We start from the raw sequence: 43,393 nt of genomic DNA on the forward strand, positions 1-43,393 counted from the left end.
GGTCAGCGACTGCAGCGCGCCCTTACTGGCCCCGTACGCACCGCTGCCGAACCCGCGCAGCGCCGCGATGGAGGAGATGTTGACGACGGAGCCGCCACCCCCGCGCACGAGATGGGGATGAGCGGCCCGGGCCACCTGCATGGCGGCGGTGACGTTGAGGGCGAAGACCTGGTCCCAGCCCGCGCGGCTGCTCCCCATGACACCGCCTTCCCCGCTGATGCCGGCGTTGTTGACGACCACGTCCAGGCGCTCGGCCCGGTCGGCGAATTCGTCCACCGCGTCGCGGGCCGACGCCTCGTCGGTGATGTCCGCGGCGAGCGCGAGCGCGCGGCCGCCGCTGCCCTCGATGCGCTTGCGGGTGTGGTCGGCGCGATCGGCATCGATGTCGAGGATGCCCACGGTGGCGCCCTGGGCCGCCAGCAGCATGGCCGTGGCGGCTCCCGTGCCCGGGAGGCCGCCCGCGCTTCCGGCGCCGGTCACCAGCACCGCCTTGCCCAACAGGCGGGTTCCGTGCCCGTCCGTGTGCCCGCCGACGTCGAAGGTCCGCTCTCTTGGCATCTGGCTCACCACTCGACCGGGAGGGACCTGAGGCCGTAGACGATCGAGTTCTTCTTGAAGGGCAGCTCGTCCGTGGGAATGGCCAGCCGCAGACCCGGAATGCGCTCGAAGAGCCGGGGCCAGGCGACCTGCATCTCGACCCGCGCCAGGTTCTGGCCGAGGCACTGGTGGGATCCGAAGCCGAAGGCCACATGGTGGCGGGCGCTGCGGGCGATGTCGAGTTCATCGGCCGGGCACTCGCCCTCACCGGCGCCGAAGGCTCGGCCGTCCCGGTTGCCGGCGATCAGGGAGACGATGATGCCCTCGCCCTTACGGACGAGCTGACCGCCGATCTCCACATCCTCGGAGGCCACGCGACGCGGGTCGGTGGAGACGATGCTCCAGTAACGCAGCATCTCCTCCGCGGCAGAGGGGGCCAGCTCGGGGTGGTCGCGCAGACGGTCACGCTGGTCCGGGTTGACCAGCAGCGCCACAGTGCCGAGGCCCAGCATGTTCGCCGTGGTCTCGTGGCCCGCCCCCACCAGGATCCCGACCAGGACGGGCATCATCTCCGGCGCGAAGCCGTCCGGCCCTGTGTGGTCGGCGAGGAGACGGCTGATCATGTCGTCCCCGGGCTCCTCGCGCTTGCGCCGGACCAGGGACTCGTAGTACTCGAACGCCTTGTGCTGCAGCCGCGCACGCTCCTCGTGGCTGACGTTCAGGTCGGTCCCCGCGTTCGCGTGTTCCTGGAAGAGATCGTGGTCCTCGTACGGCACGCCCAGGATGGTGCAGATGGCGCGGGAGGGCATCGGGAGCGCGAAGTCCTGGACGAGGTCGACCGGGCCGCCCTTGGCGAGCATCGCGTCGATCAACTCGTCCGTGATCGCCAGCAGACTCTCGCGCATCGCCTGGGTGCGCTTGACGCTGAACTCCCGGGTGAGCATCTGCCGGAGCCGGGCGTGCTCGGGGTCGTCCAGGCGCAGGAACAGGCCGCCCTCATGCTCGGGCTGGTTGGAGTGGACCAGGGGGAAATCGGGATTGCGCACATCGGCGCTGAAGGACGGGCTGGACAGGACCGCGCGGATGTCTTCGTGCCGGGTCGCCAGCCAGTGCCGGGAGCCGTCCCAGATGGTGACCTTGTGCAGGCCGCCTGCCTCCCGGAACTCGGTGTACTTCGGCGGCGCGCTGAAGGGACAGCTCCGCTCGGCCGGGAAGAACGGTGCTTCCTCGGTTGCGGCGGTTTCGGATGCGGTGGTGGTCATATCGTCTTCCTCGATCACGGAGCGGGTGTTTTTACGGTGGGGACGGCAGCCGTGGGGACAGCGACGGGCCAGGGGGCTCGGTCGACAACGGCCTGACGCCAGGTGCGCAGGGCACGGGCCATGCCGTTGCCCAGTACGCCGTCGATCTGACGAGGCCGCCCCTCGGAGTCGCGATGGCCGTAGACACCGACGAATCCGCCCTCCTCCAGCGACCCCTCGACGACGCGGAAGTCCATCTGCCGCCCTGTGGCCCCGTAGGACCGCAGTTTCAGGTCGTACTGGTCGGACCAGAAGTACGGCAGGGAGGGTGCGCTCGGCTCGGCGCCCATGAGGGCGGCTCCGACCGAACGGCCCTGTTCGGCGGCGGCCAACCGGTGCTCACCGCGTACATGGCGGGCAGTGGCCGGATCGAGCCATGCCGCCACGTCGCCGACGGCCCAGATGTTCTCGGCGACACGTCCGTGCGCGTCGCACAGCACGCCTTCGACGCCGTCCCGCTCCTTGCTGCCGAGCGGCACGCCCGTCTCGGCCAGCCAGCCGACGGCCGGCCGGGCTCCGACCGCGACAAGGACGGTGGACGCCTCGACGACGGACCCGTCGTCGAGCACCACTCCACCGGCCCGGCCGCCCTCGGCGAGGACCGTGGTGACTCCTGTGCCGCAGCGCACGTCGACACCGGCGGCGCGGTGGCGAGAATCGAGCAGGCACGCCACCTCCTTCCCCACGACATTGACCATGGGAAGCGGTAGCGGATCGACCATCGTCACCGGCACGCCCATGCCCCGGGCCACCGCCGCGGCCTCCGCGCCGACAAAGCCGGCGCCCACGACGACCAGCCGCCCGCCGTGTACGAGAGCCGTGCGCAACCGGAGGGCATCCGCCAGATTCCGCAGCACCTGGACGCCGTACAGGCCCGCGCCCAGGGACGGCGGATGCACGGCCTGAGCCCCGGTGGCGATCACCAGCGCGTCGTACCCCAGCTTCCTGCCGTCGGCCAGACTCACCGTCGGCGCGCCCGTATCCACTCCCACGGCTGCGGTGCCGGGTACATGAGTGATGCCGAGGGATGACCATTGCTCCCGCGGACGCAGCAGCAATCGCTCGGTCTCCCACTCGCCCGACAGCAACTGCTTCGACAGCGGCGGACGGTCATAGGGCAGACCGGGTTCTCCGTCGACCAGGATCACCTCGCCGCCGAAGCCGCGGCGCCGCACCTCCTCCGCGACCGCGAACCCCGCGGCCGAGCCGCCGACCACGACAAGCCGGCGGAGCTCCCTCGCGGTCGGCACCTCAGCTTTCCTCGATGACGATCGCGGCGGCCGGGCACACCGCCGCCGCTTCTCGTACGGCGACGTGCTGCTCTTCCGCGGGCGCCGCATCCAGCAGGACCACGATGCCGTCCTCGTCCCGCTGGTCGAACACCTCCGGGGCGACCAGCACACACTGGCCCGCTCCGCAGCACTTCGGTTCATCAACAGTGATCTTCACGCCACTCGACCTTCCGGTGATCACTTCGGCGGACTCTCTCCACCAACCTGACAACCGTCACGGTACGGCTGTCACCTGACAGGTGCAAGGTTAGATTTCGGCCTCGGGGTGCCGGCGGTGTTTCGCCTGGATGAGAGGCAGTAGCGACAGCGCAGTTGAACAAAGAGCGGGCACTCGATGATCCGGAGGAAATCCTTGTGGACAGTTCACTCACTCACCGGTTCGTCGACGTGAACGGGGTCAGGCTGCACATCGCCGAGCAGGGGGAGGGACCGCTGGTCCTGCTGCTGCATGGCTGGCCGGAGAGCTGGTACTCATGGCGCCACCAGTTCGGGGCGCTGGCCGCGGCCGGGTACCGGGCTGTCGCCCCCGATCAGCGCGGCTACGCCCGCAGTGAGCAGCCGCCGGACGTGACCTCGTACACCCTGCTCCACCTCGTCGGCGACGTGATCGCCCTGATCGAGGAGCTCGGCGAGGAACAGGCGGTCGTCGTGGGCCACGACTGGGGCGCACCCGTCGCCTGGACCGCGGCGATGCTTCGCCCGGACAAGATCCGCGCCGTGGCCGGGCTCAGCATTCCGCCGATTCTGCCCGGCGGGATGGTCCCGCCCTCGGTCACCCGTACCCAGTACGGTGAGGGCTTCTACCAGATCTACTTCCAGCAGCCGGGTGTCGCCGACGCGGAGTTCGCCAAGGACATTCCGGGCTCCTTCCGCCGCCTCCTGTTCGGCGCCTCGGGCGACAACCCGCTCGGCGGGAAGCCCCGTCCGCTGGTCGTACCCGACGGTCTGGGCCTCCTGGACACCATGCCGGAGCCGCCGGCCCTCCCGGCCTGGCTGACGGAGGAGGACATCCAGGCGTACGCCGAGGACTTCGCCCTGCACGGCGAGCATGCCTTCACCGGGGCCTTCAACTGGTACCGCAACATCGAGCGCAACAACGAACTGCTCGCGCCCTTCCGGGGGCGAGGGATCGACGTTCCCGCACTGTACGTGGTGGGAGACCGGGACATGGTCACGGCCTTGCGCGGCCCGGACACCCCGCTGACCGCTGTCGTACCTCAACTGCACGACGCGGTGGTGCTGCCGGGCTGCGGGCACTGGACACAGCAGGAGCGTCCCACCGAGGTGAACGCCGCCCTCCTCGACTTCCTCACCCACGTCGACGGCCCCACGGACCGATGACACTACGCGGACTCCGTCCGGCCGGCACTGTCCGGCACTTCCGCCCATGCTGCTTGAAACCAGGTCACGCCGGCCATGTCGACCACCCGGGCACGTTGGCGGCCGACGTGCGAGCCCACCCTCGTACTCCCGCGCAGGGACCTCCGAACGCTCTGCCGGCCCGGGTCCCGCTGCCCGGGCGGCCGTGACCTCCGGCGGGTACCCGTTCGGGTGAAAAACGGGCGTCGATGCGGTACTTCACGACATAGTGGGTTCCGTGGATTCCATCGACCATTCCGCCTATCGTGTCCCCACCGGCAGACCCTTCTTACTGAAGGAGCTCTACTCCAAGCTCGCGGGTGTCGGGGAACTCATCGGCGCGCTGCAGGTACCCGCCGACCCCACCGAGTACGAGGAGATCGCCGACAGCCTGTACGCACTGTTCAACGTTGCCCGGAACCTCGCCCCGGACCGCAACGCGACCGGCTGCCACCTGCACCCGAAGGGCGCCGTCGACACCGAAGCCCCCACCGGATGGGGACGCTGCCTGCTCTGCAACAGCCACCGCCGCACCGGCCGACCGGATGTGAAAGCGGCACCCCAGGGCCCCCGCCACAACTGGGCCGTCCCGCCCCCGCCCTACGACCACACCGTCCTCGCGCAGACCATGGCGCAGATCAACGACCTGGCCGCGGAGGTCAACTACCGGTCCGAGGACGAGGCGTTCGTGCACCTGGGCGATCTCACGCACACGGCCTTCGTCGTCGCCCGGGAACTCTCCCGCCCCCGCAACAGCTCGGGATGCGCCCAGCACCCCGGAGCTCCCCTCGACCCCACAGCCCCCGGCGGGCCCCAGTGCCTGTTCTGCCAGGGCCAGGCACGACGCCGGCAGACAGGACCACCCACCGTGGCCATCCGCCCCAGCCGGCCCGTCCCCGGATACGAGCGACGCCGTATGCCGCGCCCGCCCCACCCGCCCGGCAACGGCTGAGACCGGATCGATCGACCGCTCGCGAGCCCACCCCGGCGTCCTGCCGTAACGGCGGGTCTCGCCGACGCCGGGTGGGGACGGGCGCCGTGAGGATGACGGGTACCGCGGTGGGGCGGCCACCGTGTGGAGCGCACAGGAAGGCGGTGAGCGGAGTGAACCCGTTCGACGACCCCGAAGCCACGTTCCAGGTGCTCGTCAACGACGAGGGGCAGCACTCGCTCTGGCCCGCGTTCGCCGACGCCCCCGACGGCTGGCACATCGCCCATGACAAGGACACGCGCGCCGCCTGCATGGCGTACATCGAGGAGAACTGGACCGATCTGCGGCCCAAGAGCCTGATCGAGGCCATGGGCGGCTGACCGTCCGTCCCGCCCGGGCGGCCCCCTGGCCCCGCTGACGCACGACGGCTCCTACGCCCCTCTGTACGTGGCCCGGTTCACGGCGCCGGACGTCGTGGCCGTGGCCGGCCCGCTGTGACATCGGTCCGCGTGGTCGTCGCGTAACGGTGGCTACCGCGGATGCCCCGAACCCCCGGTACGGGAACATGGGAAGTGAACAACGAGGCGAGTGGCATGCGGGGCGTGATCCGAGGTGATGCCCTACGTTGGCTCAGCGCGGCTCGGCGCACAACTCGCTGAGCTGAGAGCGGCGTTCGACAGTCGAAGGCCGTACCGTCGTCGCCCTGGTCGAGGGCGCGGCGGACTGCGGCGGAGCCTCCTCCCGAACGACTCCGACGCCCCCCGGCGACTGCGCGCCGAACTGCACGACATCGCACGGCAGCGGCCGGCGTCCGGTGTGGTGCTTTTCCTCGGCGACGGCGCGCAGTAACAGCGGGTTGCCGCCGGGGAGTTCGTACCATCCGTGGGGCATCCGACCGGCATCCTCCCGTGCACGGTGTGTGCCGGTCGGTATCCATGTCATGTGAGATGCGCGCAGGGCGGCGGTTCGACCGATGCCAGGAGAGGGCGCGGGAGAGGGGTCGATCAAGGGCCCGCGTGGCGGTCCGGAGGTCGGGGTGGCCTGATACCGCGGGCCGGTCGGCCGTCCGCGGACCCGACCGGACGCGGGCGCCGGGAACGGTTCGCCGAGCCGTCGCTCACCACCATCCGTCAGCGCACAGCGGTGTCCGGTTCTCGCCTGTTAGCGGTAAATGCCTGGACCCGGTGCCTTCCTCGACGAGACACTTCCAGCTTCCGTATCCCGGGGAGTGTGATGAGGACCACAGATACGCACGTGCCGACGCCGGGCAGGAGCGCCTTCGTTCTGGCGCTGCGCCGCTACGGCAGGGAACTGCTGCGACTACGACGGCCTGCCCTGCCGGCGCTGCTGCTGCCGGCCGTGGGCAACATCGGCATCCGCTACGTCGCCCCCCTTCTGATCGCCAAACTGGCAGGGCGGGCCGCCGACGGCAGCGGTCTCACCCTCAGCTCGGCGCTGCCGTATGTGCTGGGTTTCGGCGCGACGCTGTTGCTCGCCGAAGCCGTGTGGAGGGTCGGGCAGCACTACCTGAACCGCGTGGACGCCCTCGGTATGGAACACCTGTACGTGAGTGGTATGGATGAACTCCTCGCCAAGGACGCGGCGTTCTTCCACGACAACTTCGCCGGCTCTCTGACCAAACGGGTGCTGAGTTTCGGCAAGCGCTTCGAGGACTTCGTCGACACGGTGACGTACCGGATCGTAGGCAGTCTCGTTCCCCTGGTGTTCGGTGCCGTGGTGCTGTGGAGCTACGAACCGATGCTCGTCGTCGGCCTCCTTGTGATGATCGCGTTGACCGTGCTGGCCGCGACACCTCTGATCCGTCGCCGGCAGAAGCTCGTCAACGACCGTGAGGCGGCGATCGCCCGGGTCTCCGGGCACGTCGCCGACAGCCTGACGAACATGGAGACCATCCGTGCGTTCGCGGCCGAGCGGCGGGAGGCGGACGAACACCGCAAGCGTGTCGCGGATTCCCGGCGCCTGGCACTGAGGTCGTGGGACTACGGCAATCTGCGCGTCGACACCCTGATCGCCCCCCTGTCCGTGCTGACCAATGTGCTGGGTCTGTTGATCGCCATCGCCTTCGGTGGCCCGGGCCAGGGGGTGGAGGAGATCATCGTCGCTTTCACCTACTACTCCAACGCGACCCTGATCATGTTCGAGTTCAACCAGATCTACCGGCGTCTGGAAAGCTCGATGACCGAGGCCGCGCAGTTCACCGAGCTGTTGCTGGATCCGCCGACCGTGCTCGACCCGACGGAACCCGAACCGCTCGCGCCGCAGGACACAAGCGTCCACTTCAAGGCGGTGACCTTCGCCCACGCGGGCACGAAGCCGATTTTCCAGGGGCTCGACCTGAACGTGCCCGCCGGCGCACGTATCGGTCTGGTCGGCAGGTCCGGCGGCGGCAAGACCACACTCACCCGGCTTCTGCTGCGGATGTCGGACATCGACGGCGGACGCATCCTGATCGGTGGTCAGGACATCAGCCGGCTGCGCCAGACCGACCTGCGCTCACTGATCGCCTACGTGCCGCAGGAACCCGCCATGTTCCACCGCACCCTGCGGGACAACATCGCCTTCGCCCGGCCCGGCGCCACCGACGAGGAAATCCACGCCGCGGCCGCGGCCGCGCATGTCACGGAGTTCGCCGACCAGCTCCCCGACGGCTTCGGCACCCTGGTGGGGGAGCGGGGAGTGAAACTCTCGGGCGGCCAGCGCCAGCGCGTCGCCCTCGCCAGGGCCATCCTGCGCGACGCCCCGATCCTGCTGCTCGACGAGGCGACCAGCGCGCTGGACTCGGAGAGCGAGCTCCTCGTCCAGGACGCCCTGTGGCGGTTGATGGACGGACGTACGGCCCTCGTGGTCGCCCACCGTCTGAGCACCGTGGCCGGTATGGACCGTCTGGTCGTCCTTGACCGCGGAAGCGTCGTCGAGCACGGCACCCACGAGGAGCTGCTCGTGGCGAACGGTGCCTACGCCAAGCTGTGGCAGCACCAGTCGGGCGGCTTCCTCGGTGAGAGCGCCGAGTCGGCCCCCGGACGGCTGGTCCCAGGAGCCGCTTCCGGCAGGTTGCCCGGTCCGGCCGACGTGTCCCCGGCCGGGGACTGCGGTACGTCGTCGTCGCGCGCTCGTACGAGCACGTGGTTCACGTGAACGCGTCAGTCACGGACATCCCCGCCGACCGGCGCCGTTGATGCAAACGGGCACTGTCGCCCTGACGCCCCCTGTCCGCCGCCCGACGGAACCCGAACGGCGGCCAGGGGCCTCCTGCGCACGCTCATGGACCGGCCCTCGCTCCCGAGCACCGACGCGGGCACGGTGCGATGTACGACGCGCTTGACTCTGGACACGTGGACGTGCCCAGGCTGCGGCAGGTCCTGGCGGGGCTGCCGCAGTCCGAAGCCGCCAACGGGCGCCTGGTCCTGGCCGTGGATGTCACCCGGCAAGCACCGGAGGATGCCCGGCTGACCGTACTCGATCGTCGCCGCGCTGGAGGCAGGCCCGACCTCGTGGACCGCGCTGGTGGCCGCGATCCGGTCGGACCGGGTCATGCGCGAGCCGGTCCCCGTGCCGTGGATCTGCCCGCCTCAGGGCGGGCGCCCGCCCAAGTATGGCGACGGGTTCGTCTTCGGGCGGCCCGAGACCTGGGGCGAGGTGGCGGTCGTGACTGTGGCCGGCACGGAGCGGTACGGGACGGCGACCGCCCAGGCGTGGGACCGGCTGCACCCCCGGCCGACCCGGCGGGCGGCGTGGCTCGACCACGAGGGCTCCTTGCCGATCACCGAGGCCATCGTGATCCGGCTGTCGGTGGCGAAACTGCCTGACGAGCGGCAGAGTCCGCCTGCTATGGTGCGCCGATGTCGGCGATCAAGAAGTTCCAAGTCACCTTTGACTGTGCAGAACCTGAGCGCCTCGCTCGTTTCTGGTGCGAGGTGTTGGGGTACGTCACACCGCCGCCACCGGAGGGATTCACCACCTGGGAGGATTTCAACCGCACCCTGCCCTCCGAGAAGCAGGGTTCATGGTTCGCCTGCAGCGATCCCTCAGGTGTGGGCCCGCGCCTGTACTTCCAGCGCGTCCCCGAAGGCAAGATCGTCAAGAACCGGGTGCATCTCGACGTCCGGGTCGGCACCGGGCTCGTGGGGGACGAGCGCCTGGCCACGCTCGAAGCTGAGTGCGCACGACTGGTTGCGCTCGGTGCGACCCACGTGCAAACGCTGTATGCCGATGGGGAAAACGAGTCGTGCGTCCCCATGCTGGACATCGAGGGCAACGAATTCTGTATCGACTGAGCATTCTCCGAGCCGAGGAGGCAGGGAGCCGCCTCCCCTGGGCCTCTCCGGTCCTCGTACGGGATGGGAGTTACCCGTGGAGGGCGAGGTTGTGCGGCCGGGCGATGCCGAGCATGGCGGTGTGAACGCCGTCGCCCCTTCATCCCCGCGAAGGCGTGCTCGAAGCGGCCCGGCCCTTGCGGTGTGTTGTGTTCCTCTTTCCAAGCCGGCAGCACGCTCACCTGCTTGCTGAAGAGGCGGGGGCTCGGCGTGGTGAATGGGGTTGTCCAGGACGGCTCCGACGTCGTGATCACTCCAGCCGTCGCTGGATCGTCTCGGTTGCGGACATCACTGGTTCCGGCTCGTACTTTGCGTATTCGACCGCCAGGTGGGAGAACGAGGTGGGGTGACTCTGTTCCCGGGAGACGGAGACACCAGCAGTCCCGACGTCGCCTGGTCCTACAGCGGCTTCGCCGCGTTCCGGCGGCAGCTGGCGCAGGCTGAGGGGTTGGCGCTTTCCGAGATGCGAGCTCGCGCCTACTGAGTGTGCGGCTCTCCTGCCGAGGCTGGAGGCGATTGTCGACCAGCGGCGGAGCGAGGTCGATGTTCGTCGGGTGCACATCGATGCGGCCCGACAGCTGACGGTCGTTCTGCGGTTCTGTGTCGCGAAGGATGTCGGACTTCCCTTCCTCTGATGTCCCCGAATCCGACGCCGTTCCTCAGGCTCCCGCAGTTATGGGGGACAGCGGCTCGGTCGTGGTGAATGGTGGCGGGTTCTTCCTGGCTCTTTTCCGGAGTTCGAGCACTGCACGTCGACGGCGACTACCTGCGCGTGGCGCAGGGCCGGCCGATGTAGCCGGGGTGCTGGCAGGTGAAGTAGGAAGGGAGGTCGGCTCACAGGGCTGGCCCCTGTGGTCACCCGGTCAGCGGCTGCCATCGGTCTTCCTGCGAGGCGCCGAGCCTGCTGCCCCACGCCAGCGCCCCACCGATCAGGCCGGGTCTGTCCCGCGTGGCCAGCGCCGGGGCTTCGAGCACGTCGGCGATTTCTTCCAGGCAGGTGACCAGGGTGTCGAGTTCGCCGCCGGGGCCTTCGTTGTAGCGGGACCAGCGGCCCAGGCAGCCGGTCGTGGTGTCCAGGTACAGCCCGGAGGTGCGGTCGGCCGGGCCGAAGGCGACCACCCGAATCCACGCTGCCCTCCACACGGTGATCCGGTCGTATTCGGAGCGGCGGGCGTTGAGAGTGTCCTCATGGGCCTGGGCGTCCATCTGCTGCCGGTGGAAGGCGGCTACCTCGTCCAGGGCCATCAGAGCCTCGTTGCCGGGCAGGCACCCCCGGCCGTTGACCCCGTCGTCGCCCGCGGTCAGCAACCACACGGCGCGCAGGCCGGCAGGTATCCGGACGCCGAGGTCGTCTTCCAGCGCGGTGAGGGCGGCGAGGTCCGCGCCGGCCCGGAGCGCGGCGTGCGAGTCGGGGGCGTTGTGCTGGAGCCAGCGGATGATGCGCTGCCAGGCATGGGTGGCCTCCCGCTCGGTGATCGCCTCGTTCACAGGGTCGGCAAGCCGGTCCTGGTCCCGGGCGTCCGCGACGGGCTCGGCAGTGGAAGTCGAGTTCACGTACCAAATTTCGATCCGGTCGGGCTCGCGGATGTACCCGACGGCCAGGTCCGGGCAGTCCTCGAAGAAGTCTCCGTCGACCATCACGGTGAGGATGCCGGGCCGACCCGAAGGCCGGCCCGTGTCCGGGTTCTCAGCCAACTGGCCGGCCAGGACCTTCAAGGCGTAGGGGACGGTGTTCCCTAACCGGGAAGCGGCGTCGCGTACCTGCGGAGGGATCTCGACATTCACGCCTGGTGCTCCTTGCGGGTCGGATGCAGGGCAGTGCCCCACATACAGGAGGGCACCCACGCTCACCACCGGTTGGCGCAGCAGGCCGCGCCCAGCACGCGGTCGTTCTCCGCGGCGGACAGAACGGCCTCTACGACATCGTGCACCGGTTCCGCTGGGCTGCCACGGCGATCCGTTCCTCGGCGGATTCGTTCCGTACACGGCTGTGTACGAAGGCGCCGGTCCGGTCGGTGTGGCCGCCCCGGGGGTACAGAGAGGCCACGTCGGTGAACTCGTGCCGCCGGGCAGCGCCGCGGGCACCCTGTTCCCGCATGTGTACGGCCCCGTCAACCGCGACGCCGTCAGGCGGATCCTGGAGATCCAGTGGGATGAACAGGGCCGGGCGACAGGCATGAGGGACGCGAGCCGAAGAAGCACCGCGCGGGGGAATCGGCGAGCGGGATTCCGCACCGCGCGCGGACGTGGCGGAGCCTTCACGGCTGCCAGAGCCCAGCCAGATCCAAACGAAAGACCCTAGTCGCCGAGGATCCGCTCCCACAGCAGCCCGTCCCGCCAGCTCCCGTCGAGAAAGATCGAGGAGTGCGCGATGCCGTACGGGCTGAACCCGTTGCGGCGCAGCACCCGTTGCGACGGCAGATTCTCCAGGTTGGTGGACGCCTCGGCGCGGTGCAACCCGAGTTCGTCCGCCATCACCCGGAGTGCAAGCCCGACCGCGTGCCCGGCGTGCCCTTGATTCTGGGCGACCGCGGCGATCCAGTATCCGACGGAGCCGCGCCGCAGGTGCGGCTGCGGCAGGATGCCTCCGACGGTGACCTGCCCGATCACCTGGTCGTCGGCGAGCACCACGCCCGGCCAGACCGTGCCGACCCGGTATCCGGCCAGCAGGCTTTCGATCCGCTCCGCCTGGCCCTCCGGGGTGAAGAAGCCGGCAGGCTGGGCCGGTTCCCACGGCCGGAAAGCCTCGAAGTCCCGCGCCCGATGCGCGGCGATCGGCGCGGCGTCGGCGGGCTCGATCAGGCGGATCCTGGTGCTGCTGCCCATGGGCCGATCCTTGTCGCGGTGCGTCGGATGAGACGGCCAGCCTATGCGAGGGTGCCCGCGCCGCCGCACCCCGCGCCCGCCGGAGCAACTGCCCACGACCACCAGGGGCCTTGACCCGACCGGTGAGCACCGCCGGGGAGTCTCCCCGATCTGGCTGCGGCACAACTTCTATGTCACCAGGCCCTGGCGGTACGCGTAGACGACCGCCTGGACGCGGTCCCGCAGCCCGAGTTTGCTCAGGATGCGGGACACGAAGGTCTTCACGGTCTCCTGGCTGATCACCAACGCGGCGGCGATCTCGCTGTTGGAGCGGCCGTCCGCGATCAGGCGGAGCACCTCCAGTTCGCGTGGCGTCAGCGGGATGTCGCCCGGAGCGGAGTGGGCGGGGCGGATCCGCGCGGCGTACCTGCCGACGAGGCGCCGGGTCACCTCGGGGTCCAGCAGCGCCGAGCCCGCGGCCACCGTACGGATACCGTGGAGGAGTTGGGCCGGCGGCGCGTCCTTGAGGAGGAAGCCGCTCGCGCCCGCGCGCAGCGCCTCGTAGACGTACTCGTCCAGGTTGAACGTGGTCACCACGAGCACCTTGACAGGCCGTTCCACCTCCGCGCCGGCCAGCAGACGGGTGGCCTGGATGCCGTCGAGTACCGGCATACGTACGTCCATCACCACGACGTCCGGGCGCAGTTGGGCGGCGAGGTCGACCGCCGCCTGACCGTCCTCGCACTCGCCCGACACCTCCAGGTCCGGCTGGGCGTCGATGATGGTCGCCAGCCCCGTGCGGATCAGCACCTGGTCGTCGCAGACGAGGACCCGGATCGGCTCCGTCAAGACGAGCTCCCCGCGGGTATGCGTGCCCGAACGACGAAACCGCCGCCCGTCCGGCCCGCCGCGCTGAAGTCGCCGCCCAGGACCGCGACCCGCTCCCGGAGCCCCGTCAGGCCCCGCCCGCTCCCGCCGGGGGAGCCGCTTTCCGCAGGTGACACAGGTGACACAGGTGACCCAGGAGAGCCAGGTGACCCGGGCGATCCACGTCGCGCTCCTGGTCCGTCCGTGCTGACCTCCACGGTGATCTCCCTTTCGCTGTGGCGCACCAGGACCGTGGTGCGGTGGCCATGGGCGTACTTGAGAGCGTTCGTCAGCGCCTCCTGGACGACCCGGTACGCGACCAGGTCGGCGCTGCCGGCCGTTTCCGCCGGGTCGCCCTCCTCGGCGAACTCCACCGGCTGCCCGGCCCGGCGCGTGTCCTCCACGAGCGTGAGGATACGGCCGGCGGCCGGCGTACGGACCTCGGGGCCGTGGTCGGGGTTGAGCAGATCGAGCAGATGCCGCAGGTCGGTGATGGCCCGACGGCCGGTGTCGGTGACGGCGGTCAGGGACTGGTCCAGACGGTCGGGCACAGCGGTCAGATACCGTGCCGCCTCCGCCTGTACGACCATCGCCGTCACATGGTGGGTCACCACATCGTGGAGTTCCCGGGCGATACGGGTGCGTTCGGTGGCCCGGGTGTCCTCGGCGATACGGAGGCGGCGTTCGGCCTCCGCGATCCGGGTCGAGCGCAGCCATGTTCCGACGATCCACGCGAGCGCCAGTGCCAGGTAGAACGTGACGAAATCGCTGGGCGCCTCACCCGTACCCCCCGCGCCCCCGGAACCCGACGAACCGAGCCGGAAGAGCGCGACCGCCAGCGGTATGTACGCCAGCGAGAAGAGGACCGCGGCGGCGCACCGGTGCCGCTCCAGGTGGGAACCCACACTCAGCAGCGCGATGGGCAGCGCCGTGCCCGCGAGCGCGTGGTAGCCGCGGAGCTGGTCCACGGCGAACCCGAGCGACACCAGGGCGAGGCAGACCACCGGCCACCGGCGGCGCACGGCCAGCGGGAGACATTCGAGGGCGAGCGCCGCGACGGCCAGGGCATCGAAGGGACGGGCCGGCAGGCCGCCGACCTGCGTCCCGTGGCTCTGGAACGCCGGTACGAACGACGCGGCGAGGAGCAGCAGCCCCAGCGGGAGATCCCGGACCGTGACGTCGAAGCGGCGCCACAGGTCCGGGACTCGCTGAAGAGGGATCACCGGGGAAGTGTAGGAGCGTCGTTGCTCCCCGGCGGGAGGGGGCGGCCCTCCGACGGGGCGGGACGGCTGGGGGCCGACGGAGCGGCGGGTACCCGGCCGGCGCGCCGGCGGCGCGGCACCAGATGGCCGCGACGGTGTGCCAGCCACAGGAACACCGCTGTCAGCAACACACCGAACACCACCGAGTACAGGCTTCCCTCCGGACCGAACGCACCACCGGTGAGCAGTGTCGAGCCCGACATCGTGGTGTCCAGCAGCCCCTGCGGGGTGCCGTTGCCCGAGACCTCGGTGCTGAAGATGCCACCCGCGGCGAAGTTCCAGCCGAAGTGCACACCGATCGGCACCCACAGGTTACGGGTGGCGGCGTACGCGGCGGCGAGCATGCCGCCGGCCTCGATCGTGATGGCGATGGCACCCCAGAGAGTGGCATGCGGGTTGAACAGGTGCATCAGCCCGAACAGCGCCCCGGTCAGCACCAGCGCGATCCAGGTCCCGGTACGCTCCTCGACCAGCCGGAACAGGACGCCGCGGAACAGCAGTTCCTCGGTCACGGCGGCGGCGGCCATGAAACCGAACAGCCCCACGGCGCCCGTCACCGAGCCCAGGCCGTGGACCTCGTACCCCCCGAGGAAGGCGATGTTCGCGATGACGGCCCCGAACATCGCCGCACCGATCAGCACCCCGCGGCCCAGCGCGGCGCCGGCGCCCTTCCGGGCCACCTCCGTGGACGGACGGCGCTCGGTCGCCCGCACCACCCACCCGTACACGAGCACCGCGAGCACGGACACCACGACGCCGACGGCGAAGGTGAGCCACGGCTTCCCACCCACCGCGGCGACGCTCCGCCCGCCGATCGCCGCGACCGCTACGACGGCCAAGAGCTGCCCGACGACTCTCATGAACCACTCCTCCTCGAATCCGCGACCGGGGCGCCGCGACCGCCTCGAACGCTACGGACCAGGGCCATCGGAATCGTCACCGTGCGGTGGACACCTGCGTGTAGCTCGCACGGGGGACAAGTGACAGGTCCAAGGCGGCGATTACCGTCTTTCCGGTCGCCTCAAGGGCGTCGCGGAAACGACCGTTCCGGTGCGCCGGAACCCGCTCGGGCTGACGCCTCGGATCCGCTTGAACGCCGCCGCGCTGAAGGCGAACGCGTCGGAGTGGCCCACGCAGCGGGCGATCCCCGCGACGCTCGCCGTCTCCCGCTCGGTCGGCAGGCCCGCCGCGAGCGTCATGCGCCGGCGGGTGAGGTAGGCCGGCGGCGGCCCGCCGACCTGATCGGTGTGTACCGGGCAGGCACCGACGGAGCGCACGACCTGTGTTCCCGCCTCGCGGCCGGCCCCGGGGACCTCGACGACCCGGCACGGGCCGAGGATCTCGCCGCGATGCCGGCCGGAGACCTGCTCCGCGTCATCCACCCGGAGACCGTGCACCGCTCCGCGCACGGACCGACGCCGCCTCCAGGGGTTCAGGGGCGTGGCATCCGGCTGCCCGCCGGGACCGTGTCCGTGCCCCAGCTCGCGAGGAGGCGCAGAGCCTCCGCCGCCGCGGAACCCGGCTCCGCGTGGTACACGATCAGGTACTGTTCGTGGTCGTCGGGCAGGGGCATCGTCTCGTACGCGAGAGTGATGTCGCCGACCAGCGGATGTCGCATCCGCTTCACGCCGTGGCCCTTCTCCTTCACGTCGTGCGTGGCCCACAGCCGCCTGAACTCATCGCTCTTGACGGATAGTTCACCCACGAGCGACGACAGCTCCGGGTCCTGCGGGTGCTGGCCCGCGTACAGCCGCAGGTAGCTGACGATGTCGGACGCCTTGGAGTCCCAGTCCAGGAACAGCTCCCGGTAGTCGGGGGAGAGGAAGGTCAGCCGCGCCCAGTTGCGTTCCGAGCGCGGCAGCTTGCCCCAGTCGCCGAACAGCGCCGCCGCCATCCGGTTCCAGGCGAGGATCTCCGAGCGCGCACCGCTGATGTACGCCGGCATGCCCTCCATCGACTCCAGCAGATGCTGGAGCGCCACCCGTACATGCTGGCGCTCGGGCACCCGGTACTTCCTGCGCTGCTGCGTCGGCTTGGCGAGATGGGTGAGGTGCGCGTGCTCGGCGTCGGTCAGGCGCAGGGCGCGCGCGATCGAGCCGAGCACCTCCGCCGACACATTGTGCCCGTTGCCCTGTTCCAGGCGTGTGTAGTACGCGACCGACACCCCGGCCAGTTGTGCCAGCTCCTCGCGCCGCAGCCCCGGCACCCGCCGATGCCGCCCGTGCGAGGGGATACCCACGTCCTCCGGCTTGAGCCGTGCCCGCCGGGTGCGCAGGAATTCGCTGAGCTCGGCCCGGCCGCCGAGGCTGTCGGGGAGGGCCGCCTGTCCATTGTCCGCGGCGGGAGTGTCGTCCATGCCTCCAGTATTCCCCGTCGTACGACCACGAGCCTGACCCCGCCAGTAGTAGGACCAGTGGACGTACGCAAAGCGGTGGCCTGGGTGATCAGGATGCGAGGAGGCACTGTGGAGGCATGACTACGACTGTTGCCGCATACGCCGCCCCCAGCGCAAAGGCCCCGCTGGAGCGCACCACCGTCGAGCGCCGTACGGTCGGTGAGTTCGATGTGCTGATCGACATCAAGTTCGCCGGTATCTGCCACTCCGACATCCATCAGGCCCGTGAGGGCTGGGGCGAGGCCATCTTCCCGATGGTGCCCGGCCACGAGATCGCCGGCGTCGTCGCCGAGGTCGGCTCCGGTGTGACGAAGTTCAACGTCGGTGACCGCGTCGGCGTCGGCTGCATGGTCGACTCCTGCCGTGCGTGCGAGAACTGCCTGGCCGGACAGGAGCAGCACTGCGTGCGCGGGAACGTCGGTACGTACAACGCTGTCGGCCGTGACGGCGAGCCCACCTACGGGGGCTACTCGCAGAAGGTCGTCGTCGACGAGAACTTCACGGTCCGTATCCCGGAGGGTCTGTCGCTGGACGTGGCCGCACCGTTGCTCTGCGCAGGCATCACCACGTACTCCCCGCTGAAGCGCTGGGGCGCGGCCCCCGGCAAGAAGGTCGCCGTGGTCGGCCTGGGCGGCCTCGGCCACATGGCCGTCAAGATCGCGCACGCCCTCGGCGCCGAGGTCACGGTCCTCTCCCAGTCGCTGCGGAAGAAGGACGACGGCCTGAAGCTCGGCGCCGACCACTACTACGCCACCAGCGACGCGGCCACCTTCGAGAACCTGGCGGGCACCTTCGACCTGATCGTCTCCACGGTCTCGGCCCCCCTGAACTTCGGCGCCTACCTGAGCCTGCTGAAGACGCGCGGCGCCCTGGTGAACGTCGGCGTCCCCGAGGAGCCCGTCGCCCTCAACCTGTTCTCCTTGATCGGCGGCAACAAGACCCTCGCCGGTTCGGCGATCGGCGGTATCGCCGAGACCCAGGAGATGCTCGACTTCTGCGCCGAGCACAACCTCGGCGCCGAGATCGAGCTCATCGAGGCGAGCCAGATCAACGAGGCCTACGAGCGGGTGCTCGACTCCGACGTGCGCTACCGCTTCGTGATCGACACGGCGACGATCTGAGCCGTACGGCCGGGGGCGGTCGGCGGGCATTACCTCGCACGTAATCGACGCTCCCGGCGCGGCCGGGCACTCTTGCGGAACGGGAACTCGGGCGACGCACTGCGTCCGAGTTCCCGTTCCTCGACCAGCCCGTGTGACCTCGATGGAGGCCCATCCGCCATGTCCGCGTCGCGGCCCTGGCGCTCTGGTTCGAACCGACCACGGCCGGTGCGGTCGGGATCCCGCTGCAGGCGCTGACCGTCGCCGGTTTCGCGGTCCTGCAGTGGTCCGCGCTGCGCCGATCTGAGACCGGCCGGGCCAGGTGAGGAGCCGCGCGGTGTCGACGCCGGCCCGGTGCCGTCCGGCCGATGACTTTTCAGCGTTGACCTGGTTCACGTCAGGGGAACGTTGACTGATTCATAGAGAGACAGGCAGTTCGCGCAGGCTCCTGTTGCGCAACGACATGGTCCACTGCGACTCGCCGGCAGGGCCGACCAGCGGCAGCTCCGTGAACCGGCGCACCAGACTGGTTACGGCGATCTCGTTCTCCAGACGTGCGAGGGAAGCACCGGGGCAGTAGTGGGGGCCGTGGCCGAAGGCAAGGTGTCCACGAGCGTCGCGTGTGGGATCGAAGGTCTCGGGCGCGAGGAACTGGCCTGGATCGCGATTGGCGGAGGCCCAGGACAGCCAGACGCGTTCCCCCTTGCGGATGGCGGCTTCGCCGATCCGCATGTCCTCAGTGGCGAACCGCCGGACGGCCAGCATCGCCGGGGAGTTCCAGCGCAGCGCCTCTTCGGTGACCTGATCCATGGCCAGCTCCCGGCTGCGCACAGCAGCGAGGTGAGCCGGGTGGGAGAGAAGAGCCAGAACGGTGGTGGAGACCAGGCCGGCGGAGTTGTGGTAGCCGCCGAAGAGGAGGAGGAAGGCCATGGCCACCAGCTCTGACCTGTTCAGCCGGGGGCCGTCTTGGCGGGTGTGTTCGTCGATGAGCGCGGACAGCAGGTCGTCACCGGGAACGTCGCGTTTGCGGTCGATGAGCTCCTGACGGTCATCGCGTTCCACCGGGCGAAGCCACGACTGCCGTGACCGGGCGGATGCCGGGCACGGCTCTCCGAGCAGAGCTCGGAGAGTCGGGGCCTCCCGTCCCCACGAAACATGTGACATAGTACTGGCGTGTCCACTCCTCATCGGCCTCATCGGATCGTCGTCGTGGGCGCCGGTATCGTCGGCGCGGCGACCGCCCGTGCCCTCGTCCGCGCCGGCTGCGACGTGACCGTCGTCGACCGCGGCGCCACGGCCGGAGGCACCTCCTCCGGTGGTGAGGGAAATCTGCTCGTCTCCGACAAGGAGCCCGGCCCCGAGCTGAGGCTGGCGCAGCGTTCGCTCGCCGCCTGGGCGCGGATCGAGGACGAGCTGCGTGACGAGCTCCCCGCCGGATTCCCCGGCCTCGAACTGGAGCGCAAGGGCGGCCTGGTGGTCGCCACGACCGAGGCCGGCGCGGAGGCTCTGGCGACGTTCGCGGCCACCCAGCGGGGCGCCGGGGTCCGGGCGGAGACGGTGGACGGCACCCGGGCCCATGAGCTGGAGCCCGACCTGACACCGCACAGCACCGCCGCGGTGTTCTACCCCGAGGACCTGCAGGTGCAGCCGGTGGTGGCGACCGAGGCGCTGCTGGCCGCCGCCCGCCGCCACGGCGCGCGCGTACAGCAGGGCGTCGAGGTGACCGGGCCGGTGCTGTCGGCGGGGCGGCTCGCCGGCGTACGGACGGCTTCCGGAACCCTGCCCGCCGATGCCGTGGTGATCGCCGCCGGGCCCTGGTCCGGCCTGGTCGCCGAGCGGCTCGGCGTCGCGCTCCCCGTGCGACCGCGCCGCGGCACGGTACTGGTCACCTCGCGGATGCCGACCCGGGTCCGGCACAAGGTGTACGACGCCGACTACGTGGGCGCGGTCGGCTCGGGCTCGGCCGACCTCCAGGTCTCCAGCGTGGTCGAGTCGACCGCCGCCGGGACCGTCCTGATCGGCTCCTCCCGGGAACGCCGCGGCTTCGACGAGCGGATCGAGGCCCGGGTACTCGCCGCGCTGGCCGCCAAGGCGCTGCTGCTCTTCCCCTTCCTGGCCGGTGCGCAGGCGATGCGCGCGTACGGCGGGTTCCGGCCGTTCGTCCCCGACCACCTGCCGGTGATCGGTGCCGACCCGCGGCTGCCCGGCCTGTGGCACGCGACCGGGCACGAGGGCGCCGGGATCGGTCTGAGCCTGGCCACCGCAGAGCTGCTGCGCGACCAACTCCTCGACAGCGGCCCCCCTACCGCCACCGCCGCCGATCCGCTGGCCGCCGAGTTCCGCCTGGACCGTCCCACCCTGCTGCCGCACCTCGAAGGGGCCGCCCGATGACGGGGATACATATCGAGGTCGACGGGGAACGGGTCGCCGGCCTGGCCGGGCAGACCATCGCCGGACTGCTCCTGGCCGACGGACGGCCGGCCTGGCGGCGGACCCGCACCGGCCGCCCCCGCGGCGTCTTCTGCGGGATCGGCGCCTGCTTCGACTGCCTGGTGACCGTCAACGGACTGCGTGACGTACGGGCCTGCCAGCGGCGGGCCGTGGACGGCGACAAGGTCGACCTGCAGGAGGACGATCGTGACTGAGGTGCTCGTCGTGGGCGGCGGACCGGCCGGGATGGCCGCGGCGCTGGCGGCCCGCCGCCACGGCGCCCGGGTCGTGCTGCTCGAAGCCGGTGACGACATCGGCGGACAGTACTGGCGGCATCCGCCGGGCGGACATGAGGACAGGAACGAACGGCTGTGGCAGCACGGCTGGGACCGCTTCCTCGCGATGCGCGACGAACTGCTGGGCGACCGGGGCTGCGAGGTCGTGACCGGCGCGCACGTCTGGTCGGTCGACCGGCGCGACGACGCCCCGCCGCTGGTGCACGTGTTCGTCGGCCCGCCGGACGGGCAGGGGCGCGCACCGCGCACCTTCGATCCGTCGGCCCTGGTGCTCGCGACGGGGGCGTACGAGCGCACCCTGCCGTTCCGCGGCTGGGACCTGCCCGGGGTCTTCACCGCCGGGGCGGCGCAGGCGCTGGCCAAGGGGGAGCGGGTGGCCGTCGGCCGCCGCGTCCTGGTGGCCGGTGCCGGGCCCTTCCTGCTGCCCGTCGTCGCCGGCCTGCTGCGGATCGGCGCCGAGGTCGCGGGCGTGGTCGAGGCGGCCGGCCCGGCGCAGCTCGCCGGCGGCTGGGCGGCCCGGCCGTGGCGGCTGCTCGCGGCCCGGCGCAAGGCCGGTGAACTGGCCGGGTACGCGGGCCGGATGGCCGCCCACCGCATTCCCTACCGCACCGGGGCCGCGGTCGTCGCCGCGCACGGCACCGATCGCGTGGAGGCGGTCACCGTGGCGCGCCTGACCCGGGACTGGACACCGATCCCCGGCAGCGAACGGCGGACCGAGGTCGACGCCGTCTGCGTGAGCCACGGCTTCGTGCCGCGCACCGAGCTCGCCACCGCCGCCGGCTGCGCGGTGGACGAGGACGGCGCGGTCGCCGTCGACGAGCGGCAGCGTACGTCCGTGCCCGGAGTCCTGACCGCCGGCGAGCTGACCGGCATCGGCGGCGTCGACCTGGCCCTGGCCGAGGGCGCGATCGCCGGGGCCGTCGCGGCCGGGGGCGTGCCCGCGCGGGGCGCGCTCCGCGAGCGGGCCGTCTTCCGCGAGTTCGCCGCGCGGCTCGCCGCCGCGCACGCCATCCGCCCCGGCTGGCGCGCCTGGGTGGACGACGACACCGTGGTGTGCCGCTGCGAGGACGTCACCGCGGGCACCCTGCGCCGGGCCGCGGAGCTGACCGGATCCCGCGGGCTGCGCTCGCTCAAACTGACCACCCGGGCCGGCCTGGGCCTCTGCCAGGGCCGTACCTGCGGCCGCGCGGTCGAGGACCTGCTCACCGGCGCGGACGGGCCCGGCCTGCTCGACCCGGGCCGTACCGCGCATCGGCCGATCGCGATCCCCGTACGCCTGGGCGAGCTCGCCGCTTCCACCAGGACCAGCAACCGAGAGGACCTCCCATGAGTTCCGCACCGACCGACCTGCGCGGGGTGATCGTCGCCACCGCGCTGCCCTTTAAGGAGAACCCCTCGGCCCCCTCCGGGCTGGAGGTCGACTACGACCGCTACGCGGAGCACTGCGACTGGCTCATCAGCGAGGGTTGCCACGGCGTCGGTCCGAACGGATCGCTCGGCGAGTACTCCGCGCTGACCGACGCGGAGCGCCGCAAGGTCGTCCAGGTGGCCGTCGAGACGGTCGGCGGGCGCGGCGTCGTGGTGGCCGGGGTGCACGGGCCCGGCTGGCACCAGGCCAGGCACTGGGCCGAACTGGCCGCCGAGGACGGCGCCGACGGCGTGCTGGCGCTGCCGCCCACGATGTACCGGGCCAGCCGCGAGCAGGTCGTCGAGCACTACACGAAGATCGACGAGGTCGGGCTGCCGATCATGATCTACAACAACCCGACCGACACCAAGGTCGACCTCGTCCCCGACCTGGTGGCCGAGATCGCCCAACTGCCCCACGTGACCGCCATCAAGGAATTCAGCGGGGACGTGCGCCGGCTCTTCGAGATCGCCGAACTCTGCGACATCGACGTGGTGGCCGGCGCCGACGACGTGCTGTTCGAGCTGATGGCCGACGGGGCGGTCGGCTGGTTCGCCGGCTTCCCCAACACCTTCCCCGCCGAGTCGGTGGCGATCTACGACCACATGCTGGGCGGGCGCTTCGAGCAGGCCCGGGAGCTCTACAAACACCTCGTCGCGGTGTTCCGGTGGGACTCGCGCACCGAGTTCGTGCAGGCCATCAAGGTCGGCATGGAGATGGTCGGCAGGTACGGCGGCCCGTGCCGCCCGCCGCGCGGCCCGCTCTCCGCCGAGCACGACGCCCGGGTACGGGCCGACATGCGGCGGGCCATCGCCGGGGTCGAGGCGCACCGCCTGACGGCGGCGTGAGATGCGCACGTCGCGGCTGTACTCCGCGGTCGACTCGCACACCGAGGGCATGCCGACCCGGGTCGTGACCGGTGGTGTCGGGGTGATCCCCGGCGCCACCATGAACGAGCGGCGGCTGTACTTCGCCGAGCACCTCGACCACGTACGGCGGCTGCTGGTGAACGAGCCGCGCGGCCACGCTGCCATGAGCGGCGCCATTCTGCAGCCGCCGACCCGTCCCGACGCGGATTTCGGCGTGCTGTACATCGAGGTGTCCGGCTGCCTGCCGATGTGCGGCCATGGCACGATCGGGGTGGCCACGGTGCTGGTCGAGACCGGGATGGTCGAGATCGTCGAGCCGGTCACCAGCATCCGGCTGGACACCCCGGCCGGGCTGGTGGTCGCCAACGTCGCGGTCAAGGACGGGCACGCCGAGAGCGTCACACTGGAGAACGTGCCCGCCTACTGCGACCGGCTCGACGCGACCGTCGAGGTTCCCGGCCTCGGCGAGGTCAGGTACAGCCTCGCCTTCGGCGGGAACTTCTACGCCATGGTGGACCTCGACGACGTACGGCTGCCGTTCGACCGCGAACGCAAGGACGAGATCCTGCGCGCCGGGCTGGCGATCATGGACGCGATCAACACGTCGGCGCCGCCGGAACACCCGCTGATCGACGGGGTCGACCACTGCCACCACGTGGAGTTCGTCGCGCCCGGTTCGAACGCCGCGCACTCACGGCACGCCATGGCCATCCACCCGGGATGGTTCGACCGGTCGCCCTGCGGAACCGGTACTTCGGCGCGGATGGCCGAGCTGCACGCACGCGGCGAGCTGGCGCTGCACCGGGACTTCGTCAACGAGTCCTTCATCGGCAGCCGGTTCACCGGCCGCCTGGTGGGGGAGACGACGGTCGGCGGCCTGCCCGCGGTGCTGCCGACCATCACTGGCCGGGCCTGGGTGACCGGGATCGGCCAGTACATGCTGGACCCGACCGATCCGTACCCGGCCGGTTTCGAGTTCTGAGCCCTCGGGCGCGGCCGGGCCGTACGCGACCACACGCGCCGGCGGTCGGTGACATATCAGGAGGCACGGGCGTCGGTGCTCCCCCGGCACCTGCGAGGACCGGTGAATGGGATACTCAGAGCTGCGCCGGCTGACGGCGGTTGGCATGATGTGACATTTTAGTGGTGGGAGGACGGCGCGGATGAGCTCATCAATCATCGGCCCGGTGTCGGTGGGGGCGAGCCTGCGCGGCACGGTGGAGGACGCGGTGGCCGCGGCCATCGTCTCGGGTGAACTGGCCCCGGGGACCCTGGTCACCGCGCCGACGCTGGCCACGCGATTCGGGATCTCCGCCACCCCGGTCCGTGAGGCCCTGCTCAACCTGCAGGGGCGCGGGTTCGTCGACGTGGTGCGCAACAAGGGCTTCCGGATCACCGAGGTCAGCGAGCAGGACCTCTGGGAGATCGTACGGCTGCGCCAGTTGCTGGAGGCTCCGCCCATGCGGGAGATCGCGCGGGCGCTGCAACCTGAGGCCGCCGCCGACCTGCGGCGCAGGGCCCAGAGAATCGTCGACTCGGCCGCCGCGGCCGATCTGGCGGCCTACCTCGCCGCCGACATGGCCTTCCACCTGCGGCTGCTGGAGCTGCACGGCAACCGCCGGCTGGTCGCGATGGTGAAGGACCTGCGGCAGCAGACCCGCATGGTGGGCCTCACCGACATGATCGGCACGGCCGAGCTGACCCGTTCCGCCGCGGAGCACCACAGCCTGGTGGACCTGCTGGAGGCGCGCGACGGGCGGGGCGCGGAGACGCTGCTCACCGCCCATATCGGACACGTGCTCGGCTGGTGGAACGGCCGCTCGGAGGAGTGACACAGCGTTGGTGACGAGCCCGCCCGGCCGAGCCGGGCGGGCTCGTCGGCGTGCGCCCGCGAACCGGAATGTCGGCGCCGTAAATTCTCGCTCGAACTCTTCTCGCGAGAGGTGTCACATACTACTGTCTCCTCAAGTGACCGGGATCGCAGAGATCCCGGCCGCTCCGTGGGACCGGTCGTGGCCGTTCCGCCCGCCGGCCCACCGGACTCGCAGCGCATCTGCCCACCGTTTCCGCACACCGTCGCTGGTCCGTCGGCCCGTCACCCGTCCCGCTCAGCCGGACGGCAGGGCTGCCCGTATGCGACCGGAAGGTAGGACCCCTTGAAGAGAACCTCGTCTTCAGCGGCGCTCGCTGGGCTGGCGGCCGGCGCACTCGCCCTTTCGGCATGCACCAGTGGCGGCACCTCGTCCACGGGCACCGGCGGCGGGAGCGGCGGCCCCGCGGTCAAGGGCGGGACCGTGCAGGTCCTGCAGTCGACCGACTTCTCCTATCTCGACCCGGCCCGTGGCTTCGACGGCGGTGTCAACGCCTTCTACCGCCTGATATACCGCCAGCTCGTCACCAAGGCACCCAACGACGCCAAGGACCCCCACGCGATGGTCCCCGACCTCGCGCAGAGCCTCGGCAAAGTCTCCGCCGACGGTCTGAGCTGGACCTACAAGCTCAAGGACGGGATCAGGTTCGACACCGGCGCCCCGATCACCTCCAAGGACGTCAAGTTCGGTATCAGCCGCGGCTGGGACCCGGAGATCGGCATCGGCGCGCCCTACCTGAAACAGCTGATCGACGCGCCGAAGGGCTACGAGGGGCCGTACCGCTCGGGCGACCTGCCGACGATCGAGACACCCGACGACAAGACCGTCGTCTTCCATCTCAAGGCCCCGTTCCCCGAGTTCGACGCGGCGCTCTCCCAGCCGAGCGGCACCCCGTTCCCGGTCGGCACCGGCGGGGGCGACTCGTTCATCAAGGATGTCGTCTCCTCCGGTCCGTACGACGTGGAGAAACTCACCCCGGGCAGCCTGATCCAGCTGGCGCGCAACCCGCACTGGGACGCGAAGAGCGACACGGTCCGCAAGGCGTACCCCGACGCGTGGCGCTTCACCATCGGCGTCGAGGGCGCCACCATCGACGAGCGTCTCATCGCCGGCCAGGGCACCGACATCAACGCGATCTCGGGCAGTGTGCAGACAGCCACCGTCGCCCGCCTGCGGACGCCGCAGCTCAAGGCACGGACGGTCAAGGCGCCGTCGACCTGCCTCACATACATGGGTCTCAACACGACGAAGAAACCGCTCGACGACGTGAAGGTGCGCCAGGCCGTCAACTACGCGGTCGACAAGGGCTCGGTGCTCAACGCCGCCGGCGGCAAGCAGTTCGCGACGGTCTCCCACAGCCTCCTGCCGAAGTCGGTCTCCGGGCACATCGACCACGACCCGTATCCCAGCGCGGACGACGCCGGTGATGTGGCCAAGGCCAGGCAACTGCTCACCGAGGCCGGTCACCCCGACGGCTTCACGATGACCCTGGACGTCCGCGCGAAAGAGGTCGAGCAGCGCAAGGGCGAGGCGATTCAGCAGTCACTCAAGCGGGCCGGTATCCAGGTCAAGCTGAACGTGATCGACTCGGCGACCTACTACGAGACCATCGGCACACCGTCGCAGCAGCATGACGCGGCGATCACCGGCTGGTGCCCGGACTGGGCGTCGAGCGCCTCGACGTTCCTGCCGCCGCTGTTCGACGGCCGGCACATCGCCGCCAAGGGCAACCAGAACCTCGCCCAGCTCGACGACGACGCCATCAACGCCGAGATCGACCGCATCGGCGCCATGACGGACCTGCCCGCGGCCAACCAGGCATGGGGCGAACTGGACAAGAAGATCATGGCGCTGGCTCCCTTCGTCCCCCTGAACGTCGAGAACCGCATCTACCTGCCCGGCACCAATGTGGCGGGGGTGGTCGTGCCCAGCGGCGAGGTCGACTACGGGATCATGGGTCTCAAGGACCCGGCGAAGGGCTGACATGACGATCCCGTCAACCGGCCCGCGCGTACCGGCGGTGTCCGCACCGGCCACCGCCGGCACCGCCCCCGAACCGCGCGGGAGCGCGGCCAGGGCCCTGCTGCGCGACCCGGTGGCCATGGCCTGCCTCGGCTACATCGCACTGATCGTGCTCATGGCGGTGTTCGCGCCTCTCATCGTCCGGGTCAGCGGCTGGGACCCGTACGAGTTCGACCAGAGCGCCGTCGACCCCGACCTCGGCGGCATGCCCGTCGGGTCCTGGGGCGGCATCTCCGGCTCCCACTGGCTCGGTGTCGAGCCCGGCAGCGGCCGGGACATCTTCGCCAGGATCGTGTACGGCGCCCGCTCCTCGATGCTCATCGCACTCGGCGCGACGCTGCTCACCACGGTGCTCGGCATGGTGTTCGGCCTGCTGGCCGGTTACTTCGGCGGCCGGACCGACATGGTGATCTCGCGGGTCATGGAGTTCCTGATGGCGTTCCCCGCCCTCATCTTCATGATCGCCGTGCTCTCCGCACTGCCCGCCGACGACCGGCAGTACCTGCTGGTCGTGGTGATCTCGGTGTTCGGCTGGCCGTACCTGGCCCGGATCGTGCGAGGTCAGACCATGTCGCTCAAGGAGCGCGAGTTCGTCGAGGCGGCCCGCGCCTCCGGCGCCTCCCGCACCACCATCGTCTTCACCGAGATCCTGCCCAACCTGCGGTCGACCATCCTGGTCATGGTGACCCTGGCGGTACCCGGCTACATCGGTACCGAGGCCGGCCTGTCCTTCCTCGGCGTCGGCCTGGTCCCGCCCGCGCCCTCCTGGGGGCAGATGATTTCGAGTTCGGTGAACTGGTACGCCGTCGTCCCCACGTACTTCCTGGTGCCGGGCCTCTTCCTGGCGCTGCTGGTGCTGTCCTTCATGGTCCTCGGCGACCGGATCCGGGTCGCCGCCGAGCCGGGAGGCCGCTCATGACCCGCTACGTCGTCCACCGCGTGCTGGGCATGGTGCTGGTGCTGTTCCTGGTCTGCCTGTTCACGTACGTCATCTTCTTCGCGCTGTCGCCGGACCCGGCCGTACAGATCTGCGGCAAGAACTGCACCCCGGAGCGCATCGACCAGATCCGCGCCAACCTCGGCCTCACCGACCCCTTCCTCACCCAGTTCCTGCACTTCCTGCAGGGGCTGCTCGCGGGCCGCGACTACGGCAGCGGCCCGTCCACGGTGCACTGCCCGGCCCCCTGCCTCGGCTACTCGTTCCAGACCTCGCAGTTCGTCACCGACATGGTCGTGCAGCGGCTGCCGGTCACCGCGGTGGTCGCCCTCGGCGCGGCCGTGCTCTGGCTGGTCATGGGCGTGCTCGGAGGCCTGCTCAGCGCGGTGCGCGAAGGACGGTTCACCGACCGGTTCATCGCCGGGCTCACCCTGGCCGGCATGTCGATCCCCAACTACGTGCTCGCCCTCGCGCTGCAGTACGTGTTCGTGGTGTGGCTGCAGTGGCTGCCGTTCCCGCAGGCCGTGGAGTTCGCCGACGACCCCGGGCAGTGGTTCCTCAACTTCATCATGCCGTGGACCGTGCTGGCGATCGGCTACGCCTCCTCGTACACCCGGCTCACCCGGGCCAACGTCATCGACACCCTGGACGAGAACTTCGTACGGACCGCGAAGGCCAAGGGCCTGCGACCCGACCTGGTGTGGCGGCGGCACGCGCTGCGGCCGGCGCTGACCCCGGTCGTCACCATCGCGGGCATGGACTTCGCCGGTCTGCTCGGCGGCGCGCTGATCACCGAGACGGTCTTCGGGATCAACGGCGTCGGCAAACTCGCGGCGGACTCCATCACCAAGAACGACCAACCGGTCATCATGGCCGTGACGTTGCTCGCGGCGTTCTTCGTCGTGCTCGGCAACATGGCCGTGGACCTCCTGTACTCGGCGATCGACCCGCGGGTCGGGGCGGGAGCGGCGTCATGAGCGACCTGCTGCGCGTGCGTGAACTGACCGTCGCCTTCCACGGCAAGCCGGTGGTCGACGCCGTCGACTTCGCCGTGCCGCCCGGCGGCGCTCTCGGTATCGTCGGCGAGTCCGGCTCGGGCAAGTCGATGACCAGCCTCGCCATCATGGGGCTGCTCCCGAAGGGCGCCACCCGCGCCGGCCGTGTCGAGTTCGACGGCGGCGACCTCACCACCCTGGACGAACGCGGGATGCGAGCCGTGCGCGGCGACCGGATCGCGATGGTGTTCCAGGATCCGCTCTCCTCGCTCAACCCGTACTACACCGTGGGCACCCAGATCGCCGAGGCGTACCGCTCGCACCGCTCCGGCGTCAGCCGCCGGGCGGCCCGCACGGCGGCGATCGAGGCGATGGAACGGGTGCACATCCGCGACCCGGCCCGCCGCGTCGACGAATACCCGCATCAGTTCTCCGGCGGTATGCGCCAGCGCGTGATGATCGCGATGGCGCTCAGCACCGAGCCGAGCCTGATCATCGCCGACGAGCCGACCACCGCGCTCGACGTCACCGTCCAGGCCCAGATCCTCGACCTGCTCGCCGAGGTACGCCGAGACACCGGTGCCGCGCTCATCCTCATCACCCACGACCTCGCCGTGGTCAGCGAGGTCGCCGACACACTGATCGTCATGCGGCACGGCAAGGTCGTCGAGTCCGGCACCGCCGAGCAGATCTTCTCCGACCCGCGGCACCCGTACACCCGGGCGCTGCTCGACGCGGTCCCGCGGATCGACGACAAGATCGGCGACCTGGGGACCCTGGGAGGCGACACATGAGCCCCGAACCCCTGCTGCGGGCCCGGGACCTGGTCAAGGAGTTCCCCGTCGCGGGCACGGCCGGACTGCTGCGCCCCGCGCGCACGTTCACCGCCGTGGACTCCGTCTCCTTCGATCTGTACGCGGGCCGGACCCTCGCGCTGGTGGGGGAGTCAGGATCGGGCAAGTCGACCACGGCGCGGCTCGCCGCCCGGCTGATCGACGTCACCTCCGGCACTGTCCACCTCGACGGCCGCGACATCACCGCCCTGCACGGGCCGGACCTGCTGGAGGTACGCCGTCAGGTCCAGGTCGTGTTCCAGGATCCGTTCTCCTCGCTCAACCCCCGGCACACCGTCGAACGGATCGTCACCGCGCCCCTGCGCTACCAGAAACGGCCGGTTCCGGGAGGCACCCGGGCGGTCGCCCGCGCACTCATGGAGCGGGTCGGGCTCGACCCCGACCACGTCGGCCGCTACCCCGCGCAGTTCTCCGGCGGGCAGGCACAGCGCATCGGTATCGCCCGGGCGCTCGCCGTGAGCCCGCGTGTACTGGTCTGCGACGAGGCGGTCTCGGCGCTCGACGTGTCGGTGCAGGCACAGATCATCAACCTGCTGCGCGAACTCCAGCGCGAGGAGGGCTTCGGCTGCCTGTTCATCGCCCATGACCTCGCCGTGGTCCGGCAGATCGCCACCGGCGTCGCGGTGATGACGGGCGGCCGGGTGGTGGAGTCCGGCGACCGGGACGCCGTCTTCGACCATCCGCGACACGCGTACACGCGCACCCTGCTGGCCGCCGTGCCGCGGATCCGCCCCGAGTGGGACGCGCGCCGGCGCGCCAACGCGAGCGGGGCCGGCGCATGAACCCGGTGGAGTACCCCCTGCCCGGCGCCTGGGTCCGCGAGTTCACCCTCGCCGTACCACTGGACTGGTCCGACCCCGGCGGCGGGAGCATCGAGCTGTTCGTCCGGGAGTTCACCGATCCCGACCGCCGCCACGAGGACCTGCCGTTGCTGACGTACCTTCAGGGCGGTCCCGGCGGTGCGAACCCCCGGCCCGCGCCGGTGGGAGGCTGGCTCTCCGAGGCACTGGCGCACTACCGGGTCGTCCTGGTCGACCAGCGCGGCACCGGGCGCAGCACCCCGCTCGACGGAACCGACATCGCCGCTTTCCCCGACGCCCGTGCGGCCGCGGACCATCTGCTGCGCTTCCGGGCCGACTCGATCGTGCGCGACCTCGAACACGTCCGGGCCCGGTGCTACGACGGCAGGCGATGGGCCACCCTCGGCCAGAGCTTCGGCGGCTGGATCACCCTGACCTACCTGTCCCACGCCCCCGAGGCGCTGACCGCCTGCTACGTGTGCGGCGGGATACCCGGCACCCCGCCCGACCCGGACGAGGTCTACCGACGCACCTTCGACCGGGTGGCCGGCAAGACCGCCGACTTCTACCGGCGCTACCCGCGGGACGTCGCCGCGGTGGCGGCGATCGCCGACCGGCTCGCCGCCGGTGATGTGACGCTGCCCGACGGCTCGCCGCTGTCCGTGCGCCGGTTCCAGACCCTGGGCGGCGAACTCGGCTTCGGATCCGGCCACCAGCGCCTGCACTGGCTGGTCTCCGAGGCGATCCGCCGGGACGGCCGCCTCGACGCCGCGTTCCTGGAGACCGTACTGGTCAAGACGTCCAACGCGGGGAACCCGCTGTTCTGGACCCTTCAGGAATCGATCTACGGCGACGGCCCGAACGGCCCGTTCCGCTGGGCGGCCCAGCGCGAACGGGACCGGCGGTCGGAGTTCGCCGAGGACCGCCGGCCACTGCTGTTCACCTCGGAGATGACGTTTCCGTGGATGTTCGAAGAGGTCCGGGCGCTGCGGCCGTTCGCGCCCGCGATGGCCGAACTCGCCGAGCGCGAGGTCTGGAGCCCGCTCTACGACCCGGTCCGACTCGCGGCCAACGACGTTCCGCTGGCCGCCGCTGTCTACGCCGACGACGTGTTCGTCGACGCCGGACTGCAGCGCGACACCCTGACCCGGGTCGGCAACGCGCAGACCTGGGTGACCAACGAGTACGAACACGACGGCATCACCGACGGCCGGGTGCTGCGCCGGCTGCGGGAGATGGTCCGCGACCGAGGAGGCGAAAAGCGTTGACCGGGACGACCACCCCGCCGACCGGCGGGACGACCACCCCGCCGACCACCGGCGGGACGACACCCCCGCCGTACGCCGGTACGGCCACCCCGCCGTACGCCGGTACGAGACCGCCGCGGCTGGCCGACGAGAGCCCCGGCTTCCTGGCCCGCATCGGGCAGGGCTGGGCCGAACGCGACATCCCGGCACCGGTGGCCCCGGCCGCGGCACGGGCGGCAGCCGAGCACCGGGCCCGGCTGAGCGCCTGCCTGCCGGACCGGACCCTGGTCCTGGCCGCGGGCCGCGCCCGCCACCGTAACGGCGACGCGGACTACGCGTTCCGGGTGGACAGCGACTTCCTCTGGGCCACCTCGTGCCAGATCGAGGGCGCGGTCCTGGTGATGACACCACGGCCGGGCGGCCACGACGCGGTGCTGTACCTGCCGGCTCCGGCCCGGCCCGGTGAACGCGACTTCCACGCCGGCGCGGCCCACGGCGAACTGTGGGTCGGCCCGTCGGCGGGGCTCGCGGCCTGGTCTGCCGCGCTGGATCTGCCGGTGCGGCCGATCGGCGACCTCGGCGAGCGGCACGACGGCCGGCCGGAGGAACTGCGTACCGTCCTCTCCGACCTGCGCATGATCAAGGACGACTGGGAGATCGGACAGCTGCGCGAAGCCGTGAACCACACGGTCACCGGATTCGCCGCCGTCGCCGACGAGATCCCGCGGGCCGTCGCCGACTCCCTGGGGGAGCGCTGGCTCCAGGGCACCTTCGACCGGCATGCCCGCACCTTCGGCAACGGGCCCGGCTACCACACCATCGTCGGCTCCGGCGAGCACGCGCCGATCCTGCACTGGGTCCGCTGCGACGGCCCCGTCAGGCCCGGAGAGACGCTGCTGCTGGACATGGGCGTCGAGGCGAACTCGCTGTACACCGCGGACGTGACCCGGACGATCCCGGTGGCCGGCACCTTCACCCCGGCCCAGCGCCGGGTGCACGACCTGGTCGAGGCCGCGCACCGGGCCGGCATGGACCGGGTACGCCCCGGCGCCACCTACACCGACTTCCACTTCGCCGCCATGGAGGTGCTGGCCCGCGGGCTCCACGACTGGGGGCTGCTGCCGGTCTCGGTCGACGAGGCGCTCGCCCCCGAGGGCCAGCAGCACCGCCGCTACCTCGTCTGCGGCATCGGCCACCACCTGGGCCTGGACGTGCACGACTGCGGCTCGTCGTCGTACGAGCACTACCAGGGCGCGGAGCTGCGGCCCGGCATGGTGCTGACGGTCGAACCCGGCCTGTACTTCCACGCCCACGACGAGACCCTCCCCCCGGAACTGCGCGGAATCGGCGTACGCCTGGAGGACGACCTCCTGGTCACCGGGACCGGGCACGAGGTGCTGTCGGACGCGCTGCCGATCGACGCCGCCGGACTCGAGAAGTGGGCGGCCCGATGACCCGGGCGCGTCCCTTCGCCCTGGAGGACGTGGAACTCCTCGACGGGGTGCACTCCCGGACCCGGGACCAGATGCTCCATCTCGCCCGGGTGTTCCCGGTGGACCGGGTCCTCGCGGTCTTCCGGGCCAACGCGGGGCTCGACACCCGCGGGGCGCTGCCGCCCGGCACCTGGGAGGACTTCGGCCATCCCGACGAGCGGGCGTGGTCCGAGGCCGACTACCCCGGACCGGGCGTGGCACCCACGGCGAGCCTGCTGCGCGGACACTACGCGGGGCACTTCCTGTCGATGCTCTCCCTGTCGTACGCCTCGACCGGCGAGGAACGCTTGCGGGACAAGGCGCATGAGATGGTCGCGGGCCTCGCCGAGGTCCGTGACGCGCTGGCGGCGACCGGGCGGTACAGCCACCCGGGATTTCTGGCGGCGTACGGCGAATGGCAGTTCTCGCGGCTGGAGGACATGGCGCCGTACGGGGAGATCTGGGCGCCGTACTACACCTGCCACAAGATCATGGCGGGGCTGCTGGACGCGTACGAGCTGACGGGCTCCCGGCAGGCGCTGGAGATCGTCACCGGGATGGGCCACTGGGTGGCCGGCCGGATTCTGCGGCTGGAGCGGGCGCGGCTGCAGCACATGTGGTCGCTCTACATCGCCGGGGAGTTCGGCGGCATGAACGAGACCATGACGGCACTGCACCGGATCACCGGCGAACCGTCGTTCCTGCGCACCGCGGGGGCGTTCGAGGTCGACAGCGTGCTCGACGCCGCGGTCGAGGGCCGCGACGTCCTCGACGGCATGCACGCCAACCAGCACCTGCCGATGCTCGTCGGGCACCTCGACCAGTACGACGCCACCGGCGACCGCCGCTACCTCGACGCGGTCCGCGCCCTCTGGGACCAGATCGTGCCCGGCCGGACCTTCGCGCACGGCGGCACCGGCGAGGGCGAACTGTGGGGCCCCGCCGACACCGTGGCCGGATTCGTCAAACGGCGCAACGCCGAGACCTGTGCCACCTACAACCTGCTGAAGATCGCCCGCTCGCTGTTCGGGCACACCCTCGACGCCCGGTACGCGCACTACGCCGAGCGCGCCTCGCTCAACCACATCGTCGGCTCCCGCTCGGATGTCACCTCGGACACCGGACCCGAGGTCCTGTACATGTACCCGGTCGACCCGGGTGCCCTGCGCGAGTACGACAACGTCGGCACCTGCTGCGGCGGCACCGGCCTGGAGAGCCACGTCAAACACCAGGAATCGGTGTGGTTCCACGCCCCCGGACAGCTGTACGTCACGCAGTACATCCCCTCGCGGCTGCGCCACGCCGGCACGGACGTGACCCTGCGGACCCGGTACCCCCGTGACGGGAAGGTGGCACTGGAATTCGGCCTCGCCTTCTCGGGCGAGCTGCGTCTGCGTATCCCGCCGTGGGCCGCCGGTGCCCGCGTCGACGGCGCACGGACGCCGGTGCCGGACAGCGGATTTGTGACACTGCGCCGCGATTTCCGTCCCGGCGACATCGTCGAACTCGACCTGCCGATGCCGCTGCGGCTGGTGCCCACCCCCGACGACCCCACCCTGGTCAGCCTGGAACTCGGCCCCACGGTGCTGCTCGCACGCGACGAGGCCACCACCACCCTGCCGGTCGCGGCGGCCGCCCACCGGCGTCTCGACGGCGCCGTCGCCGGGCACACCACCGACGGGGACCTGGTCTCGGCGCTCGGCCGGACCTTCGAACCGGCCTGGTCCGGGGGCGACCACCGCTACCACATGTACCTGCGCCTGGCCGACCCGGAGATCGCCTTTCCGGGCAGCGCCCCCGGGGTGCCCGACCGCCATGACTCCGACGGCTGGTCGTTCCTCACCGGGCTGTGGGCGGACGGCGGATACGCCGATGTCGCGGCGTTCTTCACCGCGGTCCACCGGGGGGTGGTGCGGGCGGCCCGGTCCGGGCTGCTGAGCCGGGACGAGGCGGTCGCGGTGCTCGGGGCGGCCGCCGCGAGCACCCTCGACGGCCCGGCCGTGCCCCGCCGCGGTGTCGTCGGCCCGGACGGAGCGGACGCGGTGCGCGTGACCCGGACGGCCGCCACGGCCGGGCGGCCGGCCGAGGACATCGTCGAGTGGTCGCTCCCGGCCGACATCGGCGTGGGGGACCCGCTGCCGGTGGTCCGGGTGGAGGTGACCGGCGACCGTGCCCCGTCCGGGTGGTACACCCGCGAGCCGGGCTTCGCGGTGACCTCGGTCTCGGCCACCACCGTGGAGGCCGCGGTCGGCGAGGGCAGGTGGCGGCCCGCGACCGGGGTGATCGCGCTGGACCGCGAGGGCCGGCATCTGCTCCGGGGCCGGGCCACCGACTCCCTCGGCCGGACCGTCCACGCGACGCGCGAGGTCGCCGTGGACACGCGGCCCCCGTCGGTGCGCGCCGAGGTCCGTCCCCTCGGACCGAGCAACGTCGAGGTGACCCTCCACGCCGACGACGACGTGTCCGGTGTGGACCGCGTCCAGTGGCGCACCCCGGAGACGTTCTGGGGCGTCTATCAGGAGCCGTTCACCAGGGCCCTGCGCGATGAGCCGCAGATCCTCGAGTTCGTCGCCACCGACCGCGCCGGGAACACCACACCGGTCCAGCGGGTGGAGTTGCCGTCGCTGCCCTGAGGATCCCGGGAGATTTTCCCGAACCGAAGGTTGCCGAAAGGGTTTTCGTACGTCAGTGTCAACAGTAATAGATGCCCCGTCCATCAGTTTTGGCCTTCACGCACAGGCCGGAGTCCTCTGCATCCACCGTAATTTTCCGGTGTGCGGGAAAGGCCCGAAAGGTCGGCGTGGCACCCGTCGGTCATCGGCCCTCAAAGGGATGGTGTTTGCGTCGTGAAACTTCTTCATGCTCGATTACGGTCACTGTGGCTCGCCGTCGTACTGACCCTCACGCTGGTGACCGGCGCGTCCATCGCGCCGCAGGCGACGGCGCGCCCGTCGGCCCCCGCCGCGAAGTCCGTGTACATCCCGGCGAGATGGACGCAGACGGGCGAGGTGCCCTGGGCGGCAGACCGGAGCCGGGAGTCCACCAACTTCGTTCTGCTGTGGGGCGAGAAGTCGGGCACCAACCCCGTGTCGGCGCCCGCGCCGTACAACTTCGACCCCAACAGTGTCATCACCCAGTTGGAGAACCTCTACCGCTTCTACGTCAGCACGATGGCCTTCACACCGGAGACCGGGCTGCTGGCGCAGCACAAGATCATCGTGATTGTCACCCGGACCTGGAACCGCACCGAGCTGGACGCCTGGGCCACCGGCGGATCGGTGGACAACAGGGTCGGCATCATCAATGTCGCCCCGGGAGCCGCGCTGCCCGGGTCGTGGGGGCTGGCGCACGAACTCGCCCATGTCTTCCAGAACTACACGTTTCTGGGCCGCTCGGGTGCCGGCTTCGTCGATCCGAGCGCGGGCACGTTCTGGGAGACCAGTGCCGAGTTCATGGCGATGCAGGCGCTGCCCACCACCGCGGCGGGAGACCTGACCCGCTGGCTGCGTTCGGAGAATCTGTACTGGAGTTCGAGCCGGCACCACTACGGCAACTGGATGCTGGCGCAGTACATCAAGGACCGTGACGGTCTGGCGATGTTCAACCGGATGTGGAACGAGGCGCGCAGCACCGAGCATCCGCTGGAGACGTACCGCCGGATCACCGGCATCAGCCAGTCCGAGCTGGGCCGCAGGATCGGCGAATACGCCACCCGCACCGTCAACTACGACTTCGGCAACCGCTCGACGCTGATGCCGTTCATCACGAACGTGTACGGCGCGGGCTTCCTCAACGCGTACAACGGAGGCAACGTCGAGGCCGCCGACCAGAGCCTGGGCCACTACCGGATCAACGCACGGGTGGCTCCCTCGGACTACGGCTTCAACAAGATCAAGCTCGTGCCCGCGTCGGCCGACGGGCTGGTGAAGATCCGGCTCAAGGGGCACGCGGAGACCGGCGCGAGCGGCTGGACCTTCGGACTGGTGGCGGTCCGGGGAAGCACGGCACGCTACTCGCCGCTGACCTCGGGCACCGACGGGCAGCTCAGCTTCCAGCTGCAGTCCGGCGAGAGCGAGCTCTGGCTGGTGGTCACCGCCACCCCCACCGCGGTGCCGCACCAGGGCTTCCTGGACGGATACACCAAGGCCCGGCGCTTCCCGTACGAGTTCCGCCTCTCCGGTGCCACCCCCTCCGGCTTCGAGCCCGGCCATGTCAAGCCCGCCGCGACCGGCGGCGGGCACTGGCACGCCAACGGCGGCGGCTGGGTCTCCAACAGCGCCAATGTCGCCGCCACGGCCTATGTGGGCCCGAAGGCCGCCGTCTACGCGGGAACGGTCACCGGCAACGCCCGGATCGAGGGGCTCGGCTGGGTCAACGGCGGTACGGTCGGCGGGAATGCGGTGGTCAAGGACAACGCCCTGATCCAGGGCGGCGCCAATCTGTCCGGGAACATCGTGGTCGGCGGGGACGCCGAACTCGCCATCACCTGCGGCGCCGGTACCTATCTGATGTTCAACCCGGACCGGCGCTGCGACGGAGCCGGGGGCGAGCCCGACGTCAACCCGTCGTTCACCGCCTTCCCCAGCGCCGATCTGGCGATCTCCTAGAGGCTCCGGAGGGGCGGGGCTGTCTCGGCGAAGTTCCGCCGGCGGCATTCTCGCGACAGTGGGATTTCCGGGAAATTCTCGGCCCCGGCCCGGCGGATTTCGCCGGGCCGGGAGAGAGTGTTCCGTCCGCCCGCTCAGCCGCGGCCGGTCAATCCAGCGGTGCCGACCGAAATCAGCACCGAGATCAGCACCGAAACCGGTACCGAAAGCGTTCCGGGAAAGCGTGACGGTGCTGTCCATGACCGCAGAATCCCTTGTATCGACTCGGACCGGGAGTGAATACGGATATGACGCACAACGGGATGTCCCGCCGCAGGCTGCTGCACTACGGGGCGGTGGCCGCCGGTGCGACCCTGGTCGGTGTGGGCGATGCCGGACCGGCGGCAGCGGCCCCGGAGGCTCCGGCAGTGCCGGCTTTCCTCGGTGACCGGCCGCGGGTCGACCGCCTCCCGGTTCCCGCGTCGTGGCGGGCCGTTCCGTTCTCCCTGGGCCAGGTCGACCTCGGGGCGAGCCTGTTCACCGAGAAGCGTGACCGTATCCTCGCCTACGCCCGGGCCTACCCCGTCGACCGTGTCCTCAGCAATTTCCGTGCCGCGGCGGGACTGGACACCAAGGGCGCCGAGCCGCCGGGGGGTTGGGACGACGCGACGGGCAATCTGCGCGGGCACTACAGCGGCCACCTCCTGTCGATGTTCGCCCAGGCATGGGCGGGCACCGGAGAGGCCGTGTTCAAGGACAAGCTCGACGCCGTCGTCGCCGGGCTCAAGGAGTGCCAGGACGCCTGGACCGCGCAGGTCGGCCGGCCGGGCACCCCGCCACCGCCGGCGGTGTGGTCGACGGGCAAAACCGGCGGCGGGCTCGAACTCACCGGCGACGGCCAGTACGTCGGGCTGCCCGACGCCACCGTGGACGGTCTCGGCGCCTTCACCATCGCCGTGTGGGTCCGGCTCACCGAGAAACGACCCTGGTCGCGGGTGTTCGACTTCGGCACCGGTACCAGCACCTACATGTTCCTGACCGCCGACGACGGCGCGGGACCCCGCTTCGCGATCACCACCGGCGGCAGCTCCGCCGAGCAGCGGATCCAGGGCACCCTACCCCTGACGGTCGGACGGTGGACGCACCTCGCGGTCACTCTCGCGGGCGGCACCGCCACGCTCTACGTGGACGGCGCGGTCGCCGGCACGAACACGGCGATGACACTGTCGCCGGCCGACCTGGGCGCCCCGAAGAACAACTGGATCGGCCGTTCCCAGTTCGGGGACGCGCACCTGGCGGGCACCGTCGACGAGTTCCACCTGTACGACCGGGCCCTCGGCGCGGCAGAGGTCACCGCGCTGGCGGCGGCCGAGGACGGTACGCACGGCAACCTCGCCTGGTACCGGTTCGACGAGACCTCCGGCACGGCGGTCGCCGACCACTCGGGCCGCGCCTGGGACGCGACGGTCGTCACCGGCCCCGGCGGCGCCCCCGGCCCCAGCCACGCCGGTTTCCTCGCGGCCTACCCCGAGACGCAGTTCATCCAGCTGGAGTCGTACGTGACCTACCCGGCGATCTGGGCGCCGTACTACACGTGCCACAAGATCATGCGGGGGCTGCTCGACGCGTACACCCTGGCCGGCAACACGACGGCGCTCGCCGTCGCGACCGGGATGGGGGAGTGGGTGCACAGCCGGCTCGGCGCGCTGCCCCGCGAGCAACTCGACCGGATGTGGTCGCTGTACATCGCCGGGGAGTACGGCGGCATGAACGAGGTCATGGCCGATCTGCACGCGCTGACCGGCGACACGACGTTCCTGGCCACGGGGCACTGCTTCGACAACACCGCGCTGCTCGCCGACTGCGCGGCCGGCACCGACAGCCTCGACGGCAAGCACGCGAACCAGCACATCCCGCAGTTCCTCGGCTATCTGCGCCTCTTCGAGAACGGCGGCGGCGAGGAGTACCGGAAGGCCACGGCCAACTTCTTCGACATGGTCGTTCCGCACCGCACCTATCCGCACGGCGGCACCGGCCAGGGCGAGGTGTTCCGCGCACGGGACGTCATCGCCGGCAGCATCGTCACGTCGACCAACGCCGAGTCGTGCGCGGCGTACAACATGCTCAAGGTGGCGCGGGGGCTGTTCTTGCACACGCCGGACGCCCGATACTTCGACTACTACGAGAAGACACTGGTCAACCAGATCCTCGCCTCCCGGCAGGACACCGGCAGCACCGACGACCCGCTGGTCACGTACATGGTCCCGGTCGGCCCGGGCGTGCGGCGGGAGTACGGCAACACCGGCACGTGCTGCGGCGGCACCGGGCTGGAGAACCACACCAAGTACCAGGACTCGATCTACTTCCGCTCACCGCGCGGCGACGTGCTCTACGTCAACCTGTACGTCCCGTCGACCCTGCGCTGGGCCGAGCGGGGACTGACCGTGACCCAGCGCGGTGACTACCCGAGGGCGGACACCACCACCCTGACGATCACCGGCGGCGGCCGGCTGGATCTGCGCCTGCGGGTGCCGTCGTGGGCGCGCTCCGGCTTCGCGGTCACCGTCAACGACCGGGAGCAGCCGGTACGGGTGGGCTCCGACGGATACGCGAGCGTCGCCAGGACCTGGCGGGACGGCGACCGGGTCGAGGTCCTCTTCCCGTTCCGCCTGCGCGTCGAGCGGGCCCTCGACGACCCCGGTCTGCAGGCCCTGCTGTACGGGCCCCTCGCGCTCGTCGCGAAGTCGGCGGCTCCGCGGGCCCTGCCGATGTCGTGGTACGGCTCCCTGACGCTCGACGGCGACCTCGCCGCCGCCGTCGAGGCGGGTGAGCGCCCGATGACGTTCACGGCCGGCGGAGTGCCGTTCGAGCCGTTCTACCTGGGCGACACCGACCCGTACCACGCCTACGTCCGCAGGGAAGAGCCCCGGATCGTGTTCGCCGGTACGGACACGGGCGTCGCGAACCGTGCGGACGCAAGGGGTACGACGTTCCTCGACCGGTTGTGGGAGGGGGCCCCGTTCGACGGCCGCCGGGCGTTCCTGCGGGAGGTGGGCGCCACCGTCCGCGTGTGGGAGAGCGCCGGGTTGCTGAGCCGGGCGGAGGCCGCGGCCGTCACCGCGGCCGCCGCGGCGGCGCCGATGAGGCTCTGAGCGGGCATGCCCGCGGCCGGCCGGCCGACCGGGGGAGTGTCCGCAGCGCGCGGACACCGCCGATGGCCGGATCGGGCCGGCGCGTATCGTGACCAGCACTCGGACGCGACGACCGAACGGGCACGCGAAGGCATGACCATGTTCGCGAACACACGTGACCGACCGTTCCTCCTGGGGGTGCCCGCGTGACGGCAGAACTCGACGACTACCTCGCCTCCTTCGCCGAGCCGACCGGATATCTCAACTTCGGCAGCTACGGACCCCCCTCGCGCGCGGTCGTGGAGACGATCGGCCGCCTCACGGCGGCGGCGAGCACCGGGGTCCCCTCGGCGGGTCTGCACGCCGAGGACGACAACGCGCTCGCGGCGGTCGCGCGCCTCACCGGGTTCGACCGCGGCGCGGTGGTGCTGACGCCCAGCACGTCGTTCGGCCTTCTCCAGATCGCCTTCGGCCTGCCGCGGGGCGCGGTGCTCGTGAGCAGCGCGGAATTCCCCTCGAACCTGTACGCGTGGTGGCGGGCCCAGGACGCGGGGCTCACCACCGTGCGTACGCTGCGCGCCGTGCCCGGGGACGAACTCGCGCCGGTGACGCCCGAACGCGTGGCGGCCTCCCTCACGCCGGACACCGTCGCCGTGGCGGTCAGCGCGGTGGACTTCCGCACCGGGGTCCGCGCCGATCTGGCCGGTATCCGTTCGGCGATCGGTGACCGTCTCCTCGTGGTCGACGGCATCCAGGCGTTCGGTGTCGTCGACACCGACTGGACCCTCGCCGACGCGCTGGTCGTGGGCGGCCAGAAGTGGCTCAGAGCGGGGTGGGGCACGGGCTTCGTGGCACTGTCCCCGCGGGGCCTCGCCCGCCTCCGGCCGATTCTCGGCGGCTGGACCGGTGTCGAAAGGTCCGCGCACTACGACGGGGTGCCCCACGAGCCGTTCCCCGGCGCACAGCGCTTCTCGACGACCAACGGATCACCGTTCGCCTCCGGGGCGCTCGCGACGGCCCTCGCCCAACTGGAATCGGTCGGGGTCGCCGCCGTCCAGCGTCGTATCGAGTCCACTGCGTCCGCCTTCATCGGCCGACTCCTCGCCGCGGACCTACCGGTGCTGTCGCCCCTCCCATCGCACGAGCGCGCCGGCCTTGTCGTGGTGGGCATCGCGCACGGCAACGCCCGAAGCGTCCACGAACGGCTCGACGCGGCGGGCGTGACCGCGACCGTGCACGGGGACGACCGTATCCGCTTCAGCATGCACGCGACGACCACGCCGGCCGCACTCGACGCGGCCCTGGCCGTGCTGGCAGAACCCGCGTGAGCGCCGTCGGTCCGGGACGGCGAGACCCGCCCGCAGCAGCCCGGCCTCCCCGAGGAGACGGCCGGACGGCCGCTTGCTGGTGGGCACGGATCGAGGTGGAGTCGACTGAGACGTCCGAGTCGAGCCCGCTGGCGGCATCGGCCTGGGCTTGCACCTGCTGGAGCAGCCGCTCTTGTGGGTTGTTGGACCAGATCTGCCCGCCAGGTCTCGCGGGGGAACGCGGTGAAGGCCAGCAGGTCTGCCTGTGCGGTGTCGAGGTGGTCGGCGGTCTTGGGGAACTTCGCTTCGAGGGCGTCCAGAACGTGGCGCGTCTGGGCGTGGACGGCGTCGGTGTCGGGCTGCTCGAAGACGGTCCGGTCCGCAGCAGCGTCGCCGCCCAGGGCTGGGCGGATTTCGGTATCTGGCAATGCAGGTTGCGGGCGTAGTGGGTGCGGCGGCGCTGCCAGGATGAGCCGGACAGGACAGCTCCGATCGCGGCGACCAGGCCGGTGTGGGCGTCGGAGATCACGAGCTGGACGCCGCCCAGACCGCGGGCGGTCAGTGAACGCAGAAATGCCAGCCAGCCGGCGCCGTCCTCGGCGGTGGCGACGTCGATGCCGAGGATCTCGGGGTGCCCGTCAGCGTTCTGTAAAGCGAGCGGCTCTTCCCGTAGTCGGTGGTAGTGCTGTGTAGTGATCGCTGGAGGAGGATGCGGTGGCGTGGTAGGGGGGCCCGGCTCGGCCGTGCGTCTGTCTCGTGATTCGTTTGGTGAACCGTTCCGGGTTGGGTAGAGACTTCAGCTTGTGGTTGTGACCTGGGGTTTCGTGCTGGTGAGGTAGGAGTTGGTCTCGTATTCGACGGGTGGGATGTGCCCTATTTCACCGTGGAGCCGGCGGTGGCAGTACCAGTCGATCCACTCGGCGGTAGCGAGTTCGACCTGGGAAAGCGTCTTCCATGGACGTCGGGGCTTGATCAGCTCAGTTTT

General features: G+C 70.9%; 38 protein-coding genes and 3 pseudogenes (1 of these 41 cut by a window edge). 25 read left to right on the forward strand and 16 right to left on the reverse strand.

Features of this window, described 5'->3' with window-relative positions:
• The 4 genes in view from ACIQ7D_RS05115 to ACIQ7D_RS05130 are tightly spaced (at most 14 nt apart) and all read right to left on the reverse strand, a layout consistent with a single transcriptional unit that may run on beyond the window.
• Positions 1-558 carry the 5' portion of an SDR family NAD(P)-dependent oxidoreductase gene (locus ACIQ7D_RS05115; RefSeq protein ID WP_403933643.1) on the reverse strand. It extends 303 nt beyond the left edge of the window, so 558 of the gene's 861 nt are visible here — the first part of the coding sequence; its start codon is at positions 556-558; its stop codon lies off the left edge, out of view.
• A gap of 5 nt (positions 559-563) precedes the next feature.
• On the reverse strand, positions 564-1,799 hold the full coding sequence (locus tag ACIQ7D_RS05120; RefSeq protein WP_403933645.1) for a cytochrome P450: 1,236 nt from the start codon (positions 1,797-1,799) through the stop codon (positions 564-566).
• 14 nt (positions 1,800-1,813) lie between these two features.
• A complete protein-coding gene (locus ACIQ7D_RS05125) occupies positions 1,814-3,088 on the reverse strand; it encodes an NAD(P)/FAD-dependent oxidoreductase (RefSeq protein WP_403933646.1) in 1,275 nt (424 codons plus the stop codon).
• A gap of 1 nt (position 3,089) precedes the next feature.
• A complete protein-coding gene (locus ACIQ7D_RS05130; protein WP_403933647.1) occupies positions 3,090-3,287 on the reverse strand; it encodes a ferredoxin in 198 nt (65 codons plus the stop codon).
• Between the two features lie 197 nt (positions 3,288-3,484).
• Between ACIQ7D_RS05130 and ACIQ7D_RS05135 the strand changes: the two genes are divergently transcribed.
• The 3 genes from ACIQ7D_RS05135 (at position 3,485) to ACIQ7D_RS05145 (ending at position 5,800) form a co-directional block, all read left to right on the forward strand.
• Complete coding sequence (locus ACIQ7D_RS05135; protein WP_403933649.1) at positions 3,485-4,471, forward strand: alpha/beta fold hydrolase; 987 nt, start codon at positions 3,485-3,487, stop codon at positions 4,469-4,471.
• A gap of 256 nt (positions 4,472-4,727) precedes the next feature.
• Complete coding sequence (locus tag ACIQ7D_RS05140; RefSeq protein ID WP_403933651.1) at positions 4,728-5,441, forward strand: hypothetical protein; 714 nt, start codon at positions 4,728-4,730, stop codon at positions 5,439-5,441.
• A gap of 152 nt (positions 5,442-5,593) precedes the next feature.
• On the forward strand, positions 5,594-5,800 hold the full coding sequence (locus tag ACIQ7D_RS05145; RefSeq protein WP_403933826.1) for an MbtH family protein: 207 nt from the start codon (positions 5,594-5,596) through the stop codon (positions 5,798-5,800).
• A 250-nt stretch (positions 5,801-6,050) separates the two neighbouring features.
• Here the strand turns inward: ACIQ7D_RS05145 and ACIQ7D_RS05150 are convergent, their stop codons facing one another.
• Positions 6,051-6,311, reverse strand: coding sequence for a hypothetical protein (locus ACIQ7D_RS05150; RefSeq protein ID WP_403933653.1), 261 nt, complete (start codon positions 6,309-6,311; stop codon positions 6,051-6,053).
• 342 nt (positions 6,312-6,653) lie between these two features.
• Here ACIQ7D_RS05150 and ACIQ7D_RS05155 point away from each other — a divergent pair, with 342 nt between their 5' ends.
• The 3 genes from ACIQ7D_RS05155 to ACIQ7D_RS05165 all read left to right on the forward strand — a co-directional run bounded on the left by ACIQ7D_RS05155 (position 6,654) and on the right by ACIQ7D_RS05165 (position 9,715).
• Positions 6,654-8,576, forward strand: a complete 1,923-nt coding sequence (locus ACIQ7D_RS05155) for an ABC transporter ATP-binding protein (RefSeq protein ID WP_403933655.1) — start codon at positions 6,654-6,656, stop codon at positions 8,574-8,576.
• Between the two features lie 170 nt (positions 8,577-8,746).
• A complete protein-coding gene (locus ACIQ7D_RS05160; RefSeq protein WP_403933657.1) occupies positions 8,747-9,247 on the forward strand; it encodes a hypothetical protein in 501 nt (166 codons plus the stop codon).
• Positions 9,248-9,280: 33 nt separating this feature from the next.
• Positions 9,281-9,715, forward strand: a complete 435-nt coding sequence (locus ACIQ7D_RS05165; protein ID WP_403933659.1) for a VOC family protein — start codon at positions 9,281-9,283, stop codon at positions 9,713-9,715.
• Positions 9,716-9,785: 70 nt separating this feature from the next.
• Here ACIQ7D_RS05165 and ACIQ7D_RS05170 read toward each other — a convergent pair.
• Together ACIQ7D_RS05170 and ACIQ7D_RS05175 are read right to left on the reverse strand one after the other, a co-directional pair.
• Positions 9,786-9,927, reverse strand: a pseudogene (locus tag ACIQ7D_RS05170) (IS5/IS1182 family transposase); the annotation flags it as partial.
• Positions 9,928-10,609: 682 nt separating this feature from the next.
• Positions 10,610-11,539 (reverse strand): hypothetical protein, encoded by a 930-nt coding sequence (locus ACIQ7D_RS05175; protein ID WP_403933661.1) that lies wholly within the window; start codon positions 11,537-11,539, stop codon positions 10,610-10,612.
• Between the two features lie 277 nt (positions 11,540-11,816).
• Between ACIQ7D_RS05175 and ACIQ7D_RS05180 the strand changes: the two are divergent.
• Positions 11,817-11,933 (forward strand): annotated as a pseudogene (locus tag ACIQ7D_RS05180) (DUF952 domain-containing protein); the annotation flags it as partial.
• 119 nt (positions 11,934-12,052) lie between these two features.
• Here ACIQ7D_RS05180 and ACIQ7D_RS05185 read toward each other — a convergent pair.
• The 6 genes from ACIQ7D_RS05185 to ACIQ7D_RS05210 all read right to left on the reverse strand — a co-directional run bounded on the left by ACIQ7D_RS05185 (position 12,053) and on the right by ACIQ7D_RS05210 (position 17,044).
• Positions 12,053-12,580: a GNAT family N-acetyltransferase gene (locus ACIQ7D_RS05185; RefSeq protein ID WP_403933662.1), complete on the reverse strand. Its 528-nt coding sequence runs from the start codon at positions 12,578-12,580 to the stop codon at positions 12,053-12,055.
• A gap of 168 nt (positions 12,581-12,748) precedes the next feature.
• Complete coding sequence (locus ACIQ7D_RS05190) at positions 12,749-13,408, reverse strand: response regulator (RefSeq protein ID WP_403933664.1); 660 nt, start codon at positions 13,406-13,408, stop codon at positions 12,749-12,751.
• Complete coding sequence (locus ACIQ7D_RS05195; protein WP_403933666.1) at positions 13,405-14,649, reverse strand: sensor histidine kinase; 1,245 nt, start codon at positions 14,647-14,649, stop codon at positions 13,405-13,407. The genes ACIQ7D_RS05190 and ACIQ7D_RS05195 overlap by 4 nt, the downstream gene beginning before the upstream one ends.
• Entirely contained in the window at positions 14,646-15,548 is a 903-nt protein-coding gene (locus ACIQ7D_RS05200; RefSeq protein WP_403933667.1) for a lysostaphin resistance A-like protein, read from the reverse strand. Before ACIQ7D_RS05200 ends, ACIQ7D_RS05195 begins: the two co-directional genes overlap by 4 nt.
• A 141-nt stretch (positions 15,549-15,689) precedes the next feature.
• Positions 15,690-16,070: a hypothetical protein gene (locus ACIQ7D_RS05205; RefSeq protein ID WP_403933669.1), complete on the reverse strand. Its 381-nt coding sequence runs from the start codon at positions 16,068-16,070 to the stop codon at positions 15,690-15,692.
• Between the two features lie 50 nt (positions 16,071-16,120).
• Positions 16,121-17,044 carry a helix-turn-helix transcriptional regulator gene (locus ACIQ7D_RS05210; RefSeq protein WP_403933671.1) on the reverse strand — a complete coding sequence of 308 codons (924 nt, stop codon included), beginning with the start codon at positions 17,042-17,044 and terminating at the stop codon, positions 16,121-16,123.
• A gap of 116 nt (positions 17,045-17,160) precedes the next feature.
• On the opposite strand from ACIQ7D_RS05210, the gene ACIQ7D_RS05215 reads away from it, so the two are divergent.
• Complete coding sequence (locus ACIQ7D_RS05215) at positions 17,161-18,204, forward strand: NAD(P)-dependent alcohol dehydrogenase (RefSeq protein WP_403933673.1); 1,044 nt, start codon at positions 17,161-17,163, stop codon at positions 18,202-18,204.
• A gap of 396 nt (positions 18,205-18,600) precedes the next feature.
• Here the strand turns inward: ACIQ7D_RS05215 and ACIQ7D_RS05220 are convergent, their stop codons facing one another.
• Entirely contained in the window at positions 18,601-19,245 is a 645-nt protein-coding gene (locus tag ACIQ7D_RS05220) for a cytochrome P450 (protein ID WP_403933675.1), read from the reverse strand.
• A gap of 111 nt (positions 19,246-19,356) precedes the next feature.
• On the opposite strand from ACIQ7D_RS05220, the gene ACIQ7D_RS05225 reads away from it, so the two are divergent.
• The 17 genes from ACIQ7D_RS05225 (at position 19,357) to ACIQ7D_RS05305 (ending at position 42,429) form a co-directional block, all read left to right on the forward strand.
• A complete protein-coding gene (locus ACIQ7D_RS05225) occupies positions 19,357-20,574 on the forward strand; it encodes an NAD(P)/FAD-dependent oxidoreductase (RefSeq protein WP_403933677.1) in 1,218 nt (405 codons plus the stop codon).
• Positions 20,571-20,828 carry a 2Fe-2S iron-sulfur cluster-binding protein gene (locus tag ACIQ7D_RS05230; protein ID WP_403933679.1) on the forward strand — a complete coding sequence of 86 codons (258 nt, stop codon included), beginning with the start codon at positions 20,571-20,573 and terminating at the stop codon, positions 20,826-20,828. Before ACIQ7D_RS05225 ends, ACIQ7D_RS05230 begins: the two co-directional genes overlap by 4 nt.
• On the forward strand, positions 20,821-22,239 hold the full coding sequence (locus tag ACIQ7D_RS05235) for an NAD(P)/FAD-dependent oxidoreductase (RefSeq protein WP_403933681.1): 1,419 nt from the start codon (positions 20,821-20,823) through the stop codon (positions 22,237-22,239). The genes ACIQ7D_RS05230 and ACIQ7D_RS05235 overlap by 8 nt, the downstream gene beginning before the upstream one ends.
• Positions 22,236-23,165: a dihydrodipicolinate synthase family protein gene (locus ACIQ7D_RS05240; protein WP_403933683.1), complete on the forward strand. Its 930-nt coding sequence runs from the start codon at positions 22,236-22,238 to the stop codon at positions 23,163-23,165. The genes ACIQ7D_RS05235 and ACIQ7D_RS05240 overlap by 4 nt, the downstream gene beginning before the upstream one ends.
• 1 nt (position 23,166) lies before the next feature.
• The gene (locus tag ACIQ7D_RS05245; protein WP_403933684.1) at positions 23,167-24,168 is read left to right on the forward strand and encodes a proline racemase family protein; all 1,002 of its coding nucleotides are present in this window, start codon (positions 23,167-23,169) and stop codon (positions 24,166-24,168) included.
• Positions 24,169-24,349: 181 nt separating this feature from the next.
• Positions 24,350-25,018, forward strand: coding sequence for a GntR family transcriptional regulator (locus ACIQ7D_RS05250; protein WP_403933686.1), 669 nt, complete (start codon positions 24,350-24,352; stop codon positions 25,016-25,018).
• A 324-nt stretch (positions 25,019-25,342) separates the two neighbouring features.
• Positions 25,343-27,040, forward strand: coding sequence for an ABC transporter substrate-binding protein (locus ACIQ7D_RS05255; protein WP_403933688.1), 1,698 nt, complete (start codon positions 25,343-25,345; stop codon positions 27,038-27,040).
• Position 27,041: 1 nt separating this feature from the next.
• Positions 27,042-27,998: an ABC transporter permease gene (locus ACIQ7D_RS05260; protein ID WP_403933690.1), complete on the forward strand. Its 957-nt coding sequence runs from the start codon at positions 27,042-27,044 to the stop codon at positions 27,996-27,998.
• Positions 27,995-28,993 (forward strand): ABC transporter permease, encoded by a 999-nt coding sequence (locus ACIQ7D_RS05265; RefSeq protein WP_403933692.1) that lies wholly within the window; start codon positions 27,995-27,997, stop codon positions 28,991-28,993. Before ACIQ7D_RS05260 ends, ACIQ7D_RS05265 begins: the two co-directional genes overlap by 4 nt.
• Positions 28,990-29,805 (forward strand): ABC transporter ATP-binding protein, encoded by an 816-nt coding sequence (locus ACIQ7D_RS05270; RefSeq protein WP_403933694.1) that lies wholly within the window; start codon positions 28,990-28,992, stop codon positions 29,803-29,805. The genes ACIQ7D_RS05265 and ACIQ7D_RS05270 overlap by 4 nt, the downstream gene beginning before the upstream one ends.
• The gene (locus ACIQ7D_RS05275) at positions 29,802-30,647 is read left to right on the forward strand and encodes an ATP-binding cassette domain-containing protein (RefSeq protein ID WP_403933696.1); all 846 of its coding nucleotides are present in this window, start codon (positions 29,802-29,804) and stop codon (positions 30,645-30,647) included. Before ACIQ7D_RS05270 ends, ACIQ7D_RS05275 begins: the two co-directional genes overlap by 4 nt.
• Entirely contained in the window at positions 30,644-31,933 is a 1,290-nt protein-coding gene (locus tag ACIQ7D_RS05280) for an alpha/beta fold hydrolase (protein WP_403933698.1), read from the forward strand. The genes ACIQ7D_RS05275 and ACIQ7D_RS05280 overlap by 4 nt, the downstream gene beginning before the upstream one ends.
• On the forward strand, positions 31,930-33,366 hold the full coding sequence (locus ACIQ7D_RS05285) for an aminopeptidase P family protein (RefSeq protein ID WP_403933700.1): 1,437 nt from the start codon (positions 31,930-31,932) through the stop codon (positions 33,364-33,366). The genes ACIQ7D_RS05280 and ACIQ7D_RS05285 overlap by 4 nt, the downstream gene beginning before the upstream one ends.
• The gene (locus ACIQ7D_RS05290; protein ID WP_403933702.1) at positions 33,363-36,017 is read left to right on the forward strand and encodes a beta-L-arabinofuranosidase domain-containing protein; all 2,655 of its coding nucleotides are present in this window, start codon (positions 33,363-33,365) and stop codon (positions 36,015-36,017) included. The genes ACIQ7D_RS05285 and ACIQ7D_RS05290 overlap by 4 nt, the downstream gene beginning before the upstream one ends.
• Positions 36,018-36,230: 213 nt before the next feature.
• Positions 36,231-37,991: a DUF6055 domain-containing protein gene (locus ACIQ7D_RS05295; RefSeq protein WP_403933704.1), complete on the forward strand. Its 1,761-nt coding sequence runs from the start codon at positions 36,231-36,233 to the stop codon at positions 37,989-37,991.
• A gap of 287 nt (positions 37,992-38,278) precedes the next feature.
• A complete protein-coding gene (locus ACIQ7D_RS05300; RefSeq protein ID WP_403933706.1) occupies positions 38,279-41,122 on the forward strand; it encodes a beta-L-arabinofuranosidase domain-containing protein in 2,844 nt (947 codons plus the stop codon).
• 185 nt (positions 41,123-41,307) lie between these two features.
• Positions 41,308-42,429, forward strand: a complete 1,122-nt coding sequence (locus ACIQ7D_RS05305) for an aminotransferase class V-fold PLP-dependent enzyme (RefSeq protein WP_403933708.1) — start codon at positions 41,308-41,310, stop codon at positions 42,427-42,429.
• 136 nt (positions 42,430-42,565) lie between these two features.
• Here ACIQ7D_RS05305 and ACIQ7D_RS05310 read toward each other — a convergent pair.
• Together ACIQ7D_RS05310 and ACIQ7D_RS05315 are read right to left on the reverse strand one after the other, a co-directional pair.
• Positions 42,566-43,054: pseudogene (locus tag ACIQ7D_RS05310) on the reverse strand (transposase); the annotation flags it as partial.
• A 150-nt stretch (positions 43,055-43,204) separates the two neighbouring features.
• Positions 43,205-43,393, reverse strand: a 189-nt coding sequence (locus ACIQ7D_RS05315; RefSeq protein ID WP_403933709.1) for an IS3 family transposase, incomplete at its 5' end; no start/stop codon positions are given.

Origin of the sequence: Streptomyces sp. NPDC096310 (assembly GCF_044763125.1) — a bacterium.
GTDB lineage: Bacteria > Actinomycetota > Actinomycetes > Streptomycetales > Streptomycetaceae > Streptomyces.

What these genes read in the sequence shown, in the direction of transcription:
- ACIQ7D_RS05120 (WP_403933645.1), bottom strand. Translation starts at nt 1,799, where the DNA reads ATGACCACCACCGCATCCGAAACCGCCGCAACCGAGGAAGCACCGTTC.
- ACIQ7D_RS05150 (WP_403933653.1), bottom strand. Translation starts at nt 6,311, where the DNA reads ATGCCCCACGGATGGTACGAACTCCCCGGCGGCAACCCGCTGTTACTG.
- ACIQ7D_RS05155 (WP_403933655.1), top strand. Translation starts at nt 6,654, where the DNA reads ATGAGGACCACAGATACGCACGTGCCGACGCCGGGCAGGAGCGCCTTC.
- ACIQ7D_RS05160 (WP_403933657.1), top strand. Translation starts at nt 8,747, where the DNA reads ATGTACGACGCGCTTGACTCTGGACACGTGGACGTGCCCAGGCTGCGG.
- ACIQ7D_RS05165 (WP_403933659.1), top strand. Translation starts at nt 9,281, where the DNA reads ATGTCGGCGATCAAGAAGTTCCAAGTCACCTTTGACTGTGCAGAACCT.
- ACIQ7D_RS05185 (WP_403933662.1), bottom strand. Translation starts at nt 12,580, where the DNA reads ATGGGCAGCAGCACCAGGATCCGCCTGATCGAGCCCGCCGACGCCGCG.
- ACIQ7D_RS05200 (WP_403933667.1), bottom strand. Translation starts at nt 15,548, where the DNA reads ATGAGAGTCGTCGGGCAGCTCTTGGCCGTCGTAGCGGTCGCGGCGATC.
- ACIQ7D_RS05210 (WP_403933671.1), bottom strand. Translation starts at nt 17,044, where the DNA reads ATGGACGACACTCCCGCCGCGGACAATGGACAGGCGGCCCTCCCCGAC.
- ACIQ7D_RS05215 (WP_403933673.1), top strand. Translation starts at nt 17,161, where the DNA reads ATGACTACGACTGTTGCCGCATACGCCGCCCCCAGCGCAAAGGCCCCG.
- ACIQ7D_RS05230 (WP_403933679.1), top strand. Translation starts at nt 20,571, where the DNA reads ATGACGGGGATACATATCGAGGTCGACGGGGAACGGGTCGCCGGCCTG.
- ACIQ7D_RS05240 (WP_403933683.1), top strand. Translation starts at nt 22,236, where the DNA reads ATGAGTTCCGCACCGACCGACCTGCGCGGGGTGATCGTCGCCACCGCG.
- ACIQ7D_RS05245 (WP_403933684.1), top strand. Translation starts at nt 23,167, where the DNA reads ATGCGCACGTCGCGGCTGTACTCCGCGGTCGACTCGCACACCGAGGGC.
- ACIQ7D_RS05250 (WP_403933686.1), top strand. Translation starts at nt 24,350, where the DNA reads ATGAGCTCATCAATCATCGGCCCGGTGTCGGTGGGGGCGAGCCTGCGC.
- ACIQ7D_RS05260 (WP_403933690.1), top strand. Translation starts at nt 27,042, where the DNA reads ATGACGATCCCGTCAACCGGCCCGCGCGTACCGGCGGTGTCCGCACCG.
- ACIQ7D_RS05265 (WP_403933692.1), top strand. Translation starts at nt 27,995, where the DNA reads ATGACCCGCTACGTCGTCCACCGCGTGCTGGGCATGGTGCTGGTGCTG.
- ACIQ7D_RS05270 (WP_403933694.1), top strand. Translation starts at nt 28,990, where the DNA reads ATGAGCGACCTGCTGCGCGTGCGTGAACTGACCGTCGCCTTCCACGGC.
- ACIQ7D_RS05275 (WP_403933696.1), top strand. Translation starts at nt 29,802, where the DNA reads ATGAGCCCCGAACCCCTGCTGCGGGCCCGGGACCTGGTCAAGGAGTTC.
- ACIQ7D_RS05280 (WP_403933698.1), top strand. Translation starts at nt 30,644, where the DNA reads ATGAACCCGGTGGAGTACCCCCTGCCCGGCGCCTGGGTCCGCGAGTTC.
- ACIQ7D_RS05290 (WP_403933702.1), top strand. Translation starts at nt 33,363, where the DNA reads ATGACCCGGGCGCGTCCCTTCGCCCTGGAGGACGTGGAACTCCTCGAC.
- ACIQ7D_RS05300 (WP_403933706.1), top strand. Translation starts at nt 38,279, where the DNA reads ATGACGCACAACGGGATGTCCCGCCGCAGGCTGCTGCACTACGGGGCG.